Below are 56390 nucleotides of genomic sequence, written 5' to 3' on the forward strand. Positions count from 1 at the left end.
TTTTTTTACGATCCAGACTCGGATCCTTAATCTCCACAAAAGCATTGCTACGAATTTCACGTAACCAGCTATCTAGCTCTGCATCAAATTGGCGTTCACCTAAAATTTGACGCGCCATACGTTCTTGATATTCACGCGTCATGTCTTGTTGGCGAGTATCCGTCACTTGAAGAATGTGCCAACCAAATTGTGTTTGGAATGGGGCGCTGGTTTGACCTACAGGCGTGCTTTTCATCTGTTTTTCAAACTCAGGAACCATAACACCCGGGCTAACCCAGCCCAAGCTACCGCCATCGCGAGCAGAACCTGGATCATTGGAGAAAGTTGCAGCCAGTACTGCAAAATCTTCACCCGCTTTTAAGCGATTATAAATGCTGTCAATTTGCTGTTTTGCATTTTCAGGACTCACCACTTCAGAAGGTTGAATCAAGATATGGCGTGTTTTATATTGAGAAACAATGGCTTTTTGCTCTGCACCTTTACGATCTAATAATTTTAAAACATGTATTCCATCTTGTGCAGGAATGAGGTCGGTTGTTTGTCCTGCCTGTAGAGGGCTTACACGTGCTGCAAGTTCGCCTGGAAGGTCAGACAGATTACGAAAGCCTGTATCTGCACTTTCTACTTTTACGCCATTGGCAGTGAATTTTTTATCAATTGCACTAATATCATTACTGTCTTTTAGTACAGCCTTTACTTGTTCTGCAACTTTTTCAATATTTTTATCACCCGAAATACGAACATGCAGGACATGAACTTGCTGGCCTAATGCTGCTTGACCTTGGGGAGTTTTTAAAAAATTTTCCACATCTTGGTCACTAATTTTAATGCGTGACATCACCACTTGTTGACGTAGACGATTGATGGCTAAATCTTCTGCAATACGGTTACGCAACGATTCATACGTTCCAGGCGCAATCCCATCCAGTTTTTGCTGAAACGCTTCTAGGCTTTTGCTGCCAGACTGCGCAGCAACTTTAAGCACAGCTTCATTAAGCTCTTTTTCATTGGGTTTAATGTTATAGCGTTTGACTTGCTCAAGCTGTGCTTGGCGAATAATCAGCTGGTCAAGTGCTTGTTGTTGCAAATATTGCGCTGGGGGAATCGGTTTTTTTTGAGCTTCGAGTTGATGTTTTATTTCTGCAATACTTTGATCTAAATCACTTTTTAAAATGACACTGTTGTCAACCAAAGCAACCACTTCGTCTGTTGGTTGTGCGAATGTAGCCATTGATGAAGAAAGGGCTAAAGCAAGAGCTGTCGCTTTAAAAAAATGTTTTAACTGTATTGTCTTCATTAACGTTCTGTCCAAGATTGATTAATTTTATTAAAACCTAGAATACGATTTTCTAGTAATGATGAAAGCTTTTTGTTGAAACCGCCTAAACCTTTCAGGCTGACTTCAGCCATAATGGCGCGTTTTGCATTTACGCCTTCCGCATTTACATCGTCTAGGTCATTATAATAAGAGCGTCCATACACCGAAATGCCCCAGCAACAAGCTTCATAATTTACACCCAATAGATATTCACGCGCGACGTTGTTGTCTATGTCGTATTGAGCATGTCCCATAATGCGCCAGTTGTTAGATACGGGCTGAATGAAGGATGCAACGACTTGGTCATATTGCTTTTGTCTGTTTGGAATATCTTTGCGATAGAAGTAACCTACATTATATAGATTACCTTGATCACCGGTGTAATAGAGCTGCAAGTCACGTTGAGCATTGTCGCCATTCGACATCCATGCCGAGTTTGCACCAATAGTGAAATTTTGTGACAGTTGACTAGATACGCTTAAAACAGGACCGGTACGACGTTCAGTATCAAACTGATCAGATTCATTATCTAGTTTTACACGACGATCTTCGAAGTAAAAGCTTTGTCCAACACTGGTTTTTAAACGTTCCAGACCAATTTCATCAAATAAGCTATAACTTAGACCTAAAGATAAGAAATTGTTGTCTTCTAAACGGTCATGACCATAAAAGCGACGTGGGCTGAACAATTGATCATAGTTAATAGACGCGGTCGCCGAGTCGAAGTTTGGATGGCCATCCTGGTTTTTATACGGTGCATAGGCATAAAATGCACGTGGAGTGATGGTTTGTAGGTATTTACCTTCTTTTTCAAGGGTCAGGCCGGTATCTAAAGTGAATTGCGGTACAGTTACCGATTGATTTTCATTAGAAGAATTCAGGTCTTGATTAGCATTAATGGTGTCTTGGTCGTAGAAAGTGTTGATGTTACGAATCGACACTTCTGGAATGACAAATGACCACGGATTACGGTAGTTGTAACGAACAGCAAAGTCATTGTAAATACGCGTACCGCTTGGCTCAAATGAACCCGTATTTGTTGAATCTGCAATACTGATGTCTTTTTTAAAGTAGGCAGTATCGTTATTGAATTCGTATTGTAAACCCAGTGGGTTACCCGTCTTATAATTTAACAGGAATTGTGGTAAACGGGCATAAGGGCGGTCTTCATCAGATACCGTCTTATCCAGAGTCTGGAAGTCTTCAACTTTTAACTGGGCTTTTAAACCGGGAATGCCATTTTTATAGTTAACTTCCCAAGCGCGACGCAAGTTTAAGTCGGTCTTCGAGTTGGGATTGTTATTTAAATCGGCAAAATAATCTTTATCTGAGGCATAGTTATAATCTAGGTTGGTAGAAAATTGATCATTGATTTGCCAGTTATGTAATAGATGTAAGTCTTTACGGTCTTGGCCCTCATATTTGTCATCCGAAGCTAAATAACCACCCCAAATCATACCTGCGCCGAAATTTTCTGTTAAATAACGGAATTCGCCTTCAAGCATTCCTCCGCGATCAGCAATATATCGCGGAGTAACCGTGGCGTCGTAATTCGGTGCCAGATTTAAATAAACTGGAACAGCAAGTTCTATACCACCATCATTGGTAAAGCCGAAACTTGGTGTCAAAATACCGGTAGTGCGGCGGTCATCAATCGGGAAGTTAAAGTAAGGAACCGCTAAAACTGGAACATCTTTAACATATAGCTTGGTGCCGCGAGTTTCGCCGCGCCCTGTTTCCTGATTTAAAGTGATTTTATTGGCTTGGATTTTCCAGGTTGGCGTTTCATCCGGCGGGCAGGTGCTGTAAGTTGCATTGTTCATTACCACAACATTTTCAGAAGTACGGGCAATTTTTTCTGCATGCCCATGTGCATGCTGTTCTTCTGAAATATAGAAACTGTTGTTTAAATCACCTTGCTGGGTTTTTAAGTTGTAATTGATTTGATCACTTTGTGCGAGTAATCCGGCTTGCGCCATTTGCACACGACCTTCTGCATTGGCAAAAGTTTGGGTTTTATCGATGGTGATTTTGTCGGCACGAATTTGACGGCCTTGTTGATCAATCAGTACGTTGCCTTGAAGAACAGAGTCACCATTAGGATCGTAATGACCATAATCGGCAGTGACCACTGAGGTAGCTTCTGAAGCATCAACAGCTTTGGTTTCTGGACTAATCGGGGTAATCCAGGCACCTTGACAATAGGCGGAACTTAAATATTGTCCTTTACGTTGTTGTGCTTCAGGCGATGATTTATCAACGTAATATTGTTCAAAAAATTGTTGTCCAGGATAAGCTTCCTGAATGCTGTCCTTCATTTTTTGGTTGTCGACAGTCGAAGCTGGAAGTGTGGACTCAGCATAGCTTGAAATCGAGCTGCCACATAAAAGGGTCAAGATAGCAGTCGCTAAAGGATTAAATTTGAACTGATGCTTCATTTGTATCATTAACCAAGTATGCTTAATCGCAATTAATTATTCTCGCATCATAGAGAAAAAGTTGATAAGTGGCTACACTTAGTACTTTAAAAACTCAGCCTGTTTTAGAATTTATCGCAAATGAAAACACAACGTGAACAAATCATACATACATGGATTAAATCTGTACTTGATTCAGATCAATTTGAAATTAATTTTTTGCCAGGCGATGCAAGCTTCCGTCGTTATGCACGAATCAAGCTGAATAATAAAACATTTATGCTCATGGATGCACCACCAGAAAAAGAAGATTGTGTGCCTTTTGTGACGATTGACCAGTTTTTCGATACACATGGTGTTCGAGTACCCCATATCGTTGCTCAAGATTTGCAGCAAGGCTTTTTGTTGCTGGAAGATTTTGGTGATGTTTTGCTCTCAACTTTGCTTAACGATGACACTGTTGATGGCTATTATGCGCAAAGTTTTAAGCAGTTAATTGAATTGCAGGCAATTGATGGTACACAAAACTTTCCGGCTTATTCCTATGAAAAACTCATTTCTGAAATGGAGTTACTCACTGATTGGATGCTGCCGTCATTACAGATTCAACCCACTCAAGATGAACAAGCCTTAATTAAACGTACCTTTGCGATTTTGGCCAACGCAGCACTGGCGCAACCACAAGTGATTGTACATCGCGATTTTCATAGTCGTAATTTGATGAAAATTGAAGGTGAGACAGATCTCGGGGTGATTGATTTCCAGGATGCCGTGATTGGTGCAGATACTTATGACCTGATTTCAATCACGCGTGATGCTTATGTGCAGTGGAATGCAGAACGTGTTTATGAATGGTTTAAAGTCTTCTATGACTTGTTGCCTGAAGCGGCAAAACAAGATCGCGATTTTGAACAGTTTAAACGCGATGCGGATTTTATGGCTATTCAGCGTCATATTAAAATTTTGGGTATCTTTGTGCGTTTATTTGAACGTGATGGAAAAACAGGTTACTTGAAAGATTTGCCACGTGTGATGTGGTATTTACTTGAAGAAAGTAAAGATTATGCAGAGCTGCAACCCTTTATGCAGTTTGTCCAAGCGAAAGTGATGCCGAAATTTGAAGCCAAATATGGCACATACGAGGTTGCTGCATAATGAAAGCGATGATTCTTGCGGCGGGAATGGGGAACCGTATGCGTCCACTGACGCTACATAAGCCAAAGCCTTTGCTTGAAGTGGGTGGCAAGCCACTTATTGTTTGGCATATTGAAAAATTACAACAAATCGGTGTGACTGAAATTGTCATCAATACCGCGTGGTTGGGTGAGAAACTGGCTACAGCTTTAGGTGATGGTTCAGAGTTTGGCGTTAATATTCTGTGGTCGCATGAAGGCGAAGGCTTGGAAACAGCTGGCGGTATTATCAATGCCTTGGCGTTGTTGGGCACAGAGCCGTTTATTTTGGTCAATGGCGATGTCTGGACCACCATGGATTTTAGATCTTTATTAAATGTGCAGCTTGCAGAAGATTTAGCACATCTGGTATTTGTAACCAATCCAGAACAGCATCCGAATGGCGATTTTACCTTGTCGAATGGTCGCGCCTATACCTTTGAACAAGAACAACCGGGTGAATCGCTTACTTATAGTGGTGTAGCGGTGATTCATCCTAAAATGTTTGATGGTCTGGAAGGCGGTAAACGCCCGTTGGCACCCTTGCTGAAACAAGGCATGCTGGAACAGAAAATATCTGCTTCGAAGATGCATGCTGTTTGGGTAGATGTTGGCACTCCGGAACGATTAAATGTACTGGATCAACAAATTAAGCAAGGCTTGTACGCTTAAGTGCGTATTCACTAAGCACTCGCTACTGTGACTTCATGTATAAATCGGTATACTTCACCTAACTTTTTCGAGACGTTAATTGTATATGCATACGTTTTTTCAAGAACTCAAGCAGGGTAGTCAGGCTTTGGGTTTAGAGCTCAGCGATGAGGCTTTAAATTTATTACTCAAATACCAAGATGCTTTGGTATTGTGGAACAAAGCATATAATTTGACTGCAATTCGCGATCCAAAGGAAATGCTGGTTAAACATTTGCTGGATAGCTTAAGTATTTTAAAAGATTTGCCGCAAGGATGTCTGCTGGATATTGGTACGGGTGGCGGTATGCCGGGCATGATCATTGCATTATGTCAGCCAGAACGTGAATGTGTTTTGCTGGATTCGAACGGCAAAAAAATTCGTTTCTTGAAGCAATTTATTGCGGATTTAAAACTAAAAAATGTGATTGCAGTACAAACGCGTGTCGAAAATGAAGACAGTATCCATAATTTGGGGCAATTCGATGTCATTACCAGTCGTGCCTTTGCATCATTAACCGACTTTGTTGCTGCATCGAAACCTTATATGCATGAAAACAGTATTATTGCGTCAATGAAAGGCTTAATTCCTGAAGAAGAAGTAGCCGCCATTAAGCAAGAATTTAGCTGTGACATCATTGCGTTAAAGGTTCCGCGATTAGATGAACAGCGTCATCTGCTTTTGTTAAAACGTATTTAATTATTTTCGAAGGATTGGGGTTACCATGGCACAAATTATTGCGATTGCGAACCAAAAAGGTGGTGTAGGCAAAACCACAACCGCAGTAAATTTGGCAGCATCGTTAGCTGTGTTAAAGAAGCGCGTTTTACTTGTGGATATGGATTCGCAGGGGAATGCCACGATGGGGTCTGGTATCCAAAAAAATGATCTTTTGTATTCGGTCACTGATGTTTTATTGGGTGAAGTTCCCATTGAAACAGCAATTAGCAAAGCGGAAGTCGGTTATAAAGTTTTAGGGGCTAACCGTGATTTGGCGGGGGTAGAGCTTGCGATTGCCGAACAGGACGGACGCGAGTTCATTCTGCGTGAAGCATTAAAAGAAATTGAAGATTCTTTTGATTATATTATTGTGGACTGTGCACCAAGTTTAAGCTTGATTACGGTCAATGCCTTGGCAGCTGTTGATAGTGTGCTTATTCCAATGCAATGTGAATATTATGCACTTGAAGGTTTGGCGGATTTAACTCAAACCATTGACCGTATTCAACAGGCACTCAATCCGGATTTGCAGATAGTAGGTGTCTTGCGCACTATGTACGATGCACGGAATGCATTGACACGTGATGTTTCGGAAGAACTTGAACAATACTTTGGCAAGAAGCTGTATGACACTGTAATTCCGCGTAATGTGCGCCTGGCTGAAGCGCCTGCACATGGTTTGCCGATTATCTATTTTGAGAAAAATTCAAAAGGTGCAGTTGCTTACTTAAATTTAGCGGCTGAAGTGTTAAAGAAAAGTAAAGTAAAAAAAGGAATTAAAGCATGACCATAAAAAAACGCGGGTTAGCTAAAGGTCGTGGTTTGGATGCCTTGCTTGGTTCAATCCAAAAAGAAAAATTACAAATGGAAGCTCAAGGTTTAGATCATGGGCAGTTAAAACAGATTGATGTTCACTTACTTAAACGTGGTGAATATCAACCGCGTCGTTTTATTCATGAACCTGATCTTCAAGAGCTCGCGGCTTCTATTGAAAAACATGGCGTGATGCAGCCCATCGTCATTCGTCCAATCGATGATGAAAAATTTCCCTATGAAATTATTGCCGGTGAACGTCGTTGGCGTGCTGCACAACTCGCGGGCTTAACTGAAATCCCAGCGATTGTGCGTGATTTGACTGATCAGGTTGCGATTGCCTTAGCTTTAATTGAAAACATTCAGCGTCAAGATTTGAATCCAATTGATCAAGCGATGGCATTACAGCGTTTTCATGAAGAATTTGGTTTAAGTCACCAGGAAATTGCGGATACCGTCGGCAAAGCACGTACCACTGTAAGTAATTTATTGCGTCTTTTGACTTTGGCTGATTCAGTCAAGGACTTTATGCAGCAAGGTCTGCTTGATATGGGGCATGCCCGGGCCATCTTAACATTAAAAGCCAAAGATCAGCTTAAAGTTGCAGAACATGTGATTGAAAAGAGTTTATCGGTACGTCAAACCGAGCAACTGGTGCGCGATTTAAACACGCCTAAACAAGAAAAAGCCAAAGTGGATGTTGCACCAGATATCCAGCAGTTGACGCAGCGTTTAGCCGAACGTTTTAGTGCAGATGTAAAAATTGATCATAATAAGCAAGGTAAAGGAAAACTTGTCATTCAATATCATTCACTGGATGAGTTGGATGGTATTTTGAATATTTGTTTCGCAGAATAATTTTTTGTTGTTTTTATTGGGGAAGAACAGATGTGGGAATTAGTCAAAGCAGGTGGGTGGCTGATGCTTCCCCTTGTTTTATGTTCGATTTTTACAGTAGCAATAACCATTGAGCGCTTTATTCGATTAAAAAAATCAATGATTTTGCCTAAAGCATTGTTAATAAATCAAACTCAAAACGCCGATGTTGTCATGCAACAGTTGCAACAAGATAAAGCATTGCAAAGTAGTACCTTGGGGCGCATCTTTGCTGCAGGTTACCAAAGTAAAAGTAAAAATGAGCAGTATGCCCGCGCACAAATGGAAACCACTGCTTCTCAAGAGATTGGCTATTTAGAAAAAAATATTAATTTCTTGGGTACCTTAAGTGCGGTAGCGCCACTTTTGGGTTTATTGGGTACAGTTCTGGGTATTATTGAATCATTTTTGGTGATTGATTTAGGCACCAATAGCAATCCAACATTGATGATTCCGGGGATCTCAAAAGCGTTGATTACGACTGCAGCGGGTATGTTTATTGCTATTCCTGCATTGTTTGCCTATCGTTATTTTCAGCGTTTGGTGCAAGAGTATGTTGCTGAACTTGAACAACAATCGACCTTATTCCATGCAGCACTTTTCTATCAAAATTCTATAGATGAAGAACACGATATTAGAAAAGCAGGTTAGGGCGGAAAATGAAATTCAAACGCACACAAGTTGAAGATATTCATATTAATTTGACACCCATGATTGATTGCTTGTTGTTTATCCTGGTTTTCTTATTGTTATCCACCACATTTAACCAGTTTAGTCGTATGAATTTAACCTTGCCTGACGCGCAAGGTGTTCCGCCTAAACAATATGATCATAAAATTGAAGTGGTTGTTGATGCTTCAGGGCATTATTCAATTAACGGACAATCGCTTGCAAGTAAAGAAGTTGTGGATTTAAATACTGCAATTAAACAGATTTCTAATGATCGTCGTGATTTAATGTTTGTGATTGCCGCGGATGCCAAATCTACTCATCAGGATGTTATTCGGGTGATGGATGTTGCAGGTCAACTGGGTTTTGTTAATATCAATATTAGTACTAAAGTTCCGTCTAGAGGTTATTAGTGAAGCAAGATTTTAAAGTCTATCTACGTCTTTTGGGCTATTTGAAGCCTTTTTGGGGTGTGGCGATATTGGTTTTTATCGGTTTTGCAATTAGTGCTGCCACAGAAGTATCTATTGCAAAATTGTTAGAAAAAATCATTACCGCAATCCAGCATAGAGACCAAGGCTTTACTTCTATATTTCCCTTCTTGGTGATTCTACTGATGTTTTTCCGTGGGGTGGGTTCCTTTATCGGGGGCTATTTCACGGCAGTGATCTCTCGGAATCTCGTCTTTAATATTCGTCAGGAAGTTTTTGCTAAATTACTTAAACTTCCGTCTCAATATTATTTGGATAATACCAGTGGTCATATTACCGCTAAAATTATGTACAATGTGGAGCAGTTAACCGCTGCTTCATCAGAATCCCTCAAAATCATTGTACAACAAGGTTTAATTACCCTTGGATTGCTCGGCTACTTGTTATATAGCAATTGGCGACTTACCCTGATTATTCTGATTTTTGCTCCGCTGATGGGTTTTCTGGTTCGTCAAGCATCGAAGCGTATGCGTAAATTATCTTTACAAGTTCAAGACACCATGGGAGATGTTAACCATGTGGTGCAAGAAACGGTAAATGGCAATTTAGTGGTCAAGGGTTTTGGTGGGCAAGAGTATGAGCAAACCCGTTTTAAGGATCACTCGCTTAAAAATTTAAAACGTGGTTTGAAAATGGTGGTGGTGCAGCAGCTCAATAGCCCGGTTGTACAATTCATTATGTCGATTGCAATGGGTATCATTATCTGGATTGCGTTACGACCAGAAATTTTACGTGATACCAGTGCCGGTGAGTTTGTCGCTTATATCACAGCCGCGGGTATGTTAAGCAAGCCAATCAAAGCCTTAACCGATGTGAATGAAAAATTACAACGCGGTATGGCGGCAGCACATTCAGTTTTTGAATTGCTCGATTTACCTGAAGAGCAAAATACAGGAACTTTAACTCCGGTACTTAAAGGTAATATTCAATTCCAAAATGTGAATTTAATTTATTCCGATGGTCATCAAGCCATTCATGATTTTAACTTGAATGTTAAGGCCGGTGAAACCGTTGCACTGGTTGGGCGTTCAGGCGCAGGCAAAACATCTTTAGTGAATCTGCTGGTGCGTTTTCAGGAAGCGAGTTCAGGTCATATTTATTTGGATCAGCACTATATTCGAGATCTGGATATGAATACCTTGCGCACCCAGATTGCGATGGTGAATCAGCAAGTGGTGTTATTCAATCGTACTGTTCGTGAAAATATTGCCTATGGACAACTTGAAGGTGCTCCAGAAGAAGATATTATTGCAGCCGCTAAAGCAGCGTATGCGCATGACTTTATTATGGCTTTACCGCAAGGTTACGATACGCCATTAGGTGCGCAGGGGTTGAACTTGTCAGGTGGGCAACGTCAGCGTATTGCCATCGCGCGAGCAATTTTGAAAAATGCGCCGATTCTGATTCTGGATGAGGCGACCAGTGCACTCGATAACGAATCGGAATATTATATTCAGCGTGCATTTGATACTGCCATGCAGGATCGCACTACTATTGTGATTGCGCATCGTTTATCCACCATTGAAAATGCAGATCGTATTGTGGTGATGGATAAGGGTAGAATTATCGAACAAGGTACGCATGTAGAATTGATCGCCAAGCATGGTGCATATTACCAATTGCATCAGCGTAATTTCGAGGAAAATTGATTTATGTCAATTGCACAATTTATTCAGGATGCTTGGAACAAACAAGCCAAGTGGTTAATTGTGCTTCGACCTTTGACATGGATTTATCGGGGTGGTTTTTTATTAAATAAAAAGCTTTACCAAATGGGTATTAAATCAAGCTATCAAGCACCCGTCCCGGTGATGGTGATTGGTAATATTACCGTTGGTGGCAGTGGAAAAACGCCACTCTTGATCCAACTGGTGAATTATCTACACAGTCAAAATGTACGGGTGGGCGTGATTAGCCGTGGTTATGGTGGGAAAGGCCCTTTTCCAGCCTATGTCGATTTGGAATCTGTGCCGGAAATTGTCGGTGATGAACCCTGTTTGATTCTTCAGTCCACTGGGGTTCCCATGGTGGTGGGTTCAAATCGACAGCACAGTATTGAGTGTTTATTATCCAAACACGATCTAGATTTAATTATTAGTGATGATGGTTTGCAGCATTGGGCTTTAGCGCGTCAGATTGAGTGGATTGTACTGGATCGGAATCGTGGCTTGGGTAATCAGAAGTTATTGCCTGAAGGATATTTACGAGAGCCGCCAAGCCGTTTAAACACAGGCACAGTCATTGAGCATGCCGCAGAACCGGTATCTGCTTTAAATATGCATTTAGAAGTGGCTACCCCGTATTTGCTCAATGCGGTAGAAGAAAAACCATTCAATCCAGCTGATAATTTTTATGCAGTTGTGGGGATTGGTTTTCCGCAGCGCTTTTATCAAACTTTAGATTCTATGGGGATTCATCAATTTCAATGTCATGAATTTCCCGATCATTACGATTATGAAATCACCGATCTGCAATTTGAAGATGGAAATCCAATTATCACCACCGAAAAAGATGCAGTGAAACTTTTGCCATTATTAAAGCAAAATCCAGATTTCAAACGGGAAATTTGGGTGGTTCCGGTTGAGGCTGTACTTTCACCAGCCTGTTATGAAGTTTTACATCAGCAATTGCAGCAATTCGGTATTCAAATTTCTTAAGGTTCATCGTTTATGAAACATATTGTTATCCCCGCACGTTTTGCAAGTTCACGTTTACCTGGCAAGCCATTATTGGAAATTCATGGTCGTGCCATGATTTTACGGGTGGTTGATCAGGCGAAAAAAGTTGCGGGTTTTGATGATTTATGTGTTGCAACCGATGATGAGCGTATTGCTGAAGTTTGCCGTACAGAAGGTGTGGATGTTGTCATCACGAGTGCAGAGCATCCATCAGGAACGGATCGTTTAAGCGAAGTTGCCCGGATTAAAGGTTGGGCAAGTGAAGATATTATTGTCAATGTACAAGGCGATGAACCTTTGCTTCCTGCTCAATTGGTACAACAGGTTGCACAATTATTGGAGTCACAACCTGAATCTTCAATGTCGACCTTGTGTGAGCCGATTCACAGTCTGGAAGAATTCCAACGCGACAGCATTGTGAAAGTGGTGATGTCCAAATACAACCAGGCTTTGTATTTTAGCCGTGCGACTATTCCTTATGATCGTGATGGTGCGAAACAAGAAGTACAAAAATTACATTCGCAGGCTTACCGTCACTTGGGTTTATATGCCTATCGTGTGAATCTACTGCAAGAATATGTGTCTTGGGATATGGGTGTGCTGGAACAACTGGAAAGCTTGGAACAATTACGTGTACTTGAAAATGGACATCGTATTGCGATTGCTGTTGCCGAAGCCAACTTGCCACCAGGCGTTGATACCCAAGCAGATTTGGATCGTCTCAATGAAATGGATGTTTCCTGCTTTGAGTAAAATTTGGGATAAGGTTGGGCTTTAATTCAATGCAAAATGATGTGGTCGCACACGTTTATCCATGGCAACAAACCGTTTGGGATACGCTAACAGGGCGTTTCCCCAAACTTGGGCATGGCCTGCTTTTTTATGGCAAAAAAGGCTGTGGCAAAGAAGCTTTTGCGCAATATTTTTTGGCTTGGGTCTTATGTGCCAATCGTCATGCCAATAATGCCCCTTGTGGGGAATGTGGCAGTTGTTTGTGGTTGAAATCGGATACTCATCCGAACTATGTACATATCAGCACAGATGAAGAAAATAAAAAACAAAACGCTAAAATTAAAATCGAAAAAATTCGTGATTTATTGCCCTTTGTGCAACAAACGGTAGATGGTTGGCGGGTGATTGTGATTGAACCGGCAGAAGCGTTAAATATTGCTTCTGCAAATGCATTACTCAAAACACTCGAAGAACCCGGTGATCGTGTTGTCATTATTTTATTGGCTGACCATTATTTAAAACTTCCTGCGACGATTCGCAGTCGTTTGCAACATTTTGCTTTGGATCGGGTATCTGAAGCTCAAGCAGGTGAGTATTTATCTCAACATTTACCTGATTTAGATCAAACACAAAAACAATTGTTGTTGAATTTGTCCAATCAAATGCCCTTGCAAGCCATGCAATTGGCACAAGCTGAGTGGCTAAATAAGCGACAAGAATTTTTAGGAGATTGGCTGAAATTAGTCACTCAAAAAAATATGCCGATGGCAATTGCGACCAAGTGGAACAAAGTCTTAAGTTTTAGTGACTTTTCGCACATGTTTGAATACTTGTTGTCCGATTTAATTTGTGTCAAGCTCAATCAGCAAGTTAAAAATCCAGATTTGGATTTAAGTGAATTATCAGAGCAATATTCATTGGAATTTTTATTTACGATTTATTCCGACTTGCAACAATCTAAACAGTTTATCGAGCAGAATGTACAAAGCAATTTGGTGCTTGATCAATTGTGTATAAAACTTATGAACATTTGAATATTTAAAAGGGGAAGATGATGCAACCACGTATGGGCGGTATTATTCAGGCGAATATCCCGGATAAAGACACTTTGTATGCCAGCTACATGCCTTATGTTGTCGGTGGTGGATTATTTGTTCCGACCAAGCAGCCGGTAAAAATCGGTGAAGAGGTCTTTGTACTGGCCACTTTGCCTGATCAATCACAAAAAATTCCTTTGACCGGTAAAGTGATCTGGATTTCTCAAAAACAAAATGGCATCAAATTACAAGGCTTTGGTATGCAGTTGACGGGGGAAAAAGGCGTTTATTACAAATCAGAAGCTGAAAAGTTGCTTGTAGGTATTAAGTCTGAGGGTCGAACTAGTTACACTATGTAGCTGTTTAACCGATTTAGGATCTTACCGTGTTTGTAGATACTCACTGCCATTTAACCTTGCTGGATTTAACGCCTTATGATGGCAATTTTGATTTAGCATTAGCACAGGCGCGTGAAGCGGGTGTATCCAAATTCATGAGTATCTCGGTTGATCTGGATGACCATATTGAGCTGGCTAAAATTGCAGCACGTCATGCGGATGTTGGATACAGTGTTGGGGTTCATCCCTGTGAAGATCCTGTGACCATGGCGCGCGCAACCACGGATTATTTAATTGAACTGGCTCAGCCTGAACAAGTTTGGGCGATTGGTGAAACAGGCTTGGATTATTTTCATAGCACTGATTTCATTACTGAACAAAAACAATGTTTTGCCCGTCATATTCATGCCTCTCAGGCAGTGAAAAAACCGGTCGTGGTGCATACCCGTTCAGCCAAGCATGATACGGTAGATATCATTTGTGCTGAAAAGTCGACCCATGGCATTCTGCACTGTTTTACCGAAGACTGGGAAACCGCCAAGGCAGTGCTGGATTGTGGTTATTACGTGTCATTTTCCGGAATTGTGTCTTTTAAAAATGCGCAAGACTTGCGTGATGTGGCGAAGCAGGTTCCACTTGATCGCCTACTGATTGAGACGGATAGTCCTTACTTGGCACCGATGCCTTATAGAGGAAAGTCTAATGAACCAAAATATGTTCCTTATGTAGCCAAAGCCTTAAGTGATGTATATGATAAGTCCGTTGAGGAAATTGCTTTTATTACTACGCAAAACTTTGAAAACCTCCTCAATTTAAAGTAAATAATTCGAATTGATACAAGCGCATAAGAGAGTTACAGGGTGAAGATGGATCGTCAGGCTCAGTTTCGAGCAAGAGAAGCGTTAATTTTTCAGGTTGCAGAGCAACTGTTATTAGAAAATGGCGAATCAGGAATGACGCTTGATGCGTTGGCCGCAGAACTCGATCTAGCGAAAGGGACTCTATATAAACATTTCCAAAGTAAAGATGAACTCTACATGCTTCTCATTATCCGTAATGAGAAGATGTTGCTGGAGATGATTAAGGATGCAGAGAAAGCATTTCCAGAACATTTGGCTTTCTTTATGTTGCATCATTTACATCATCCGGAGCGTACCGTGCTGTTTCATCAAATTGAAGAACGTCTTTCAACCACGGGTGTAGGCATTCATCATCTGTTTAGTGAGTTATATCAGGTGAGAAAGCAGCGCTTACGGATTATTTTTCGTATGACTGAAAGCTATTTAGAAAGCATTCAAAGTAGCATGTCGGTACGGGATTATTTGGCTTCAATTTGGGCGCTAACTCACGGCGCAGCAGCAATCCTGAATTCCAGTTTCTATCAGCGTTATTTAGGTTCACGCGATACATTGCGTGTGGCTTATATTGACCAAGCCCTGGCGATGCCGAAACAAACCCGTTCTACGGAACAATTTGCCTAAAGGAATGCCATGAAGCACACAGGATCATCATCAATTTGCGGTTTTACCTTAATAGAGTTGATGGTGGTGATTGTGATTATGGCGATCATGGCTTCTTTAATTTTAACCAATATCAATGGTGTTGATCAGCGTAAAGCCATGCAGGCACGTGAAGTGTTTATTATGGATTTACGCAGGATGAATCGTGAAGCCAATGATCAGGCACGCATTTTTGCCCTTGATGTTCAAACTGCCACAGATGTATCGCCATTTCGTTATGGTGTTGTTGAATATTTGGTTCCATCTCTTCAAGCTACACAAAATTTAGTACTTAATCAAAATAAAAAATGGCAAGACTATTCAGAATTTGAAAAGCGCACTTTACCCGAGCATGTTTCCTTCAATGTGCAATCACTCGATTATGCATATGAAAATGCCAATAATGATGATTTACTGAGTGTAAATGCACCGAAATTACTGTGGCTAGGCAATGGTGAAGCGAAACCTGTACGGATTCAATTTTATTTCGAGCAACGTCCGATTGGTGAGGAAATCGAGATTGATCATTTAGGTAAAATCAATGAAAGCTAAGTACTCCAGGCATAGCGCTTCGTCTTGCACAGCGGTGAAACAGCGTTTCATGCATCGCTGCTCCTCAAGCACAGCTTTCGGACTTTCTTGCGAGGTAATACCTCTCAGGTCGAGTATTACTCGACTTAATCTTGTGCACTCCGAACATAGTTCGTCATCTTGCGCTCGGACGAAACGTTATTTCGTTTATCCTCGCTCAGGTTTTACCCTATTAGAAGTGATGGTTGCTTTAGCAATTTTCGCCACCGCTGCAATCGCTTTCACTAAAGTGGCGATGCAATATACCCAAGCCACTTCTAATGCTATTTTACGCACCAAAGCACAATTCGTGGCTTTAAACGAAGTTGCGGTGATGGAAATTAACCAAGAGTGGTTACAAGGAACACAGTCAAAGCAGATTAGCCAGCAAGGTGAAACGTGGCAAATTGATAAATCTGCACAATCGACGATTAGTCCGAATGTACAACGTATTGAAGTGCAGGTGAGTTTGTTCAATGCTGAATCAGGTAAGGTTGAGTCGGGCATTACGAATTTGGTTTTCTTTAACTATAAGGCCAAAGTTTGATGCAAATGAAAAATAAACAAAATCAAACTCGACATTCACAGCATCGCTCAGGATTTACCTTAGTTGAATTGTTAGTGGCGATTGCTATATTTGCGGTACTTTCGACATTGGGCTGGAAAGTTTTTGATTATCTGATTAAGGTCAAAGAGCGTAATACTGAACATGAAGTGAATTTGGGACAATTACAAGAAGCCTATCAACAAATTTTGCGTGATACCGTTCAGGCTGTGCCACTCAATGCCAATATGAATAACGATATTCAGCCTGCTTTGGTTCTGCAAAACGGCCGCTTTAATTTTAGTAAAACTGGCGTGACTGATCCTTTGCAGCAGGGTATTTCCCCGGATGAGCGTGTTGAATATCAATATCGTGCAGATGAAAAGAAACTCTATCGTTTGAAATATCGTAATTTAAACAGCAGCGGACGCGATCAACCTGAATCCAGTGTGTTATTAAATAATGTCGATCAGTTTGAAATTGTGGTGCTGAATCCGAATGAGTCAACCTCATGGCCAGATGGGCAAGTAGATTTAAATGACGCCACGCAAAAACAAATTTTGCCCAAAGGAATTAAAATTAAATTAACCGTGAAAGATGTTGCTTATGAATGGATTTTTAGTCTATTAAACACGGACTACTTAAAACAGCAGAGTAATAATCAAAATAACAATTCAAATAATCTACCATAACCAAGTCTAAAGAGATTGAGCATGAAACAGCAGCAGGGTATTGCCTTAATTACGATCTTGGTGATGGTCGCATTAGCAACAATTCTTGCTGCGACGATTGCTAAACGTCAGGCCAATACTGCTGAGAACACCGCATATTTAATGCGTCAAAATCAATCGTTATTGTATGCCAAAAGTGCAGAAGCTTTTTTCTCAGAGCTTTTGGTGGATGATGCTGAAAATGCAGGTGATATCGATCATCTGCAAGAAAATTGGGCGAAACCGATGCCGGCTTTTCCGGTAGAAGATGGCTTTGTATCGGGAACCTTGCAGGATGAATCCGGTAAATTTAATTTAAATAGTTTAGTTAATAATGACGGCACGCCGAATCCTCAAGCAAAAGTCTGGTTTGAAAAACTTTTAGTACGTGTTGGTTTGCCTGAAAAGTTGAGCGAAGCGGTGATTGATTGGCAAGATGCTGATGATGAAACCATTGGTGCGATGGGAGCAGAGGCTAGCTACTATAAAGGCTTGCCACAAGGTTATTTAGCGCCAAACAGTAAATTTCATAGCGTTGAAGAACTAAAATTGGTACGTGGCTTTGAAGGTCAAAAATATCTGCAAATTGCAGATTATGTCATTGCCGCGCCTACATCAGACAGTAAAGTCAATGTCAATACAGCGCCAGCGATGCTGCTTGCAAGCCTTGATCCTCAGCTGGATCTCAATGCAGTTCAACAAGTGTTGCAGCAACGTCAGGCAAAGTTAGAGCATTTTTCCAATATCAATGATCTTTGGGCTATTGAGCCTTTTATTCAAGTCAAGACGGATGTCCGTAATGAAGTGAATGATTTGCTCGGTGTGCAATCCAGTTATTTCAAAGCCAGGATTGAAGTGTTGTTAAGTGAGCGTAAACGTCAGTTTAGTAGTGATTTGGTGCGTAAAGATAATATGGTGTATGTGGCATATCGCAGTATGGCACCATTTTAATCATATAAACCAACAAGCTGAAATATATCAATCTGATAATCTTGTTTGACTCGCATATGTTTTACCAATTGCCTTGAACAGTAAAATTAATGCCCAGACTTTCACTTTTGCTTTATAATCAGATTCAATTCACATATTTTTGATTGCATCACGGCACATGTTAATTCGTAAGTTATTTAAGTTTGAAAATGCTCATATTGTGCGGAATTGCACATCGGATCGCTGTAAGCGTTCGATTCATGGCCATAGTTATAAAGTTGAATTATTGCTTAAAGCTTCGAAGCTAGATCATGGTCAAATGGTGTATGACTTCGGATTGCTGAAGGGCGTAATTAAGGATATTTTTGACAGTTTTGATCATGCCATTTGTTTTTGGCAGCATGATGATGCTGAATATATTGAAGCCTGCAAAAAATTTAGTGCACGTTGGGTGTCTTTACCCGTTTCTCCTTCAGCAGAACAATTTTCACGTATTTTCTTTTACTTAGCACAACAAGTACTTGCCTCAACCGAAACCCAAAATGGGGAAGGTGATGTAGAGGTTTACTCGGTGATTGTGCATGAAACAGATACCGGTTATGCACAAAGCTTTATCGAAGATATCGAAAATGAGCAAATGGGTGTACTGAGTCTTGAACAAATTGTGTTCTCTGAACAAGTGCAAGCCGAATGGACTGACCCCGCAATGTATGAAAAATTACAACAAGGAATTAAATTCCAAAACCCGAGTGTTGATCTACAGGTACATATCTAAAGATCATCCAATCACGTGGTAGGTTTTCAAAAAGGATTAGGAAGCAGTTATGTCTTTAACGGAACAACAGCAAGCTCAACTAGATAAAATTCAGTTAGATGCGAGTTGGAAAGGTGTTTTGAGCGATTTTTTGCTCAGCCCAAGAATGGATGACTTAAGGCAGTTTCTGATTGCTGAAAAACAAGCAGATAAAGTGATCTATCCTCCAAGTTCACTGATTTTTAATGCGTTAAATAAAACCCCATTAAACCAGGTGAAAGTCGTTATTTTGGGGCAAGATCCTTATCATGGCCCTAACCAAGCACATGGATTAAGTTTTTCTGTGCAAAAGGGACTTGCATTACCGCCATCTTTACGTAATATCTTCCATGAGTTGAATGCCGATCTGGGTATTCCTATTCCGAAACACGGTGATTTAACCCGTTGGGCTGAACAAGGTGTGTTATTGCTGAATGCAGTTTTAACTGTTGAAGCAGGTCAGCCCACTTCGCATCAAAAACAGGGTTGGGAAGATTTTACCGATCATATTATTGATGTGTTAAATGAGCAGTGTGAGCATATTGTTTTTATCCTCTGGGGCGCCTATGCGCAACGTAAAGGTCAACGGATTGATCCGAATAAACACCTGATTTTAAAAGCTGCACATCCTTCGCCATTGGCAGCAAACCGTGGTGGTTTTTTTGGCTGTAAAGTATTTTCAAAAGCAAATAATTATCTGAAACAAAATGGCATTGAGCCGATAAATTGGCAGCTGGACGCATGACACAATCTCCTGAATTAAAAAATTATCATCCCGATCTTATTGTAGAGGAAGCAAAAAACGGCTGGCGCATTGTTCGCCTGAACCGTCCGAAATCTCTACATGCTCTGGATGAATCTATCGTTACCGCACTTTTAGAAGTGTTCCAAGATTTTCAGCATGATGATGCTGTTAAAGCCATTTGGTTAGATTCAACTACACCAAAAGCATTCTGTGCCGGTGGTGATGTTCGTAAACTTCGTCAATTGGTTATTAATAATGAAGTAGAAACTGCAAATAAATTCTTTGAACAAGAATATGCTTTAGATTTACTGTTGCATAATTATGCTAAGCCTGTGCTGATTTGGGGTGAAGGTTATGTAATGGGTGGTGGTCTGGGACTATTCATGGCTGCACCATTCCGTTTAGTTACGCCTTATTCACGTTTGGCGATGCCTGAAATTAATATCGGTTTATATCCGGACGTTGGCGCGACCCGTTTCTTGGCTGATCGCGGTGCTATAGGCTTATTTACGGGCTTAACCGGTTCGATCATGACTGCAGCCGGTGCCTATGGTATTGGCTGGGCAACGCATATTTGTGATGCGCAGCGTGATAATGTGCTGGAAAAAGTCATCAATATTGATTGGGGGCATTATCCAGCCGGTGATTTTCGTGCCATTGATGACACCCTAAATGGCATGCATCGTCCAGTGGGTCCAGGACCGCTACAAAACTCGTTAGATGTAATTCACAGTGTTTGCCGTGGTGTGAACTTTGAGCATGACTATGAATCGATTATTGGTTTAACTGATGCGCGTAGTGATTGGTTACGTCAGGCGAGTGAAAACTTGCAAAAAGGTTCCCCGACAACCGCTGCTTTAACCTGGTTATTGTGGCAATGGGGTAAGCAGATACATTCCTGGAATGAGATTTTTGAACTGGAAATTCAAATTTCAGACTGGAAAATCCGCCATCATGACTTTGTTGAAGGTGTGCGAGCGCGTCTGGTCGACAAAGACCTCTGTCCAGAGTGGAAAAAGGGGGTAGATATGAGCTTAAAAGGGATTCTCTCTGAAAATCCTCCAGTCACCACCATTGAAAGCTGGAATAATCTGTTGAAACACTATGGTGTGATCGGTTAAGAATGACTGATGCAACACAATTGACAGATGAATACTGGATGCAGTTTGCTTATGAGCAAGCTGCCATTGCAGCATCGAAACAGGAAATTCCTGTCGGTGCGATTATTGTCAGTCAAAATCAAATTATTGGCGCAGGGTATAATGCGCCAATTTCTTTGAATGATCCGACTGCGCATGCAGAAGTCCAAGCACTGCGTCAAGCCTGTGCAAATCTTAATAATTACCGACTTCCGGAAGATTCAGTTCTTTATGTGACTTTAGAGCCTTGCACCATGTGTGTCGGGGCTTTGATTCATGCACGTGTATCCAAAGTGGTGTTTGGTGCAACCGAGCCCAAAGCAGGTTCCTTGATCAGCGCGAGAAAGTTATTTGAAACAGGGTATTATAATCATCAGTTTGATATTGAGGCTGGATGTTTGAATGAACAATGTTCCAAACAACTCAGTGATTTTTTTAAGATGCGTCGTGAGCAAAAACGACTGCAGAGATTACAAGAAAAATCCTTAAATGATCAGAATCATAATTCAAACCATGTAAAATAGAATGACAATAAGTATTGTCAATTAAAATTTAGGATAAACCATGCATTCCATTCAGGTAAAAAAAGAATTTAACGCACCCCTCGAGCAGGTTTTTGATTTGTTATCAAAACACTCAACTTATAATGTTGCCTTCGCACCGATTCAGGTAGAACGAATTAAAGACTCTGCAGATCCTGAACGTCCAGATGGGGTGGGGTCAGTGCGTCGTATGGGGTTTGGTCCAGTCAAACCGCTGCAAGAACAAATTACCTTGCTAGAACCTAATGAGCGTATCGAATATCAAATTATTAAAAATCCTTTGGTGAAACATCATTTAGGGATTATTGAGTTTGAGAAAAAAGATGCTGACAAAACTTTAGTGACCTACACTATTGAATTACAGGCGCGAGCACCTTTTGTAAGTAAATTAATCCTTGCACAGCTTAAATCTGCGATTAAACTAGGTTTTTCAAAATTAACTAAAACTGTATAGCGTAAAGTGGAAAATTAATGACAGTTCAAATTATCACTATCGATGGTCCAAGTGGTTCTGGAAAAGGTACACTTGCGGCTAAACTGGCAGCACACTATCAATTTCATTTACTGGATTCTGGTGCTTTATATCGCTTGCTGGGGCTGTCATTACATCAACAAGACTTGCTGGATTGCCTGGATTCAGAACTTGATCAGTGCATTAAAATTGCAACAAATTTAGACATAAAATTTGTTACAACTGAAGCCGGAACGCAGGTTCAACTCGACGGTGAAGATGTGACTCAAACCATTCGTACTGAACGTGTGGGTGAGTTTGCTTCAAAAGTTGCTGCAATTCCTGAGCTTAGAGCCGCACTATTAGAGCGTCAACGTACTTTTGCGCAAGAACCGGGTTTGGTTGCAGATGGTCGTGATATGGCCACTTCTATTTTTCCTCAGGCTCAAGCCAAGATTTACCTGACTGCTTCGGCTGAATCCCGAGCGGCGCGACGTGTAAAGCAGTTGCAGGGTATGGGGCTAGATGTTAAAATAAACGACATTTTAGCTAATATACAAGCTCGAGACAAACGAGACATGGAGCGCACAGTCGCTCCACTCAAGCCGGCAGCAGATGCATATATCATTGATAGTTCAGAATTGGGTATCGATGAAGTATTCCAGTTGATGACCAACTTTGTCGAAAAGCAATTAGCCAATTAACGAATTTTCAGCCAAAGCATAGCTAGATCAGTTTATTACGGACTATGTGGAAGCTTTATTAAACCGGCCTTGTCTGATCCAAGACCGCTGAACTTTATCAGGTATATCATGACCGAATCTTTTGCAGCCCTCTTTGAAGAAAGCGAATTAAACCTCAACGTTGAAAAGGGTGCTGTCATCCAAGGCGTTGTCGTAAGCATCGACTCTGACTGGGTAACAGTTGACACTGGCCTTAAATCAGAAGGTATTGTTGACCGCGCTGAATTCTTAAACGACCAACGTGAACTTGAAGTTCAAGTTGGTGATACTGTTGATGTTGTTGTTGAAGCTCTTGACAACGGTATGGGTCAAACAGTTCTTTCACGCGAAAAAGCAAAACGCGCTGAAACTTGGACTAAACTTGAAAAAATCTTTGAAGACGGCGAAATCGTTACTGGTGTTATCTCTGGTAAGGTTAAAGGCGGTTTCACTGTTGACATCGGTCCAGTTCGTGCGTTCCTTCCAGGTTCTTTAGTTGATACTCGTCCTATTCGTGATACTACTCACTTAGAAGGCAAAGAGTTAGAATTTAAAGTAATCAAACTTGACGCTAAACGTAACAACGTTGTTGTTTCACGTCGTGCTGTTATGGAAGCTGAATCTTCAGCTGACCGTGAAGCTCTTCTTGCTCAGCTTGAAGAAGGTCAAACAGTTACAGGTACAATCAAGAACCTTACTGATTACGGCGCATTCGTTGACCTTGGCGGTATCGATGGTCTTCTTCACATCACTGACATGGCTTGGAAACGCATCAAGCACCCTTCAGAAGTTGTTGAAGTTGGTCAAGAAGTTACTGTTAAAGTACTTAAATTTGACCGTGAACGTAACCGCGTATCTTTAGGCCTTAAACAATTAGGCGAAGATCCATGGTTAGCGATCATGAACCGTTACCCTAAAGGTTCAATCGTTAAAGCGCGCGTAACTAACCTAACTGATTACGGTTGTTTCGCTGAAATTGCTGAAGGCGTTGAAGGTTTAGTACACGTTTCAGAAATGGATCACACGAACAAAAACATCCACCCATCTAAAGTTGTTCAGATTGGTGACGAAGTTGATGTTATGGTTCTTGAAGTTGATGAAGAACGTCGTCGTATTTCTCTTGGTATCAAACAAACTCGTGCTAACCCATGGGAAGAGTTTGCTAAAGACCACGACAAAGGCGAAAAAGTTTCTGGTACGATCAAATCTATCACTGACTTCGGTATCTTCATCGGTTTACCAGGTGGTATCGACGGTCTAGTTCACTTGTCTGATATTTCTTGGAACGAACAAGGCGAAGAAGCTATCCGTCGTTACAAGAAAGGTGACACTGTTGAAGCAGTTATCCTGTCTGTAGATGCTGAAGGCAACCGTATCAGCCTTGGTATCAAACAAATGAACAACGATCCGTTCAATGATTTCTTGGCGACTAACGAACGCGGTGCTTTGGTTAAAGGTACTGTGACTGCTGTTGATGCTAAAGGCGCAACTATTAAGTTAGCTGACGAAGTTGAAGCGTCTCTTAAAGCTTCTGAAATCAACCGCGATCGCGTTGAAGATGCAACTAAGTTCCTTGAAGTTGGTCAAGAAGTTGAAGCTAAAATCATCAACGTAGACCGCAAATCACGCTCTATCAACTTGTCTATCAAAGCGAAAGACGAAGCTGAAGAGAAAGAAGCCGTTGCTAACTTGAAAACAGCAACAACTACTTCAGAAAATGGTCCTAAGACTATTGGTGATTTGATCAAAGCTCAAATGGGCAACTAAGTAGGCGTTAAAATGTATTGTTAATGTAAATTAACTAATACTTTTTACACAAATACTGTAAACGGTAGCGTAGTATTAACTTATTGCGCTACCGTTTTGTATTTAAACACGTTATTATCGGATCATCTACAAAGTAGCTTGATAATTAAAGAGGTCGCAGATGACTACGGAAGCACTTAATAAGTCTGACTTAATAGAGCGAATTTCCCTTAAAAATCCACACTTAGCAGAGCCTTTAGTCGAAGAAGCTGTTAAAATTATGATTGATCAAATGATAGCCGCTTTATCATCGGATAATCGTATTGAAATTCGTGGTTTTGGCAGTTTTGCTTTGCATCACCGTGATCCACGTGTGGGGCGTAATCCTAAAACAGGAAAGTCTGTTGAAGTGGCTGCAAAAGCAGTTCCACACTTTAAACCTGGTAAGGCATTACGTGATGCAGTAAACGAATCTGCACAGTAATAAAGAATTCCAAAAGGGGTATTTATGCGTTACGTACTGGTCGCTTTGCTCATTGTCCTGTTTGGCTATTCATTGGCTTTAGTTTTACAAAATGGTACTGAGTTAAGCGTAGATCTGCTATTTACTCAAGTTCCTGCTATGCGTTTAGGCTTATTGTTGTTGCTCACTTTAGCTTTGGGTGTGGTATTGGGTTTATTGCTAGGTGTGCAAATTTTCCGAGTATTTCAAAATAATTGGGAAATTAAACGACTGCGTAAAGATATTGAATATCTCCGGAAAGAGCAAATTCAAACTGCCCAATTGGCTGCTGCTGAAGCTGCAGCTCATACTAGGCATGAAAAAACTGTATTAGATATTACCAACGAAAATAAAAGCCCATTATAATGGGCTTTCTTTTTGTCTGACTGAAGGTAAATTCTCTTGAGTATCATTGTTGCACTGGATGCTAAAAGCCAATATGACGCGTTAACCATTGCAGAGCAATTAGATCCTGCATTATGTCGAGTAAAAGTTGGTAAAGAGTTATTTACCCATGAAGGTCCAAGTGTAGTTAGAGCATTACACGACAAAGGTTTTGAGGTTTTTTTGGATTTAAAATTCCATGATATTCCAAATACAACGGCTCAAGCAGTATGTGCGGCGGCTGATCTTGGTGTTTGGATGGTGAATGTACACGCATCAGGTGGCCGTAAGATGATGGAAACCTGTGTGGAGCGCTTAAAAGCGGGGAATTACAACACTCAACTGATTGCTGTGACTGTGTTGACTTCAATGGGTCGTGAGGACTTAAAAGATATCGGTTTAGATATTGAACCATTTGAACAAGTAAAACGCCTGGCTAAGCTTACTCAAGATAGTGGTCTGGACGGTGTGGTCTGTTCTGCTCAAGAAGCCAAAATGCTCCGTGAAACATTAGGTCAGGATTTTGCTTTAGTCACTCCTGGTATTCGCCCGGCGGGTTCTAATGCAGATGATCAAAAACGTATTGTGACACCAAAGCAAGCGATGCTTGATGGTTCAACACATTTGGTGATTGGTCGTCCGATTACTCAATCAGAAAACCCAAGTCAAACCTTGCGTGATATTTTAGCGACAATTTAATCTGAATTTGATGTATTTAAAAGCCGACATTAAGTCGGCTTTTTTGTTTTAATACTTTTAAATCAACCCTAGCCCTCCTTTGAAAAAGGAGGGGGGAGAATCCCTACATGAAAATGAAGAATCTAGTCAGATTATTTATAAAGCTGCCAATACACTCACTGCAATTGGTGCAAGTACAGAAAGAATAAATCCACTGACCATGGCATGCGGAATAAACGCATTGCCACAGGCTTGTTTAACCATAGGTAAGGTGACATCCATTGCGGTTGCTGCAGCAGATGAAATGGCTGAGCGTGGATAACGCCAACCAATGCTATACATTAAAAGAATCGCAATAATTTCCCTAAATAAATCATTCATCAGTGCAATGCTGCCAAGCTCGGCATTTTTTAGTTCAGTCACCACAATGCCTGTCATGGAATAAAAACCATAACCTTGCGACAGCATAATCAGGTCTTTTAAGCTAATATCTTTCACAATTGCTGTGGTAAAAAAGGCACCCGCTAATGAACCGACAATACAACCGATCGGTACCAGCATAATTTTCCAGTTCAGCCATGAGCGGTCGAGTGGGGAATAAGCTAAATCTAAACCAATCAAGAACATGAAGATGAGCAGTAGATTCCATGTGCTCACATGCAGGCTATAATCAAAATGATTAAACATTTCTGCGAGTCCATACCCTAATGCAAGTGCAATAAAAGCATAACTAATGTTAAGCAGTGATTTAACCAATAACTCTGCGGATACTTTACCTTGTGTGGGTTGGTAGCCAATACTTTTAAACAAGATATAGCAGCAGAGAAAAGCACCCAGTGATGTTGCAATCGAGAGTGTCAGTGCATTGGATAAAATTTGCAGCGGACTGTTTATGCTGTGCAGTGTTTGAGAAAATTCAATCGCGATGGCAATTAGCAGTATATAAGTAAAATAGGGTAAAATTTTAAAGGCTAAACTTTCTAACCAGCGAGGAAGTTTACGTGCAAGAATGAATCCAAGGAATAAACAGAGAAGAAGCTGGATGATCAACCAGAACGATTGCATACAAAAAGTCGGCAGGTGAAAAGACACTTGCTTATTATGACCATTAAATATTTAGGCTGCACGAATTCCAGATGTTTTATTTAGCAAACGGTAATCAGCGGTATTAGGTTTTTTGGTTTTTAACCCATATTTCCATGTGTAGGTAGGTCAAAGTGCAAAGTTTTTACTCATCTTGCTGATACCAGTTCACACATCCAGATTGCCAAACTGTTCCCTTAAAAAGGCTTTGAACCTCTGCATTGAATTGATCCTGGACTTGGTCTTTCACCACAATTGTATGGCCATAGGTGTGTTTAACCCGCTGAATCAGTTGTCAGATGTAATGGGTCTGTGACTCAATCATAAAGATAACCGAGTTGTGCGCCAAAACGGTATTGAGTCCTAATCATTGGAATAAATTTGGAAAATGTTGGGTACAAATTCCATAAAAACTTTCTGCACCATCATGCCAAGCCTCTCATAAATCAAGATCATTTCTCCGGTACATTTAAATGATACAAAAAAATTGATAGATTCGGCAATTTGCAAGAGTGAAATTTTATAGTAAAAAATGGTCATATTCTTTTAATTAGAAAATGCTATGAAACGATCAATTCTTGGCTTGATGTATTTAATTCAAGGCATGCGTAAAGCTGGGATTGCAGTTGATCAAAAACTTCAAAGTATTGGGCTGCGTGCTGAGGCATTGGATCCAAGTTCAACTATTCATCCCAGTCTGGAATGGGATATTTTAAAAGTTATTGGGCAAGATGTTTCGCCTGAAAAAGGATTATTTATTGGGCAACATTATGCGCTTGCTGGGTATGGCCCTTTACTCATGTTGTTGGTCAGCAGTGAAAATGTCCGTACAGCTTGGGAACAAGGCATCCAGTATCAGTCTTTAACTCATCTAACTGGGGCTTTAAGCCTGAAATATACCGAGCGCAAAGTTGCTTTATGCTACGAGCCACAAGATTTAAACAGTGATCTTGGGTTGTTGCGCGCTCAATGTGAAATTTCAGGAACCTATAAGTTTATTCAAGATATTTATAAAATGATGGGCTTGCGCATGCCTCAAATTCGGATTGAATTACCCTTTGCGCAACCAAAAAACCAAGAGTTTTTAATGACCTATCATGATTACTATGGTTCAGAGTTACAGTTTGGTTCAAAGTGTGCAGAATTTTGGTTTGATAATACAGTACTGAATGTTCAGATTCCTTCTGCAGATAAAATGAGTTTTAAGATCTATGAAAGTAAATGTATTGCTGAATTAGAACGCTTAAGGATAGATGAACAAGTGCCATCTTTGGTGCAACGTGTGCAAGATTATTTAGAGTTACAGCAAGGAGTAATGCCAACGATGGCAGAAACGGCACAAGCTCTGCAAATTCCAGAACGAACCTTGCGCCATCAATTGCAGCAACTCCAAAGCAGTTATAAACAAATACGTGAAAAACTGATTAAAGATAAAGCATTAAGGCTAATAGAATATAAAGAGTATTCTATTGAAATGATTGCAGAGTTACTGGGCTATTCAGAGCCGGCGGCTTTTAATCATGCCTTTAAACGATGGTTTGGATACAGTCCACGCCAGTACTTTAAATAGCCTAAGTTTTTTATTAATGCCAAAGTGTTATATGTATTCCATCCCCAACTTCGCTATAATTTCAATAGCCTAAAATAGTATTCAATGATATGTCAGACTTAAATTCTAAGCACAGCACAGCCTTTATTCCTTTGTCACCTGCAGAACGTTATGCGCAAGCGATCTCTTCTGGTCAGTTCATGCCGGATGATGCACAGGCGCAAGCTGTCCATGAATTGGATCGTGTTTGGCAAGAACTGCTGCAGCGTTTTAAGGCATCAAAAAAAGCCTTTCGTCGTTTCCGTCGTCAAACATCTCCTAAAGGCGTGTATATGTGGGGCGGTGTAGGGCGCGGAAAAACCTGGTTGATGGATCAATTTTTTGATTCGATTCCTTTTCGCCGCAAAATGCGCATGCATTTCCATCATTTTATGCAGCATGTACATCGTGAATTGAATAAATTATCGGGACAGCGTAATCCACTTGAGTTGGTTGCTGACCAAATTTATCAACAGGCGGTAGTCATTTGTTTTGATGAATTCTTTGTATCGAATGTTACAGATGCGATGATTTTAAGCGAACTGTTCCAAAAATTATTTGAACGTGGGATCACACTGGTTGCCACATCGAATATTGCCCCAGATGGTCTGTATAAACATGGCATTCACCGTGACCGTTTTATCCCAACGATTGAGATGGTGAAAAAGAACTGTGTTGTGCTTAATGTGGATGCAGGCGTGGATTATCGTCTGCGTGTGCTCAAACAAGCACAATTGTTTAAATCTCCACTGACTCATGATCATAGAAACTGGCTCGCACAGCGTTTTACTGCGTTGACCCAAACTCAAAAAATTTCCCAAGAGCCGATTATTATCAATAACCGTATTGTGGAAACAGTTGGGCATACTGAAGATGTTTTATGGTGTGAATTTTCGGATTTGTGCTTTAAGCCACGTAGTCCAGCAGATTTTATTGAGATCGCCAATATTTACAATACCGTGCTGGTGAGTAATGTTCCACATTTAACCGACTATTTGTCGGAAGGCGCACGTCGTTTTATTTATCTGGTCGATGAATTTTATGATCGTGGGGTAAAATTGTTGTTGACCTCTGAAGATTCAATTATTGATATCTATCAAGGTGAAAAACTAGCCTTTGAAATTGAACGCACGCGTTCACGTTTACTGGAAATGCAGTCCGATGAGTATCTGAATGCAGAGCATAAACAAATCCAGAAAACAGAATCCCAAGCGAATTAAAATCAAGCGCCAGAAATGGCGCTTTTTTTTTGCGAGAAAATGTGTATTTAGTCGACATTTAAGGCTGGTCATTGTTTAATCTTTGTTCTATAACTATACCAATGTCGGTTTTAAGTACCGTTTTAGCTATAAATCTGCACTTAAGTCTAATTTCGACATTTCAAAAACTTTATAAACTGTAAAAAGGTATTCAAGTTGATGATGACATCGCAGTTGTGAGTGGTATTTTATTTAATAATGTACATATTCATTTTATAAAAAATGATCACTATTTAGCATTGTGATAGTACTATTCAGCTAGATTTAAATCGGTATACTAGAATCTCTTGTTATAAAAAGTAGCAATATCAGGAAAGACAATGACTGCACGTATTCAAAAAGGCAAGTTAGCGATTGCTAAAGAACTTTACGATTTCATCGAAAATGAAGCATTACCAGGTTCTGGTTTAGACAGCGAAACATACTGGAAAAACTTCGAGCAAGTCGTTGTTGATCTTAGTCCTAAGAATAAGGCGCTTTTAGCTAAGCGTGATGATCTTCAGGCTAAAATTGATGAATGGCACCGCAACAACAAATTTGAATTAGAAGCTTACAAAGCTTTCCTTACAGAAATTGGCTACTTATTACCAGAAGTAGAAGATTTCAAAATCAGCACAGAAAATGTCGACGAAGAAATCGCACTTTTAGCTGGTCCACAACTTGTAGTACCTGTACGTAATGCACGTTATTGCTTGAACGCGGCAAATGCGCGTTGGGGTTCTTTATACGATGCACTTTACGGTTTCGACGTGATCCCTGAAGAAGGTGGCGCGGAAAAAGGTAAGGGCTATAACCCAGTCCGTGGCGAAAAAGTCATTGCATTCGCGAAAAATTTCTTAAATGAAACTTTCCCGTTGGTCAATGGTTCGCATGCAGATGCAACAAAATACACAGTAGAGCACAATGCACTGGTTGTGACTTTAAAAGATGGTTCTACCACCACTTTAGTGCATCAAGCACAATTCGTTGGTTATAACGGCGAAGCTGCTGCACCGACTGAAATCGTATTTAAAAATAATGGATTGCATGTAATTGTTGAAATTGATGCAAGCAGCACGATTGGTCAAACAGATGCAGCTGGTGTTAAAGATTTAGTACTTGAAGCTGCTGTAACCACCATTCAGGATTTAGAAGATTCGATTGCTGCAGTTGATGCAGAAGAAAAAGTAGAAGGCTACCGTAACTGGCTAGGCTTAATGCGCGGTACTTTGGAAGAATCAATCGAGAAAAATGGTAAAATTGTTACTCGTACATTGAACAAAGATCGCACACATAAAAACCTGATTGGTGGCGTGACATCTATTCACGGTCGTTCACTCATGTTACTTCGTAATGTTGGACACTTGATGACCAATCCAGCCATCCTTGTAGATGGTGCGGAAATTTATGAAGGCATCATGGATGCTTTGGTTACACCATTGTTGACTTTCGCAGACATCAAGGGTGAAAACGAAATCAAGAACTCGCGTAAAGGTTCTATGTATATCGTTAAACCAAAAATGCATGGCCCTGAAGAAGTTGCTTTTGCAGTTGAACTGTTTGAGCGTGCTGAACAAGCATTAGGTTTGCCGGCTAAAACGCTTAAAATCGGTATCATGGATGAAGAACGTCGTACATCTGTAAACTTGAAAAACTGTATCGCTCAAGCGAAAGATCGTACCATCTTTATTAACACGGGCTTCATGGATCGTACCGGTGATGAAATCCATACCTTCATGGAAGCTGGTCCTTTCGTTCGTAAAGGTGAGGTGAAATCTCAAATCTGGTTCCCGGCTTATGAGAACCGTAACGTGATGATCGGTCTTCAGGCTGGTTTACGTGGTAAGGCGCAAATTGGTAAAGGCATGTGGCCAAAACCAGATATGTTGCTCGACATGTACAAAACCAAAACTGAACATCCAGAAGCGGGTGCAAGCTGTGCATGGGTTCCTTCACCGACAGGTGCGGTCATCCACGCGATTCACTACCATCAAATTAATGTAGCAAACCGTCAGCAAGAATTGTTGGCTACTGAAGCATTATCACTTGATGATTTGTTGACTCCGCCATTGGCTAAAGACACCAACTGGTCTGAAGAAGAGAAAACCAAAGAACTTGAAAATAACTGTCAGGGTATCCTAGGTTATGTGGTTCGTTGGGTAGATTTGGGTGTAGGTTGTTCTAAAGTTCTTGATATCAACAACGTTGGTTTGATGGAAGACCGTGCAACTTTACGTATTTCTTCTCAACACGTTGCAAACTGGTTACGTCACGGTATCGTAACGCGTGAGCAAGTTGAAGAAGTGATGCAGCGTATGGCGAAAATTGTGGATGAGCAAAATGCTAACGATCCACTTTATACGCCAATGTCTACTGACTTTGAAAACAACATTGCTTTCCAGGCCGCTTCTGACTTGATCTTTAAAGGCGGTGAACAACCATCGGGTTATACAGAGCCTCTATTGCATGCAGCACGTTTGAAATTAAAAGGTTATACAGGTGATTAATCCTGTGAACTGAATAAAAAAGCCTCCTTGTGAGGCTTTTTTTGTATATGATCGGCACATAATAATGGAGTATAAATCATGTATTTTTGGCTTACCGATCAACTGGATGATTTAAAATAAAACAGCATCACCCAAGCCGATTTTAAAAATTATTATCTTGTCAGCGGTATTTTGATTTTATTGAGCTTTTTTGCTTTAAGTCAGACTGGTGTTGAGGAACTTAAAATCAGTTTGGCTGGATTTGTTATTAATTTAGGTTTATTGGTCAGTTGGATCAATGCTGATTTTAAAGCCAATGGCGGTGAATAAGGTCATGCATTCTTAAATCGCTTCATTGCACTGTATTTACCGATTACCATCAAAATTACTATTTTTGCCATTGTGGTAATGATCTGTTTTGAACTGATTTTTAACGTTTTTAAAGGTCAGTTTGATGAAGTTTAACTTGCGCATATCGATGCGATTAAAAGTGCTGTGGTGGACATAGCAACTTCATTTTTAATCTACTGGCGTATATATGTTGCCATCAAAAAAGTGAACAGCTGATTTTGATCAGCGAATCATAAAATCCCGCTTCGTGATATCGCTCCCAGTTCTTCTTCTTGATTACACTGGCTGATCAAGCTAATGCTGCATTTAGCGATAAGAAAAACTCTAGGTTAGACTGTTTTAATGGAGAATGGATTCTAGGAGTTTCGATTTACACATTGGCTGACGATTCCTAACGACCTAACACAGTCACATTAATACAGTTAAGGATATAATCGAATAAGTTTAATTTAATGCCTATACTATGTGTGCAAACTTCAAACCATTGACTCTCAAACAATTGCAGGATTTAAAGCTACAGGATATTCCTTTTGAGTATCCGGAAGAAGTCTATCCGGGTTATGACTTGCCTTTATTGTTTAAATCACAACAAGGTCTTGAGTGGCGTAAAGTGATGTTTGGTCTCGTGCCGAAATGGGCAGAAGATAAAACAATTGCATCTAAAACTTATAACGCCCGCAATGAGACCCTGATTCAGAAACCTACTTTTAATAATGCTGTGATGAAATATAAATTTGGTGTCATTCCAGTGGCTGAGTTCTATGAGTCCAAATATTTTGATCATAAGCCACAACGTTGGGGTGTGCGTCGGAAAGATGGTCAAGCTATTTTTATTGCAGCACTTTATGAAATCTGTAAGATCGGGGATGAAGTGGTTCGTTCAGCCACCATGATTACGATGGATGCAAGTCATCATCATTAATATAAGTAATTGTTTTTAAATTATAATTATTATTTTAACTGCTTTATTACTCACAATATTACTCACATTTAGTTTTATTGTGAAAAAAAGGCCGCTAAATGCGACCTGTTTTTAATGCTTGTTCATGCATCTAGTGAGCCAATATTATCACTATCTGGATTCACAATACACTCCAAAACATAGCTGTTCAGCCAATAGTTTTTTCGCCCATCCTTCATCGGTGATTTAATCCGACCATCATTAATTCGGGCATAAAGCTCCTTTTCTGAAATATTCATTCTCAAAGCAAACTCAGCAGTAGAGATGCGACGTTCAGTATTCGTTAAATCAATTGCAACTCCCATTAAGACACCTCCTTCAAGCTTTTCATAACCGAACCCGATAAAATCGATTTGTGATTAATTTCTAAAATCTCATCAAGACTTACAAAAAATGGAACACCATCAACCAGATCATTGCCAACAATTGTGTTTGGGCCATCAATACGTCGAACAATCCCGGTCACCACAATTACTTGACCTAAAAAGTTTTCAAATTGAGCCTTGATTGTGTCGCCAATTTTTACAACAGGTCTCTCAATCATGACTTAGCTCCCAAGCTAATTTCAAAAGGTAACTTCACATCAACACTTGCTTCCTCGTTACGCATCCAGTAATCCACAGCAATGTGATAAATAGCCGATACCTGTTCAGCAGTAAGCGTTTTGACTGTGCCGGTTTTACAGATCACGAAAGGAGCAAGCTCATCAGCAAAGTCTTTTGCGATTTCGAGTATTTCAGTCATTGGCTGGCTCCTGTTAACCCTTCAATTTTTTCAGCAAGCAGATTTGCATCAACAACCACGTAATCTTCACCGTCATTTTTTGCACTGAATGACCATGCAGCTACCCATGATTGCAGTTCATTACCAATAGTGATTACTTCCGGCACCGCTTGAGCTTTGGCTGCTTGCCATACATGCCACGCAACCTGCATGTCCCATGCCATATAGTCACCGTCGCTATTGATGCAAACTCGTTGATCCACGGTGTTTTTATAGCGATCCGCCATGTAAGCCTCAAACGCTTTTCTTTGAATATCCATCACGCCACCTTATTCACTAATATTGCCAAAATCCCAATCACCACCAAAAACCCTAATCCAAAAACAACTTCTTTCATTTGTTATTCCTCGAAAGGACCACGCCCAAAGAGTGTGGCCACATTGGATTTATTACCCGAAAAGTTCTGCTTCGCGTTTCTGTGCTGCCAGATCTAAACGCTGTCTGTCTTTATCAGATAGTTCTTCACACATTGGGTCTGAATATTCAGCGTTAATATCATCTTGATTTTTAGCAGCTGCAATACGTTTGATCGCTCCATCAATCCAAGGTTCTTCGACCACATCGGCAAACATGTCTTGCTGATCTTCTAAGAGCTTTTTACGTGCCGCATAATCCTGAAGGATTTCGCCCATGTCATCATTGGTTAGCTTTAATTTGTACTCACGAACCGTTTGTGCAATTTCTTTTAAAGCTTCAACGTTAGGGGCATTGGCAATCTGATTTTTTAATCCATCTTTGGCCATTTGGCTTTTGATTGGATCAGCAGCCGGAGACTCTTCTTTCTGAGCAACTAATTTTTCAGCTTCCTTTTGTAGTCTTTGCAATTCATTAACACTTAATTGTTCCGGTGCTGGATCTACTGGTGCGTTCTCTGCCGGTGCATATTTGTCATACATCTGCTGAACATTGACTGCTAGATATTTCTTATCGGCTTCTGATAAATCAAAACTAGACTCAATTTGAGATTCAATTGCCGCAACTTCACGTTCACTTTTTGCATTATTTAATGCTTTGGCAAACGACTTTTTAAGTTCTGCTGAGGTCGGCTTTTTCGCTTGAACTTCCTTCACTTCTTTTACTGGTGGGGCTTCCTCATGTTGAGGTTCAGGCTTTTTTGCAGAAGCTTCCGCAGCAGGTTGGAATTTTTTAACCTGGGCGCTGATCATTTTTAAAAGTTCTTCACGCTTAGCATCATCAGAAAGCATTAATACTTTGCTTTCCATCTCATCAAGTGCAGCAGGGGATTTCACACCAAGAATTTCACGTTTTAACTGGTTAGCATCAGCCTGTTCTAAAAGCGATTGATCCGGTGTAACGTCAATGATGCGGTCTTTTTCTTCTTCCACAGAGCGCAAGCCCATAAGCAATTCAGGTGCATAGACACGCCCAAAGAATGAAGCAGCACGATAGCGAAGCATTTGTTCTGGCATGGTTTTCCATTTGCTGCCATTTTTCATGTACCAGCCTTCTTTTACTGCCATCTCAACACTGATCTTTGAAGATTCAACAAGTGGAATGCCATACGCTTTACAGCATTTATAAACTCCACCATGTTCTTTTAATTCTTCCAAAGAGAAGTTTGGAATTTCGGTACCGCTTTCAATCGCCCAGGCAACACAAGTAGAGTTTTCGACTTTTAAAGTTTTAGCCACCACGTTTTTACGGCCATTACTCCAGGCAGTTTCTTGATACTCGACTTCAACTTCACCAAGGTTTTCAACTTCAAAACGCAATGATGAGAAGCGACCACAGCTATTAATAGAGGCCATGATGAACTGAGATGACCAAGATGGACGACCTTCAATCAAGTAAAGGTTTTGCATGATCATGAGCGGATCAGCACCCATACGGTTAGCCATGTTCAAGGCAACGATACAGTTTGATAATCCATTCGGGTTCGGCTCATCACGGAATTGCATATTGCCGTAGTTATCTTTGCCAACTTTCACTTTGGTGATAGCGCGGTACTGTTCTGGTACCAGGGTTGAATTAGACAACATGTTTGCAACACGTTGAGAAAATTCAAACGATTCAACATTTAAAAAACCAACAGAAGAAGCTTGTGGTGCAGCAGTGATTTGAGTTTGAGCGTTCATAATAAATATTCCTGAAATTTAATTAGTTGAAATCGTTTTCTAAAGCTTGTTTAGTCATGTATTGCGGAAGAAAAATGTCTTCTATTTCTTTTGAATAACCATGCCACTCGTCAAGGAGTAAGGATTCCGCAAGAGATTCTTTTGATTTCTTGTACCGAACATCACCGACACTTAAAAACAGGTCAGATGCTTTGTACTGCTTGACGTTGAACGGTGTATTTCGCTCAGCAACCAGAAAGATGAAAGGGGGCTTATCTTCTGTTTGGTAGTAAGCCTGGAATCCTTCACGGTACATTGACGCTGAAAGGTCATAAGCAAAATTTGCACAGGTCCGTGAAAATGCCATTGGGCGTGCATCATCAGTTGTTTTTAAGTCAATGATCAGACCGTTTGGAAATGCCTTACATGGGGCAATGTGCCAGTCAGGACGTACACGAAGATTCAAACCAAAAACAGGATCAGTAAAAAAGAAACTTGCTTCTGGCATGCCGTAGTTATCTTGCATAGCTTTATAGATGCTTAACGTACGTAGGTTTGTAGCCATACGATTTGCATTTGCTACGTCTTCTTCTGATACAAGCAACTTGCCTTCATTCGCTTGTTCCCATGCTGCAGCTTCTTCTTTACCTGCTTTAGTACGGCGGTCAAACTTAGGAGCAATCACAAATTCATTTTCGAATTGCTCAGGTTCAAGGAACATGGTGTGAACCAATGTGCCGAAGTTCATAGCAGTTGAAGCTTCTTTTTTAGCTTCCTTGGTAATGCTGTTTACATAGAAGTGAGCAGCAGAACGGTTCATGTCTTTTAACTGGCTTGAGCTAAATTCAGGGCAAGCGTGATATTCATCATTGCTCATTTTTTCAATGAGCGAAGCTGTTGGTAGTTCGACAAATGCATTCATATTTAGCCCCCAAATACGGCAGTTAAAAGCAGACTGATGAGCAACCAAGCGCAAATTGCGAAGACAACGAAAAGAGCGAAGTCTTTAGCATCAGCTTTAAATTGGGCAAGGCGAGAAACGCGCATTTCTGCTTCCGTTGGGTGCTGAAACAGCACAGGATTTGTGTGACTTTCGTTTTTTACGAAGTCTGGTGTTTGACTATGTGATGGGTATTGACTCATAATGACCTCGTTGTTTTGAAAAAGCCCTTTGATGTCGTAGTCAGGAGGGCTTTTTTGTTTTTACCAGTTGGTGATAACCGCAATTACTTCGCCACATTGCACAACTTTAAGCTCACCATCACAGACAATTAGACTTGTATGGTTTGTGCCAGTTGCTAGGGTTTTGAATTGAGTCATGGGTTATCTCGTATTTATTGGGTACGAGACTAATATCGCATTAACGATAGTTTTAAGTCAATAGCGATAGCGATAATATATCGCAAAAAAGATAATATTTATTTTGGGTATTAAAAAACCCGCATGAGCGGGCTAGAGAATATTTAGTATTTTAATAGGAAGTACACAACCTGCCTTTGTATCTGTAGTTTTTAACAACCCCATCCACCAACTTGAATTCAAGCTTACATGAAATGTCGAATGTATTATTTGTCGTAGTTGTCTGTATCTGATTACCAATTACATAAGATGAACTAGAGTTTGGTAACCTAACCGTATCATGTTGATTATATTCAACCACCTCAAAACTATCAGATTTATACTCTTTATCAGGGATACCCATATCATCAATTAGCTGTTCTTTGGTTAGCCCTTTTTTTGCCTCCATTCTTTTCTCAAACTTCCCGACGGTAGCGCAAGCCGATAATGCTATTACACCAGCTGTTAAAACGATTACTTTTATTAGCTTCATGATCCAAGCCCTATCCACTTAAAAAACCAATAAATCGGCCATATTTCAGCTAAGAAAAAATTAATTGGAATCATTATTATCCAATTCCACCAATTATAATTTGTATTAAAAAACATTAGATAGATTAATGTTGGAATGCTTCCTAACTGCCAAATCCAAAAAAATAACTTCCCTTTATCCATTACCAACTCTCCATTGACTGCCAAGACCAAGCCCAGCCAATAATTTCAAATTGCTGATCAATTATTTCTTGAGCCGTTAGTCTTTCTTCTGGAAATTCAGCTGCATTGTCAGAAACAATTCGTACACCGCCAAGAGGTAGGTTATACAGTCGCTTAAACTTAAAAAGCCCACCGTGACAAATAGCAAAAACCTTTCCATCCCTTACAGTTGTTCTTTCCAGATCAACGTAAACAGTGTCCTTGTCTTTAATGGTTGGTAGCATTGAATCACCACTTGCAGGAAACGCTACACAATATTGTTGATGAATGTGCCTATCTTTCAGAGAGTTGCTGTTTATAGTAAGTTCCTCATAATCCTCATCAAGAGCTTCACCAAAAGCGCCCGATCCACAAGAAATAGGAAGATTTGGATAGTACCTAATCTTCACTAAATTATTTATTTGATAAAGAATCTCATCATTGTTATTTACATGCTCGACTATTTGATCGATCGCGCCCTTAGATTCTTGTTTTCCAGTCAATAAATAGCTACTGGAAGTTCCTAATACTTGAGCAACTGCTTCCATATTTTTAGCTGATGTACTTTTCTTATCATTTTCTAAATCAGAAATAGTCGACTGTCCTACCTTGGCTCTTTTGGCTAATTCAGGCTGTGACATATTTAGAGATCTTCTCAATGTTCTGATTCGGTTTCCTACACTCATGGGTGATACTCCAAAGTTGATATCGCCATTGTGATACAAATTTATATCGCTATGGCGGTTGCTTAAATATCGCAATCAAGATAAATTATCCCGATAGCTATTACGGGAATTGAGAAATGACTGATTGGAGTCAGCTAATTAAAGACCTTCAAGACAAAAAGAAGGGAAATATGACCCAGCAACAGATTGCTGAAAGCGTTCCATGTTCACAGAACTATATAAGCGACCTAAAAACCGGGAAGAAAGGTAAGAGGCTTTCTTATGAAATCGCTGAAGGATTAAAGAAATTGCACAAAGAAAAGACTCATCCAAAAAGTGAAGGGGATGAATGATGTCTGAAAAATTACTCGAAAGTATTACTTTTAAATGTACAGATGGCGAAAAGACCAAAGCTATAGCTATTAGTAAGTCTAAAAAATTTAATTCTGTTTCTGAGTACATACGTGACCTTGTCATGCGAGATATCGCTGAAGTTGAAGCGTATTTAAATACTCTCATGCCGGTTATGGGTCTTACCAAAGAAACCGAAGATACATTTCACCTTGAACTGGCACCACGTCCGATCCGTGACGTAACTCCAAAATATTCAGGCGTAAAAAAAGTCCAACTGTGCGACCAGCTGGACTTTCTAGCCGTTCACTCCGAAAAGTAAACGAGGTATGGAACCGATGCCAAATTTAGCACAAAAAGCGGAGGCTTGGAAGATATGAGTACTGCACAAGTTATTCCATTTAAAAAGCCTTCGCAGCCTAAAGAACAAGGGGCTGGAAAAAACATGTATAGCGACAAGTTCGAGCAAGGCTATGTAATGTCTAGTCGTTTGTATCGAAAAGAAGTATGGCCTTTTATTAGTGATGCGGCACGTAATGTTTATGCGGAACTTGAAAGCCGTATCAATGGGCATTTAAAAGAAACTGATTATGTGAGCTATTCACAGTTACAGGGCTGTGATTTACCAGGTGCACGTCAACTAGGTCGTAAAACCGTATCTGCCGGATTAAAAGAACTTATTAAATACGGCATTATCAGCATTGTTGGCAGTGGTAAACAGGGGATGAAGTCTTATCGTCTGAATGAGGTTTCTATTAAAGACCAGTTCACTAAGGGAACTAGTTCCCTTAGTACACCAGTTCCACCAGTGAACCAAACTAGTTCCCTTAGTACACCAGTAACTAGTTCACTAGGGGAACACACAATAGATAGTTCTATAGATACTTTAGATAATAATGAAATAACACGTGAAAAATTTGAACCTCAAAATCGTTCGATGATGAGTTTCATTGAATACCATCCAAGAGATTTAAAATCTTATTCACTTAAAGAATTAACTCAAACCTATTCGGCTCAATCTGATTTTCAATCTCAGGCAAAAGTTAGCTTTCCTGATTTCACCGATGAACAAATTCTTTCTCAACTTAAAAAACTTGCACAGTGGTCATTGAGTGCAGAAACACGCTCACCTCAAAAATGGATGACGTGTTGGTTGAACTGGTTGAGTAACTTTCAAAATTCATCACAAACAAAACCTGCCAACAATAAACCACCAGCACCACAAAAACCTAAGCACCATCGTTACGGATCAGGTGCAGTTTCAGGGGATAATTCATGAGCAACATCCAATTATTTCAAGATGCGTTTGTAGTCAATTTTCCAGTAGAAATCGCAGACCAGGTACTTGCACGTATGCAAGCACTTTACGGTGAAGCATTCGATAAAAAATTCGGTGAAATTTCACCTTCAGAACTGCAATTCACCACTTGCACGGTTTTGAACAGCTTAAAACCTGAAGAACTACGCCGTGGCTTAGAGCGCATGAATTCTGAAAAATGGTGTCCTTCACTTCCTGAATTTCGTTCTTGGTGTGTACATGATGGTGACTGGTGGACTGCTGAACAAGCTTGGGCTAAAGCCTTAAATTTTGAAGCGGATAAGAATCAGAAAATCACAACACTGGCTAAACAGGCACTTGATGAAGTTCGTCACATCTTAAAAACCGAAGGGCAGAAAGCAGCTCACTTTGCATTTCGAGATATTTACCAAGACTACCTGCAGAAAGCCAAAAAATTAGGTCGTGTACAAGTGATGTGGATTCAACCTAAGGCATTGAATAAACCTGATGAGGATTTAAATCGCAAAGGCTCACCACTACCAGCCGATCTAGCAGCACAAGCCCAGTTGATCTACCGCCGTGCAGGTAAAGCATCATGAAATACCAATCAGTGAAATTAACGCCGTGTAAGTCTCATAACGACATTGAATCTCGATCTCAAACAGCTTTTGAAAAGCGCATGGATATGTTGGTCTTTGCAGCTCATGCAACACAGGAATTTACCGTTAAAGATATCCAGAACTGCGTTGTGGATTGCCAAATAATGACGATTCGTAGGTGTTTAAAGGATTTAATTTACTGCGGATATTTAATTAAAACATCGATTTACACATTCAAGGCTACAGAAAAAACAAAGCAATTATTCGGGGTGACAACAGCATGAAACCTGAAGGAGCAACACATATCGAATCAGACGGCACATTTTGGATGAACCAGAACGGCACCTGGTACCACTGGAACAAGCATTTTAAAAAATGGTGTGGCTATGCAGGGAATGCAAATCAAGCCTTTTTAAACAAACTAAGGACGGTAGCTTAAATATGAGAATGAGTGAGGATGAGCTGAGCAACCATTTAAAAAGACACCAGATGCGAAAAAATGAGGGGCAGGCGCAACTTAAAAAGAAAATTGAAGCAAAGGTACGTAAAGCAAACAAAACGCTAAATACGAGCAATGGTGAGGAAATACAAACTGGTGGAATTACACCTATTTTGGACTGTGAAATAGCGATAGTTCCACCTTCGGTAAACCATTACTGGGTAGCAGCAGGGAAGCGCAGATATTTGAGTGATCGGGCTATCGCTTTCCATGAAGTCATTAAAATTTTAGTACCGGCATTAGGCTCGACTTCACGTTTAAAACTAGATGTGACGTTTCATTTTCCTGACCGATTACGCAGAGACATAGACAACTATCTCAAAGCAACAATCGACAGTTTAGTGAAATGTGGATTCTGTGCCGATGATGAGCAATTTGACACGCTGATAGTGAATCGTGGCCATGTTGTAGATGGCGGTTTAATAAAAATTAAAGTTTATGAGTTGGGGTGATCTATGAACATGACGGTTGATTTATTAGCTTCTGCGGACTCTCCTCGCGCGCGCGCGCGTTTCATTAACCAGCGAACCAAGAAAAAGGTTAAAGAATTCATCGTAAAACGTCGTGGATACAAGCGTCCAGACTTCAACCGCATGATCTTAGATTTAGGCCGCTTAGGTTGGACACATGAAAAGATTGCAGACGTTCTACCGGTATCTGGTGCGTCTACAGTTTCGGAATGGTCCCGTGGTGGTATTCCAAATTACGACAACGGTGATGCATTCATTTTGCTTTGGCAGATTGAAGTTGGTTTGGATCGCTACCCACGTGAGGGTGAATGGGCAACGTACAAGTACAAGATAGGGCAATTAGACATGTTTGATGATTGGGATGAATTAGATGCTGTGATTGAGCAGCTGGATCAGGCCTTGAGCTTAGGCATTGAAGAATCACACAACAAACCCTAACACCTACCGACCAACACTAAAGCCTCAATCAAACCAATTGGGGCTTTTCTCATGGCACGTCAACCAAGAACACCAGGTGCAACAATAGAGGCACCAAAACCCGAAGTAGTTCAAACACCTGCACCAACACAAGATGATGCAACTTTAGATGCGATTCTTGGTGCGCCGGATGCTGAGTCAACTAGTGCACCTAGTGAACCAGTTCAGGAAGAACCAGCAACAAAAGAACAGCAAGACAAACAGGAATATGAAGAATTCCTTGAATGGCGTAACAACAAGGCAAGTGCCGCACCAGTAGCACCGCATGTACCTACATCTAGTGTAGTTAGTGAACCAGTTGCAAAGCGCACTCGTCAGGTTTGTGGCCCTCATGGTTGGACTACAGAGGAGTACTAAGTATGTGCGGAAAACCAAAAGTAGTTCAGCAAGATCCTGAAGGCGATGCTCAAAAAGCAGCTGAAAAGGCAACGGCTGAAGCAAACCTTAAAAAGTCTATGCGTCGTACTTCAACTTCAACAGGCAGTATGAGCGCACTAGGTGGTCAGATCGAAGGCGCTAAAACTAAAACAACACTAGGCGGTGGCTAATGGAAAAAGACGCTCGTAAGTTTTGTGCTCGTTTAAATCAGCTTAAATCTGCACGTGCTCAATTCGAAAGCCATTGGGCAGACTGCTACAAGTACGGTGCACCAGAGCGTCAGCAAAACTTTAGTTCTGGTTCGGGTACCAAGAATCAGCGCGAAACTGAACGTGCCGATTTATACGATTCAACAGCAGCTGATGCAGTTCAAGTTCTCGTTTCAATGATCATGAACGGCGTAACACCTGCCAATGCTATCTGGTTTAAAGCACAACCGGATGGTGTAGATGATCTTTCTGTATTAACCGATGGTGAGCGATGGCTTGAAGATGCTGCACAGTTCATGTGGCGCAATATCCATGCAGCAAACTTTGACAGTGAAAGCTTTGAAACTGTGACTGATATTGTTACTGCAGGTTGGGGGATTCTCTATACCGATATTGATCGTGAAGCAGGTGGTGGTTATGTATTTGAGTCTTGGCATATTGGGAACTGCTTTATCGGTTCAACACGTGCTGATGGTCGAATAGATACCATTTACCGTGAACATGAAATGACAGTTGAAACCATGATCAATACTTATGGTGAAAAGAACTGCCATCATAGTGTGCTTGAGAAAGCCAAGAACTCACCAGATGAAAAGATGAAGCTGCTACATGTGATTCAACCACGTAAGCAAGTGGGGTCAGGTCAGATCAACAAGGCTATGCCTTTTGCTTCATACCACGTCGATATCAATAACAATCACACCATGAAGGAATCCGGGTACCACGAATTTCCATGCTCGGTACCACGTTTAAGGCGTTTGCCGAATTCGGTCTATGGCAATGGTCAAATGACGATTGCATTACCTGATGCCAAGATGCTGAACAAGCTAATGATAAACACTGTATGTTCGTCAGATTTGGATCTTGGTGGTCTGTGGATCGCAGAAGATGACGGCGTACTCAATCCTCATACCGTTCGTATTGGTCCACGAAAAGTCATCATTGCCAATTCAATTGATTCAATGAAGCGTTTGGATACCGGCACGAACTTTCAAATTTCTGAATATCTGCTTACTACCGTACAAGGTGGTATTCGTCGCAAGTTAATGGCTGACCAGTTGCCAAATATTGGTACCACGCAAATGACAGCTACAGAGATTCACACACGTGTTGAATTGATCCGTCAAATGTTAGGACCTATGTATGGACGACTTCAAACCGAGTACCTGCAATCAATCCTAGATCGCTGTTTTGGTCTGGCTATTCGTTCTGGTGCTTTAGGTCCACCACCTGAGGAACTTTGGGGTAGCAATCTTTCATTCAAGTTTGTATCACCTATGGCACGTAGTCAGCGAATGGAAGAAGTGACAGCCACTGAACAGTACGTGATGAGTCTTTCTAACTTCGCACAAGTAGATCAAACCATTTTAGACAATGTTGATTTTGATGCTGTGGCGGTGTTTGTCGGTAATGGTCGTGGTGTTCCTCAAAACATTATGCGTACAGCAGATGAGGTTAAGGAACTGCGTGATATGCGTCAGAAGGCACAGGAAGCACAGGCACAGCAGCAACAGCAACAGCAAATGATGCAAATGGCAGGCGGTGCAGTAGCCAAAGGAATTGAGAAGCAAGTAGGAACGGAGGTGATGCAGTGATTTTAATTATCGCAGTACTGGCAATCCTTTTGCTGATTGCATGTGTTGGGCTGCATGTTCTCAATGAAGGAGTAAAAGAATCTCATGACGTTGCTGAGAATTACCGCAGAGATTGGCTCAAAGGATTAGATAAATGCCGTGAACTTGAAGCTGAATTATCTGAACGTCCACTACCTGCGCAACCTGAAGAAGAACCAGAGCAAGGTAATTTCGTACGAACACGAACATTGAAGCGTGCAACGCCTGAAACCTATCGAAATGTATTTGATATGGATCTAAACGGTCAGCGTGTTCTTGAACACTTAACCATGGTCTTTTGCAAAGAAGCTTTTGTATCCAATGACAAGGGCGGTGAGCGTGAGACTTGCCACCGATTAGGACAGCAGAGCGTTATCAATTTTATCGTCAACAGTATTAATCAAGCGAATAACCCGAACTATAAGGAAGAAGTAAATGACTGATCCAGTTAATGAGCCAGTGGTGCCAGAAGTAGAGCCAACTCCAAGCGTATTAGGTGCACCGCCTGCGGGACCAAATCCAAATGATCCGCCTGCGGAACCAATCGAACCACCAGTAGTCACCGTTCCTGATTCTATCGATGGTTATGAAGTCAATGTTGAAGGTTTTAACTTTGATGAATTCAAGGCGATTCCTGAAAACCAAGAGTTCTTAGAGCGTGCACGTGAAGCAGGTCTGGACAGTAAGAGCTTAAATTTCTTGCTGGGTGAATATAGCCAGTTGATTCCTTCACTCATGGAAGGTAATGCAGCTTTAGACAATGAAGCGTGTGTATCTGCCATGAAAGAAACTTGGGGTACAGATACAGATACTAATTTCGGCTATGCACAAGCAGCTGCAAATAATGCTATTCAGAACGGCATTCTCACACCTGAAGAAGTGAACAGCCCTGAATTTGGTAACAATCCACTGGTATTGAAAATGGCAGCTTACTTTGGCCAGCAGCTTAATGAAGATACACCCCCTTCTAACACCCAACAAAGCGGTGGTGTAGATGTTCAATCATTGATGGAATCGGAAGCGTATTTAAACGATAAGCACCCAGATCACAAGTCTGTGTCCGCGCAAGTTGAACGCTACTACAGCAAGACTTACAAATAAGGGGATAGCCAATGGCTAACGAAAACAAAATCACGGCGGCATTTGTTCAGCAGTTTCATGACACATATGAAATTGCGTCAGCACAGAATGAATCGCGCTTGCTTAAAACTGTTGTAAATCGCGGAAAGATTACGGGTGAATCTTTTACGATTAATGACATGGGCCAAGTGGAAATGTCTGCGTCTGGTGCTCGTATGGGCAACACGACTTGGACAATTCCGGATGCAGGTGTGCGCTCAGTCTTGATGAATGACTTTGATCTATTCATTCCGATTGAACCGCGTGATGTTCCAAAGTTAAAAGCCAATCCACAAGATAAATACATGAAGCTTTTGCTGAGTGCGCGTGGTCGAAAAATTGACGACATTATTTATCAAGCGGCAGTTGGTTCTGTAAGCCGTAAAGTGGTTGATGATGCAGGTGCTACTTCTACTACTGCGGTTGCATTGCCAGCAGGTCAAATCATCTTGTCGGCATTCGGCACATTGAAGCAGCAGCTTGTAAAAGCTAAATCAATTTTCCGTAAAAACGAAAACGATGAGCATAACGGCGAGCAGCTTTACATTCTGTACAGCTCAACAATGCTTGAGAAAATCTTGGGCGATACTACGCTTACATCTGCCGACTTCATGGCTGGTAAAATGCTGCAAGAAGGTGGTGTTGGTGGCAAGTGGTTAGGCTTCAACTGGATTCCGTACGAAAAGCTAAACGATGGTGCTACAGCTGAAACAACTAAGCGTACCGTTGTTTACTGTGGATCTGCCGTACATTTTGGCGATGCAGATATTACAAGCTTCGATATCTCGACTCGTCCAGACAAAAAGAACATGAAACAGGTTGGTGGTGTTCATTCATTTGCAGCAGGTCGTGCGAATGAAACCAAAGTAGTCGCGATTGATTTTGTAGTCTAACAGTCAACCTTTGGCTTCACACCTCTGAGCAGGGTGTGAAGTCTTTTTTATAAGGAGCAGCCAAAATGATTCAATTCCTAATGTGTCTTTTTGGTTTTCATGGTGCGACTGAAGTTGAATACACGATTGATGATGAAGAAATCAAGGTGTGCCGTGATTGTCTAAAAGAGAAAGGAAAATAAGATGAGTAAAAAATTATTAGCACGTTCACTTGTTGTTTGGGTATCTGCAATAGCAATGACTCGCCAAGAATACAATGACTTTCGTGAATGGGGATTGCCTGAAAATGAAAATGGTGATGATGTTGGATTCTTAGTTGAAGATTCAGCAGGTCAAAAAAATACACCACAATATGATGGTTATGTGCAATGGCTACCCAAGGCTGAATTTGAACGTAAGTTTGCTATTGAAGATAATGAATCAGATACAGGGGAAGGAAAACCAGTAACAGAACAAGAACTTGCAGAAAAAGCAGCAGCACCGCGTGTGACTAAAAATCAGATCGATGCTCTTATGGATCGTGTGGTGGTGCACACAACAACTTGTATAACACCTATTCCGCATGTGCTGGCAATTGCCTGGCTTGATGATAAATTTTACTTAGGCACGGCAATTTCAAAATCGGTAAATCCTGAAAACTTTAATGAAGAAATTGGGATTCAATATTCCACAAAAGATGTTCTAGAAATCGCAGAAAATAAACTCTGGGAATTGGAAGGTTATCGCTTGTTCCACGGCTAACACCCAACAAACCAAACCCTCAAAGCCTTCAAGATCATTAAAACTTGAGGGCTTTTTCTATGACAACTACAAAAGTTTCAATCTGCAATGAAGCATTGAGCATGATCGGTGCCAAGACAATCCAATCCTTTGATGACAACACAGAAAATGCACGTCGTTGTGCAGCTGTCTATGATTCATCACGTCGGGCATTGCTTCGTATGCATCCTTGGTCATTTGCTAAAAAACGCGCACAACTTGCACCAGTGACCACTTACCCAGCGTTTGGTTATGGCTATGCTTTTCCATTACCTAAAGATTTCATCCGTGTGATTAGTGCAGGTGAATACAGCTATGAGTTTGAAGAGCGTCATATTCTTGCTGATACCAATTTAATTAACCTGGTGTATGTCTCAGACAATGACAACGAACAAACATGGGATTCATTATTTTCTGAATGCATGGCGCTGTATCTGGTACATAAACTGGCTAAGCCGATTACAGGCAGTCAAACCGAAGCGGATAGCGCATGGCAGAAATTACAGAACATGCTTAAACAAGCACGTGCGATCAATGGCCAAGAACGTCCAGCACAGGATTTTGCAGCAGATTATTACCCTTCATTGATGGGGGTGCGTTACTAATGAAACAGCACATCATGAAGAATAATTTCAGTGCTGGGGAATTGGCTCCAACACTGTATACGCGCACCGATATCCAACAGTACGGCAACGGTGCAAAGACGCTTAAAAATGTGATTCCACTGGTTGAGGGTGGAGTACGGAAAAGACCAGGTACTTTCTTTTTAAGTACTCAGGATAATGCGATCCGTCTAATCCCTTTCGTTGTAAACTCCAATAACTCGTACATGCTGATCTTAAAACCCCTTGCAATAGAGGTATTTGATCCACGTCAAAAAGTCATCGTTGCTACTATTGCCACGCCATACACGGCGGCACAAATACCCAATATTCAGTTTGTTCAATACCGATTTGAATTGTTCTTGACGCATAACGATGTACCAGTGCAGCGTCTGCGATGTGATTCAGATTTTACTAATTGGCAGGTAAATCAGTTTGTTTATACCCATGTACCAACAGACTCTGAAAACGCACGTTACCCATTCCGTAAAGGCAAGCCATCAGGAAAGGATTTGGGTGCATTTGTTTCATTCATTCTGAGTGACATTAGCGGGTGGGTGAATACACAGGCTTATTTGACTGGCGATGTCGTTAGCTATTTAGGTGCCTATTATCAAGCTACACGCGATAACAGTGAGAAGCAGCCGAATACAAGTACATCAGATTGGGTACTTACCACAGCTATAGCAGGTGCTACATTTACCGCAGCAGATATAGGTAATTATCTTGAAGTAAATGGGGGGATTATCAAGATCACCCAGTACATCAATGCAAACCAAGTCAACGGTGAAATCATTAAAAAGCTTGATGCTGATATTTTAGCAATTGAACGTGCATGGGGGATTCTTCCACCTGCTTTTAACTCCGAAAATGGCTATCCACGTTGCTGCACCTACTACAAACAACGCTTAGTGATTGCGAATACCAAAAAAGCACCGAATAAAATTTGGTTTAGTGCTGTCGGGGACAATGGTAATTTTCTTGAAACTTCAGAAGATGCAGATGCATTCAGTATTGTTTCGGCTTCTGGATTATCCAACAGTATTTTGTTCTTGGAAGCACAGCGCGGTGTTGTATGTCTCACTTCTGGTGGCGAGTACATGGTTGATTCTGATGGAGTGCTTTCACCGACAACCGTGAACATTAACGAACACAGTGCATATGGTGCTTATCCAATTACCCGACCTGAACGTGTGGGTAATGAATTGCTATTCGTACAACGTGGCGGTGAGCGTGTACGTGCTTTGACATACCGCTTTGAAGTAGATGGTTTGGTTTCGCCAGAGATTAGCTCTTTATCTTCGCACATTGGTGAAATACACCAAGGCATCAATGAAATTTCATATCAGCAAGAACCTGAAAATATTGTCTGGTGTGTATTGGGTGATGGCAAAGTTGCATCAATTACATTCAATCGAGATCAAGAAGTAATTGCATGGGCGCAGCATGACTTCGGTGGATCTGTGCTTAGTATTAGCTCTATGCCAACCCAACTAGGTGCAGACAGGGCATTCATGCTCATCAATCGTGGTGGCACTGTTTGCTTAGAAGAGTTGTCTTTTGATGCACTGGTTGATTCGCAAAGATCTGGAACGAGCGCACCAGGTTATTTAACCAATATTGTTGCTTATCAGCGTGAAGGTGATGCTGTTTATCAAGTTGGTGTAGGAACTGACGGTGCTAATTTTGGTCAGGCTATTGAATGCATTGTTGAGCTGTTCCCACCTGAACTAAGCCAAGCGCCAATGTCATCCATGATGCACAAGGCAAAAGTAGACCGCATAAGTTTCTTCTTTAATAAAACGATTGCACCAGAAATCAACGGCGAATTAATCGAATTATTCACATATGAAGACAATCTGCTGGGTCCTAAACCACCATACACCGGGTATCACTTAAATGAAGGTGGCTCATGGGAAGACTTACACAAAGTACCCTTAATCATTTCACACAACAAACCGCTACCGTTTCACTTGCAAGCTATAGCTATGCAAATGTCTATCAATGAGAAATAACCATGCGATTACGTGTAGCAACACTTCCCGATGTGCCTGCAATGGTCGCATTGGGTGGGGAATTTATTAAGGAAGCACCGAACTATAAAAATCGTCCTTATCTTGCTGAAAATGCAGCCAAGCATTTCATCAGTTTGATTAAGGGTGGTGGTGTGGTTCTTTTAGTTGAGCATGACAATCAAATTGCTGGTGGCTTTGTGGGCCGTATCGGTGGTGACTGGTTCAACAATACAAAAATTGCTTTTGATGATTGCTTATATGTAAAGCCTGAATTTAGAAAATCACGAGCAGCTTACATGCTGATTCAGGCGTTTATCCGTTGGGCACAACTCATGGGTGCAAGTCGCATCCAATGTGGCACCACAACCGGTGTTGAATCTGCTGCATGCATACGTTTGTACAAGCACTTTGGATTCACTGAATACGGCACAGTTTTGGATAAGGAGCTAAAAGCATGAGCGAAGTTATCACAGCAGACAACACAGACCTATTGGCCCATATCTTGGGTGATATTCAAAACAAGGCTTATATCGATGTAGTCCGTAATGTTCAGCAGCAAATTACTGACAATGCAGAATTGATCGATGTGCCAGTTGAACACCACTTTGCACCAGGTGTTTATATGCGTCAGATGAATGCAGCCGCAGGAACTCTAGTGGTGAGCAAAATGCACCGTACCGAGCATATGAATATCTTGCTCACTGGATCTTTAACCGTGGCAACTGAAAACGGCATTGAATTATTAAAAGCGCCAGTGGTTTTGAAGTCTATGCCGGGTACAAAACGCATTGGTTATTTTCATGAAGATAGCTCATGGATCACTGTGCATCCAACCGAAAGTACAGATTTAGAAATAATCGAACAGCAAGTAATTGTGCCTGATAATGAGATTGATCAATTCCTTGCGTCACTTCCGAACAAATGCAAGGGGATTGAATAATGTCTTGGATGGCAGTAGCAGCAGTCGCATCAGTAGCAAGTGTGGCTATTACAGGTTATTCAGCTTACAACTCTAATAAAGGCATGCAAGAACAAGCTGAAGCAGATGCAAAAGCAAGTTCGGCACGAGGTCGGCTTGAAGCTGAACGTATCCGCAAGGAAAAGGACAAGGCTCAATCAACCGCACGTGCAGCACTAGCGGGAAATGGGCTTGATGTGAATGAAGGCACAGCAATTGTCATTAATGATGAGATTGAACGTTCAGGTAACTATGATGCAAATATGGCTGAAATCACCGGTTATAACTCATCACAGCAATTAAAAGCTGCAGCTAGTCAATATGGTAGCAATGCCAATGCTGCTGCGGCTGCAGGTGTTGCAAATAGTATTTCGGCAGTGGGTAGTTACAAGGGTAAACAAGCCGAAACAGCACTTGCGGCAAAAGGAAATACTAGCAGTGGCACCTCGGGAGGTTGGAAGTAATGGCTAAAATTCCTATGGGTAATTTTGGTAATGCGATGCCGCAGGTTGATCGTATCCAAATGCCACAAAACCAAACTGGTCAAATGATTGCAGGTGCGTTGCAAAACGTATCGCAAGTTACTGGACAGTATGCACAGCAAAAAGATCAGCAACAACGTGAAGCGGAAGTTAGTGCAAAACGCTTGGAATTGTACAACAACCAAATTGCTGAGCAAGAAGCTAAGGTTAAGCTTGATGATGTGCTCACTACCGAAATGAGTGAACAGGTAACATTACTTAAAAATGATGTATCCAATGGCAAGACCAAAGCCCAAGATGCAAATGTGAATTTACAAAAGTGGTCGCAAGATCGTTATAAGCAGCTTGAAGCTGAAATGCCGGGTCATGCCCAAGTAAATTTGAAGCAGTATTGGGATTCAAATGTTACCAAGCAAGCGCCGGGATTTTTACCGCTACAACTTCGTGCTGATGTTCAAAAGGATGCAGTACTGGTAGAGCGTTATTCTGATATTGCTACACGTTATGATCGAAAGGAAGGTCGTGAATATCTTACAAGCAATCTTGCAAACTCATCTTTATCTGAAGCTGACAAACAGGAACGGCTTTATAAATATGAATCTACACGTGACGGAATGGATATTGACGACCGTATTACAGTCGCTGTATCGGGCAAGAACACCGCTGAACTACAGACGTTAATCACTGACTTGGACTCAGGCAAATACGGTTATATCGATGGACCGACTGCACAGCAAAAGAAAACACAGGCTTTGAGTCGCATTGAGGCTTTGAATACGCAAATCAAAGCAGAGGAAAATAAGCGAGAAAGTGAGGCGGGAAAATACCTGAATGATTTTAAATCTCAGGTTTTGACAGGTCGTGCTTTGGATGATGATTATCTGGCAAATGTAGGTACAGCAGTAAAAGGTACTGAGCATGAAGCTGAATATGAATTTTACAAACAACAGTCTGGGAACTTTCAAAGCTTCAGCCGTAAGTCTACCAGTGAACAATTGGCATTGATTAACGAACAAAAAGCCAAAATGAAGAACAGCAAAACCAATGATGCTGTGACTGAAGAAAAGGTTTTGGGTGTATATGAAAGTTTGTATAAAGAGAAATTAAGCGTACTTAAAGACAACCCCAATCAAGTTGTACGTGAAACAGGTCTAAAGGTTAATGAACTGAGTGCAGTTGAATTAAAAACCAATCCTTCTTCATGGGCGCAAAAAGCCATTGATAACGGCACAAGTCAGTTGGCGCTAAAAGACCCAAATATAAAACTTGCACCTATTTCAGCCGAGGATCTGCCCGAGGCTAAAAAGACTTTTGAAGCTATGGGTGTGAATGAAAAACTGAATTTCATTAGTGGCTTAGTTTCCAATGCTAAAAAGTACGGCACCAAAGGGCATGCAATTTGGGGGGCTACTCTAGGTCAGTTAGGTGGTGGTGATCAGTCATACATCATGGCAGGCATTGCGCGCATGAATAACTTTAAGTCTACTAAGGGTGAAGATGTAGCAACTGCAATTATTAGCGGTACTCAAGCACTTAAAAACAAGCAATTAATCATGCCAAAAGACGACTTGCTTAAACAGGAATTTAATAAGTATGTCGGCAGCACTGTAAGTGGCAATACCGCCAATATGACCTTTGCATCATTTAAATCACTATATGCTCACATAACTGAGCGTGATAACTATCAACACAAAGACAAAGATGATATCAGTAAGGATATTACCAACATTGCTTTAGGTTTAGCCACTGGTGGTGTGTATGACCAAGACGTGAAATATGGCAATCAAAAAAAATGGAAAGTGTCTAAGCCGTACGGCATGGAAGATAAGATATTCAGCAACCATTTAGAAAGCGGTTATGCAATCATTTCAAAGAATACAGGCATTCCAGTATCCGAGCTTGAAGGTCTTCGTTTGCGTCGCTCAGATAAGCGATCAGCAAAGGGTGAGATTCAATACGATTTGATCAATGAGCGCGGCAATCCATTGCAATCAGGTGGTAATTACTGGCGCATCAATATCATGGGAGCGACCAAGTAGTGAGTAACTGGCTATCCGAATATTCAGGTGAAGATCAGCGTCAGGTTGATGAAGTAAACACCAAGGGTCTTGCACATAAAGAAACTCAACAGAAAAAAGAGCCGGGCTTATTTGATGGTGCGGCTTCATCTATTCCACGTGGTGCCGGTGCAGGTTTTGCCAAAGCAGTTGATACGATTACCAAGCCGATTGATGCAGTTGTTGACCGTGTTTCTTATTCATTTCGTGACGTTCAAACGGATGAATTTATTGAACCTTATGCTGAGTACAAATCTAAACAAGACAAAGCACGTGATGATCTTGTTTTCGGAACAATCGAAAAACTGGAAGATAAAGAAAATACAGGTCTTGTCGGTAATATCGGTTTTGGGGTAGGTGACTTTGCCACACGAAATACAGTTGGTTTGATACTCGGCGGTGTACCTGGTGCTGTTTCCACTACAGGTTTATCTGAAACCAATTACAGCTATAAAGATTTAACACGCAAAGGTGTTGATTCTGAAACCGCTGGAAAGGTGGCTATTGTTGATGGTGTGGTGGCGGGGGCATCCGCTGCATTACCTATGTCATATGGTTTTAAAGGTACAGGCGGCATAGCTAAAGATGCGGCTTTATCCATTGGCGGTGCAACCGCATTGTCTACTGGTGGTCAGGTTGTAAGTGGTGAGATTCTTAAAGCAGGGGATTACGACAAGCAAGCCAAAAAATATGAAGTCACAGGGGAGAGTGTAGCCACTGAGCTTGCACTAAACGGCTTATTGTTTGGTGCGGGTCGTTATGCTCAAAACCGTCTGAATGCTGATGTTGATGCAGAATTAAAAGATTTAAGTGCTGATGATATAGAAGCTAAAAATACCAAAGTTCAATCTGCTTTGGTGGTCAATGAAATGCAGCTTGAAGATGCAGCCGCACCAGTTAAGCCAAGCAACCCAATCCAACATAACAACCATCTTAAAAATCTGAATGCAGCGACTGAAAACTTAAAAGCAGGCCATCCGGTTAATGTGGTCCATGAAGTTAAGGGTGAAGAAAAACAAAAGCCTATCAATTATGATTCGATGGCTTTACCAAACAATGCAAAAACAATTGCGCGTAAAGCACAGCAAGAGGGTGTAGATCCATCGGTAGCTTTAACCATTTCCCATCTTGAAACAGGTGGTTCATTCAGCCATACAGCCAAAAATAAAAAATCTACCGCACACGGTTTATTTCAGATCATTGGCCCAACATGGAAGCAGCAAGGCGGTGGTGATCGAAACAATGTTGATGAGCAAATCAAGCAAGGTTTGAAACACATTAAGAATGCCAATGCATCGATGCGTAAAAGTCTTGGGCGTGAACCAGTTGCACATGAACAATATTTAGGTCATTTACTTGGACCAGGTGGAGCAGCTGCAGTATTAAAAGCAGATCCAAATGCAAGTCTGATTGATATCGTCCGTAAATACGATTCAAAGAATGCCGATGCCATTGTGAAAAATAACGGTATGTCTGGTCTCACTGTTGGTCAGGCTATTGGTAAATGGCAAACCAAGTGGAATCAATTAAGCACACGGTATGGCGGCAATGGAACAAGTACTGCTTTTGGGATGGACGGCTCAAGCTATGACATGGCCTATGAAGTTAAATCACTGAACGAGCTTATAGCTTCAAATGATGCAGCTTATGGAGTTAATCCCAATTACCCATCTGAACTACAGCCACGTGATCGGACGCGTGAAGCATCACGTCAGCAGATTGAGAACATGGCTAATGATTTACGTCCTGAATTATTAGGTGAATCCTATAAGTTGTCTGATGGTGCGCCAATTATCGGCATGGATAATGTTGTTGAATCAGGCAATGGTCGAACACTAGCCATTGGTAAAGCCTATGAAAATGGTCGTGCTGAAGAATATCGTGCTTACATCGAACAATATGCAAATGAAAAGGGGTGGGACATATCAGGAATTGATAAGCCTGTCTTAGTGCGTACACGGCTTTCAGATACTGATCGTGTGCAATTCACCAAGTTAGCCAATGAGTCTGATGTGGCGCAATTCAGCGCATCTGAACGCGCAGCCAGTGACGTGAATCGTTTACCTGATGCTTCACTTCTTCAAATTAATAGCGACGGTACCATTAATTTAGATCAGTCCATGGACTATGTTCGCAACTTCATTGCATCGCTACCAAAAGCGGAACAGGGTAGCGTTATCACTGGTGATGGCCGTTTGTCTCAAGAAGGTAAACGTCGTATTGAATCGGCTATCACTCAGCATGCATACGGTGATTCTGGTCTTGTAACTAGACTAGCTGAAAACTTGGATGATGATAGTAAGACCGTTTTAAATGCTTTGCTTCGTGCAGCTCCGCAGCTTTCACAATTAGATGCATTGGTGAAACAGGGTGGTCGTCATCAAAACAGTATTGCGAAAGACTTGGCACAAGCAGCACAAAAGCTGAGTGATTTAAAAGCCAGTGGTATGCGTGTTGATGAT

66 protein-coding genes and 2 pseudogenes (1 of these 68 running past the window's edge) are annotated in these 56390 nt (G+C 41.0%); 55 read left to right on the forward strand and 13 right to left on the reverse strand.

Translation table 11 applies throughout. From position 1 onward, the window contains the following. Both HLH16_RS08395 and HLH16_RS08400 read right to left on the reverse strand, forming a co-directional pair. On the reverse strand, positions 1 to 1297 hold a 1297-nt coding region (locus HLH16_RS08395), incomplete at its 3' end, for a peptidylprolyl isomerase (RefSeq protein WP_171528975.1). Continuing rightward, positions 1297 to 3756 (reverse strand): LPS-assembly protein LptD, encoded by a 2460-nt coding sequence (locus HLH16_RS08400; protein ID WP_171528976.1) that lies wholly within the window; start codon positions 3754 to 3756, stop codon positions 1297 to 1299. The genes HLH16_RS08395 and HLH16_RS08400, both read right to left, overlap by 1 nt. A gap of 120 nt (positions 3757 to 3876) precedes the next feature. Between HLH16_RS08400 and HLH16_RS08405 the strand changes: the two genes are divergently transcribed. The 28 genes from HLH16_RS08405 (at position 3877) to pyrF (ending at position 25928) form a co-directional block, all read left to right on the forward strand. Further along, complete coding sequence (locus tag HLH16_RS08405) at positions 3877 to 4890, forward strand: aminoglycoside phosphotransferase family protein (RefSeq protein WP_171528977.1); 1014 nt, start codon at positions 3877 to 3879, stop codon at positions 4888 to 4890. Continuing rightward, on the forward strand, positions 4890 to 5579 hold the full coding sequence (gene murU / locus HLH16_RS08410) for an N-acetylmuramate alpha-1-phosphate uridylyltransferase MurU (RefSeq protein ID WP_171528978.1): 690 nt from the start codon (positions 4890 to 4892) through the stop codon (positions 5577 to 5579). Before HLH16_RS08405 ends, murU begins: the two co-directional genes overlap by 1 nt. Before the next feature lie 85 nt (positions 5580 to 5664). Then, positions 5665 to 6297: a 16S rRNA (guanine(527)-N(7))-methyltransferase RsmG gene (gene rsmG, locus HLH16_RS08415; protein WP_171528979.1), complete on the forward strand. Its 633-nt coding sequence runs from the start codon at positions 5665 to 5667 to the stop codon at positions 6295 to 6297. 25 nt (positions 6298 to 6322) lie between these two features. Next, positions 6323 to 7105 (forward strand): ParA family protein, encoded by a 783-nt coding sequence (locus tag HLH16_RS08420; RefSeq protein ID WP_131288044.1) that lies wholly within the window; start codon positions 6323 to 6325, stop codon positions 7103 to 7105. Beyond that, the gene (locus HLH16_RS08425) at positions 7102 to 7989 is read left to right on the forward strand and encodes a ParB/RepB/Spo0J family partition protein (RefSeq protein WP_171528980.1); all 888 of its coding nucleotides are present in this window, start codon (positions 7102 to 7104) and stop codon (positions 7987 to 7989) included. The genes HLH16_RS08420 and HLH16_RS08425 overlap by 4 nt, the downstream gene beginning before the upstream one ends. Positions 7990 to 8019: 30 nt before the next feature. Continuing rightward, on the forward strand, positions 8020 to 8658 hold the full coding sequence (locus HLH16_RS08430) for a MotA/TolQ/ExbB proton channel family protein (protein WP_171528981.1): 639 nt from the start codon (positions 8020 to 8022) through the stop codon (positions 8656 to 8658). A gap of 8 nt (positions 8659 to 8666) precedes the next feature. Beyond that, positions 8667 to 9089 carry an ExbD/TolR family protein gene (locus HLH16_RS08435; RefSeq protein WP_171528982.1) on the forward strand — a complete coding sequence of 141 codons (423 nt, stop codon included), beginning with the start codon at positions 8667 to 8669 and terminating at the stop codon, positions 9087 to 9089. Continuing rightward, a complete protein-coding gene (gene msbA, locus HLH16_RS08440) occupies positions 9089 to 10816 on the forward strand; it encodes a lipid A export permease/ATP-binding protein MsbA (protein ID WP_171528983.1) in 1728 nt (575 codons plus the stop codon). The genes HLH16_RS08435 and msbA overlap by 1 nt, the downstream gene beginning before the upstream one ends. A gap of 3 nt (positions 10817 to 10819) precedes the next feature. Further along, positions 10820 to 11824, forward strand: coding sequence for a tetraacyldisaccharide 4'-kinase (gene lpxK, locus HLH16_RS08445; protein WP_171528984.1), 1005 nt, complete (start codon positions 10820 to 10822; stop codon positions 11822 to 11824). Positions 11825 to 11836: 12 nt separating this feature from the next. Next, positions 11837 to 12598 carry a 3-deoxy-manno-octulosonate cytidylyltransferase gene (gene kdsB / locus HLH16_RS08450; RefSeq protein ID WP_171528985.1) on the forward strand — a complete coding sequence of 254 codons (762 nt, stop codon included), beginning with the start codon at positions 11837 to 11839 and terminating at the stop codon, positions 12596 to 12598. A gap of 29 nt (positions 12599 to 12627) precedes the next feature. Next, on the forward strand, positions 12628 to 13611 hold the full coding sequence (locus HLH16_RS08455; RefSeq protein WP_171528986.1) for a DNA polymerase III delta subunit-related protein: 984 nt from the start codon (positions 12628 to 12630) through the stop codon (positions 13609 to 13611). 20 nt (positions 13612 to 13631) lie between these two features. Next, positions 13632 to 13973, forward strand: a complete 342-nt coding sequence (locus tag HLH16_RS08460; protein ID WP_171529076.1) for a PilZ domain-containing protein — start codon at positions 13632 to 13634, stop codon at positions 13971 to 13973. 26 nt (positions 13974 to 13999) lie between these two features. Beyond that, positions 14000 to 14773 carry a TatD family hydrolase gene (locus HLH16_RS08465; RefSeq protein ID WP_171528987.1) on the forward strand — a complete coding sequence of 258 codons (774 nt, stop codon included), beginning with the start codon at positions 14000 to 14002 and terminating at the stop codon, positions 14771 to 14773. 45 nt (positions 14774 to 14818) lie between these two features. Then, positions 14819 to 15433, forward strand: coding sequence for a TetR/AcrR family transcriptional regulator (locus tag HLH16_RS08470; protein ID WP_086192787.1), 615 nt, complete (start codon positions 14819 to 14821; stop codon positions 15431 to 15433). Between the two features lie 9 nt (positions 15434 to 15442). Next, positions 15443 to 16003, forward strand: coding sequence for a prepilin-type N-terminal cleavage/methylation domain-containing protein (locus HLH16_RS08475; RefSeq protein WP_171528988.1), 561 nt, complete (start codon positions 15443 to 15445; stop codon positions 16001 to 16003). Positions 16004 to 16136: 133 nt separating this feature from the next. Further along, positions 16137 to 16568, forward strand: coding sequence for a type II secretion system minor pseudopilin GspI (gene gspI / locus HLH16_RS15750; protein ID WP_502707642.1), 432 nt, complete (start codon positions 16137 to 16139; stop codon positions 16566 to 16568). After that, positions 16568 to 17257, forward strand: a complete 690-nt coding sequence (gene gspJ / locus HLH16_RS08485; protein WP_171528990.1) for a type II secretion system minor pseudopilin GspJ — start codon at positions 16568 to 16570, stop codon at positions 17255 to 17257. The genes gspI and gspJ overlap by 1 nt, the downstream gene beginning before the upstream one ends. 21 nt (positions 17258 to 17278) lie before the next feature. Then, a complete protein-coding gene (gene gspK, locus HLH16_RS08490) occupies positions 17279 to 18226 on the forward strand; it encodes a type II secretion system minor pseudopilin GspK (protein ID WP_171528991.1) in 948 nt (315 codons plus the stop codon). A 157-nt stretch (positions 18227 to 18383) separates the two neighbouring features. Next, a complete protein-coding gene (locus HLH16_RS08495; RefSeq protein WP_171528992.1) occupies positions 18384 to 18980 on the forward strand; it encodes a 6-pyruvoyl trahydropterin synthase family protein in 597 nt (198 codons plus the stop codon). Positions 18981 to 19029: 49 nt separating this feature from the next. Continuing rightward, the gene (gene ung / locus HLH16_RS08500) at positions 19030 to 19743 is read left to right on the forward strand and encodes a uracil-DNA glycosylase (protein WP_131288001.1); all 714 of its coding nucleotides are present in this window, start codon (positions 19030 to 19032) and stop codon (positions 19741 to 19743) included. Beyond that, positions 19740 to 20864: an enoyl-CoA hydratase/isomerase family protein gene (locus HLH16_RS08505; RefSeq protein ID WP_171528993.1), complete on the forward strand. Its 1125-nt coding sequence runs from the start codon at positions 19740 to 19742 to the stop codon at positions 20862 to 20864. The genes ung and HLH16_RS08505 overlap by 4 nt, the downstream gene beginning before the upstream one ends. A gap of 2 nt (positions 20865 to 20866) precedes the next feature. Further along, positions 20867 to 21406, forward strand: a complete 540-nt coding sequence (tadA, locus tag HLH16_RS08510; protein WP_067726055.1) for a tRNA adenosine(34) deaminase TadA — start codon at positions 20867 to 20869, stop codon at positions 21404 to 21406. A gap of 40 nt (positions 21407 to 21446) precedes the next feature. Continuing rightward, positions 21447 to 21878: an SRPBCC family protein gene (locus HLH16_RS08515; protein ID WP_171528994.1), complete on the forward strand. Its 432-nt coding sequence runs from the start codon at positions 21447 to 21449 to the stop codon at positions 21876 to 21878. A gap of 17 nt (positions 21879 to 21895) precedes the next feature. After that, positions 21896 to 22579 (forward strand): (d)CMP kinase, encoded by a 684-nt coding sequence (cmk, locus tag HLH16_RS08520; RefSeq protein WP_171528995.1) that lies wholly within the window; start codon positions 21896 to 21898, stop codon positions 22577 to 22579. Positions 22580 to 22687: 108 nt separating this feature from the next. After that, positions 22688 to 24364, forward strand: a complete 1677-nt coding sequence (gene rpsA / locus HLH16_RS08525; RefSeq protein WP_131287985.1) for a 30S ribosomal protein S1 — start codon at positions 22688 to 22690, stop codon at positions 24362 to 24364. Positions 24365 to 24524: 160 nt separating this feature from the next. Continuing rightward, a complete protein-coding gene (locus HLH16_RS08530) occupies positions 24525 to 24827 on the forward strand; it encodes an integration host factor subunit beta (RefSeq protein WP_067726064.1) in 303 nt (100 codons plus the stop codon). Positions 24828 to 24851: 24 nt separating this feature from the next. Then, positions 24852 to 25211: a lipopolysaccharide assembly protein LapA domain-containing protein gene (locus tag HLH16_RS08535; protein ID WP_067726066.1), complete on the forward strand. Its 360-nt coding sequence runs from the start codon at positions 24852 to 24854 to the stop codon at positions 25209 to 25211. Between the two features lie 36 nt (positions 25212 to 25247). Next, positions 25248 to 25928 (forward strand): orotidine-5'-phosphate decarboxylase, encoded by a 681-nt coding sequence (pyrF, locus tag HLH16_RS08540; protein WP_171528996.1) that lies wholly within the window; start codon positions 25248 to 25250, stop codon positions 25926 to 25928. A gap of 135 nt (positions 25929 to 26063) precedes the next feature. On the opposite strand, the gene HLH16_RS08545 is transcribed toward pyrF, so the two are convergent. Together HLH16_RS08545 and HLH16_RS15755 are read right to left on the reverse strand one after the other, a co-directional pair. Next, complete coding sequence (locus HLH16_RS08545; protein ID WP_171529077.1) at positions 26064 to 26972, reverse strand: LysO family transporter; 909 nt, start codon at positions 26970 to 26972, stop codon at positions 26064 to 26066. Between the two features lie 51 nt (positions 26973 to 27023). Beyond that, a pseudogene (locus HLH16_RS15755) lies at positions 27024 to 27429 on the reverse strand (flavin-containing monooxygenase); the annotation flags it as partial. A gap of 123 nt (positions 27430 to 27552) precedes the next feature. On the opposite strand from HLH16_RS15755, the gene HLH16_RS08550 reads away from it, so the two are divergent. The 5 genes and pseudogenes from HLH16_RS08550 to HLH16_RS08570 form a co-directional block, all read left to right on the forward strand. Next, positions 27553 to 28560, forward strand: a complete 1008-nt coding sequence (locus HLH16_RS08550; protein ID WP_171528997.1) for an AraC family transcriptional regulator — start codon at positions 27553 to 27555, stop codon at positions 28558 to 28560. 89 nt (positions 28561 to 28649) lie between these two features. Then, on the forward strand, positions 28650 to 29798 hold the full coding sequence (gene zapE / locus HLH16_RS08555; protein ID WP_171528998.1) for a cell division protein ZapE: 1149 nt from the start codon (positions 28650 to 28652) through the stop codon (positions 29796 to 29798). 359 nt (positions 29799 to 30157) lie between these two features. Beyond that, positions 30158 to 32323, forward strand: a complete 2166-nt coding sequence (locus tag HLH16_RS08560) for a malate synthase G (RefSeq protein WP_171528999.1) — start codon at positions 30158 to 30160, stop codon at positions 32321 to 32323. 180 nt (positions 32324 to 32503) lie between these two features. Further along, positions 32504 to 32632 carry a hypothetical protein gene (locus tag HLH16_RS15860; protein ID WP_284729912.1) on the forward strand — a complete coding sequence of 43 codons (129 nt, stop codon included), beginning with the start codon at positions 32504 to 32506 and terminating at the stop codon, positions 32630 to 32632. 484 nt (positions 32633 to 33116) lie between these two features. Further along, positions 33117 to 33569 (forward strand): annotated as a pseudogene (locus HLH16_RS08570) (SOS response-associated peptidase family protein); the annotation flags it as partial. Between the two features lie 128 nt (positions 33570 to 33697). Here HLH16_RS08570 and HLH16_RS08575 read toward each other — a convergent pair. The 9 genes from HLH16_RS08575 to HLH16_RS08615 form a co-directional block, all read right to left on the reverse strand. Continuing rightward, a complete protein-coding gene (locus HLH16_RS08575; RefSeq protein WP_171529000.1) occupies positions 33698 to 33919 on the reverse strand; it encodes a hypothetical protein in 222 nt (73 codons plus the stop codon). Further along, entirely contained in the window at positions 33919 to 34158 is a 240-nt protein-coding gene (locus tag HLH16_RS08580; protein WP_171529001.1) for a hypothetical protein, read from the reverse strand. The genes HLH16_RS08575 and HLH16_RS08580 overlap by 1 nt, the downstream gene beginning before the upstream one ends. Then, positions 34155 to 34358: a hypothetical protein gene (locus tag HLH16_RS08585; RefSeq protein WP_171529002.1), complete on the reverse strand. Its 204-nt coding sequence runs from the start codon at positions 34356 to 34358 to the stop codon at positions 34155 to 34157. Before HLH16_RS08585 ends, HLH16_RS08580 begins: the two co-directional genes overlap by 4 nt. Continuing rightward, positions 34355 to 34657: a phiTE_015 family protein gene (locus HLH16_RS08590; protein ID WP_502707643.1), complete on the reverse strand. Its 303-nt coding sequence runs from the start codon at positions 34655 to 34657 to the stop codon at positions 34355 to 34357. The genes HLH16_RS08585 and HLH16_RS08590 overlap by 4 nt, the downstream gene beginning before the upstream one ends. Before the next feature lie 129 nt (positions 34658 to 34786). Beyond that, positions 34787 to 36493, reverse strand: a complete 1707-nt coding sequence (locus HLH16_RS08595; protein ID WP_171529004.1) for a hypothetical protein — start codon at positions 36491 to 36493, stop codon at positions 34787 to 34789. A gap of 22 nt (positions 36494 to 36515) precedes the next feature. Continuing rightward, a complete protein-coding gene (locus HLH16_RS08600) occupies positions 36516 to 37394 on the reverse strand; it encodes a PD-(D/E)XK nuclease-like domain-containing protein (RefSeq protein WP_171529005.1) in 879 nt (292 codons plus the stop codon). 2 nt (positions 37395 to 37396) lie between these two features. Further along, positions 37397 to 37615, reverse strand: coding sequence for a hypothetical protein (locus tag HLH16_RS08605; RefSeq protein WP_171528974.1), 219 nt, complete (start codon positions 37613 to 37615; stop codon positions 37397 to 37399). A 328-nt stretch (positions 37616 to 37943) separates the two neighbouring features. Further along, positions 37944 to 38303 carry a hypothetical protein gene (locus HLH16_RS08610; protein WP_171529006.1) on the reverse strand — a complete coding sequence of 120 codons (360 nt, stop codon included), beginning with the start codon at positions 38301 to 38303 and terminating at the stop codon, positions 37944 to 37946. A gap of 181 nt (positions 38304 to 38484) precedes the next feature. Continuing rightward, entirely contained in the window at positions 38485 to 39189 is a 705-nt protein-coding gene (locus HLH16_RS08615; protein WP_171529007.1) for an XRE family transcriptional regulator, read from the reverse strand. A gap of 116 nt (positions 39190 to 39305) precedes the next feature. Here HLH16_RS08615 and HLH16_RS08620 point away from each other — a divergent pair, with 116 nt between their 5' ends. The 22 genes from HLH16_RS08620 to HLH16_RS08725 all read left to right on the forward strand — a co-directional run. Continuing rightward, the gene (locus tag HLH16_RS08620) at positions 39306 to 39521 is read left to right on the forward strand and encodes an XRE family transcriptional regulator (RefSeq protein WP_171529008.1); all 216 of its coding nucleotides are present in this window, start codon (positions 39306 to 39308) and stop codon (positions 39519 to 39521) included. Beyond that, positions 39521 to 39841, forward strand: coding sequence for a hypothetical protein (locus tag HLH16_RS08625; protein WP_171529009.1), 321 nt, complete (start codon positions 39521 to 39523; stop codon positions 39839 to 39841). The genes HLH16_RS08620 and HLH16_RS08625 overlap by 1 nt, the downstream gene beginning before the upstream one ends. Before the next feature lie 54 nt (positions 39842 to 39895). Then, positions 39896 to 40798 carry a hypothetical protein gene (locus HLH16_RS08630; protein ID WP_171529010.1) on the forward strand — a complete coding sequence of 301 codons (903 nt, stop codon included), beginning with the start codon at positions 39896 to 39898 and terminating at the stop codon, positions 40796 to 40798. After that, entirely contained in the window at positions 40795 to 41397 is a 603-nt protein-coding gene (locus HLH16_RS08635; protein ID WP_171529011.1) for a restriction endonuclease, read from the forward strand. Before HLH16_RS08630 ends, HLH16_RS08635 begins: the two co-directional genes overlap by 4 nt. Then, a complete protein-coding gene (locus HLH16_RS08640; protein ID WP_250850257.1) occupies positions 41394 to 41681 on the forward strand; it encodes a hypothetical protein in 288 nt (95 codons plus the stop codon). The genes HLH16_RS08635 and HLH16_RS08640 overlap by 4 nt, the downstream gene beginning before the upstream one ends. Beyond that, entirely contained in the window at positions 41678 to 41836 is a 159-nt protein-coding gene (locus HLH16_RS08645; RefSeq protein ID WP_165493712.1) for a hypothetical protein, read from the forward strand. The genes HLH16_RS08640 and HLH16_RS08645 overlap by 4 nt, the downstream gene beginning before the upstream one ends. 2 nt (positions 41837 to 41838) lie before the next feature. Next, on the forward strand, positions 41839 to 42348 hold the full coding sequence (locus HLH16_RS08650; RefSeq protein ID WP_171529012.1) for a RusA family crossover junction endodeoxyribonuclease: 510 nt from the start codon (positions 41839 to 41841) through the stop codon (positions 42346 to 42348). Between the two features lie 3 nt (positions 42349 to 42351). Beyond that, entirely contained in the window at positions 42352 to 42804 is a 453-nt protein-coding gene (locus HLH16_RS08655; RefSeq protein WP_171529013.1) for a hypothetical protein, read from the forward strand. Between the two features lie 51 nt (positions 42805 to 42855). After that, entirely contained in the window at positions 42856 to 43200 is a 345-nt protein-coding gene (locus HLH16_RS08660; protein ID WP_171529014.1) for a hypothetical protein, read from the forward strand. 2 nt (positions 43201 to 43202) lie between these two features. After that, positions 43203 to 43391 carry a hypothetical protein gene (locus tag HLH16_RS08665; RefSeq protein ID WP_171529015.1) on the forward strand — a complete coding sequence of 63 codons (189 nt, stop codon included), beginning with the start codon at positions 43203 to 43205 and terminating at the stop codon, positions 43389 to 43391. Next, complete coding sequence (locus tag HLH16_RS08670) at positions 43391 to 45025, forward strand: portal protein (RefSeq protein WP_171529016.1); 1635 nt, start codon at positions 43391 to 43393, stop codon at positions 45023 to 45025. The genes HLH16_RS08665 and HLH16_RS08670 overlap by 1 nt, the downstream gene beginning before the upstream one ends. After that, a complete protein-coding gene (locus tag HLH16_RS08675; RefSeq protein WP_171529017.1) occupies positions 45022 to 45486 on the forward strand; it encodes a Bbp19 family protein in 465 nt (154 codons plus the stop codon). The genes HLH16_RS08670 and HLH16_RS08675 overlap by 4 nt, the downstream gene beginning before the upstream one ends. Further along, complete coding sequence (locus tag HLH16_RS08680) at positions 45479 to 46144, forward strand: hypothetical protein (protein ID WP_250850258.1); 666 nt, start codon at positions 45479 to 45481, stop codon at positions 46142 to 46144. Before HLH16_RS08675 ends, HLH16_RS08680 begins: the two co-directional genes overlap by 8 nt. An 11-nt stretch (positions 46145 to 46155) precedes the next feature. Next, a complete protein-coding gene (locus HLH16_RS08685; RefSeq protein WP_171529018.1) occupies positions 46156 to 47055 on the forward strand; it encodes a phage capsid protein in 900 nt (299 codons plus the stop codon). Between the two features lie 405 nt (positions 47056 to 47460). Next, positions 47461 to 47796 carry a Gp49 family protein gene (locus HLH16_RS15760; RefSeq protein WP_350643839.1) on the forward strand — a complete coding sequence of 112 codons (336 nt, stop codon included), beginning with the start codon at positions 47461 to 47463 and terminating at the stop codon, positions 47794 to 47796. Positions 47797 to 47855: 59 nt separating this feature from the next. Next, positions 47856 to 48419 carry a phage connector family protein gene (locus HLH16_RS08695; protein WP_171529019.1) on the forward strand — a complete coding sequence of 188 codons (564 nt, stop codon included), beginning with the start codon at positions 47856 to 47858 and terminating at the stop codon, positions 48417 to 48419. Continuing rightward, positions 48419 to 50431, forward strand: a complete 2013-nt coding sequence (locus HLH16_RS08700; RefSeq protein ID WP_171529020.1) for a phage tail protein — start codon at positions 48419 to 48421, stop codon at positions 50429 to 50431. Before HLH16_RS08695 ends, HLH16_RS08700 begins: the two co-directional genes overlap by 1 nt. A gap of 2 nt (positions 50432 to 50433) precedes the next feature. Continuing rightward, positions 50434 to 50889 carry a GNAT family N-acetyltransferase gene (locus HLH16_RS08705; protein ID WP_171529021.1) on the forward strand — a complete coding sequence of 152 codons (456 nt, stop codon included), beginning with the start codon at positions 50434 to 50436 and terminating at the stop codon, positions 50887 to 50889. After that, positions 50886 to 51371, forward strand: a complete 486-nt coding sequence (locus HLH16_RS08710; RefSeq protein ID WP_171529022.1) for a hypothetical protein — start codon at positions 50886 to 50888, stop codon at positions 51369 to 51371. Before HLH16_RS08705 ends, HLH16_RS08710 begins: the two co-directional genes overlap by 4 nt. Next, positions 51371 to 51853: a hypothetical protein gene (locus HLH16_RS08715; protein WP_171529023.1), complete on the forward strand. Its 483-nt coding sequence runs from the start codon at positions 51371 to 51373 to the stop codon at positions 51851 to 51853. Before HLH16_RS08710 ends, HLH16_RS08715 begins: the two co-directional genes overlap by 1 nt. Further along, positions 51853 to 53910, forward strand: coding sequence for a methyl-coenzyme M reductase (locus HLH16_RS08720; RefSeq protein WP_171529024.1), 2058 nt, complete (start codon positions 51853 to 51855; stop codon positions 53908 to 53910). The genes HLH16_RS08715 and HLH16_RS08720 overlap by 1 nt, the downstream gene beginning before the upstream one ends. Next, positions 53910 to 56390: the 5' portion of a lytic transglycosylase domain-containing protein gene (locus HLH16_RS08725; protein ID WP_171529025.1), read on the forward strand. 387 nt of this gene lie beyond the right edge of the window; only the first 2481 of its 2868 coding nucleotides appear in the window; it begins with the start codon at positions 53910 to 53912; its stop codon lies beyond the right edge, outside the window. Before HLH16_RS08720 ends, HLH16_RS08725 begins: the two co-directional genes overlap by 1 nt.

Origin of the sequence: Acinetobacter sp. ANC 5378 (assembly GCF_013004315.1) — a bacterium.
Lineage (GTDB): Bacteria > Pseudomonadota > Gammaproteobacteria > Pseudomonadales > Moraxellaceae > Acinetobacter.

What these genes read in the sequence shown, in the direction of transcription:
- HLH16_RS08400 (WP_171528976.1), bottom strand. Translation starts at nt 3,756, where the DNA reads ATGAAGCATCAGTTCAAATTTAATCCTTTAGCGACTGCTATCTTGACC.
- HLH16_RS08405 (WP_171528977.1), top strand. Translation starts at nt 3,877, where the DNA reads ATGAAAACACAACGTGAACAAATCATACATACATGGATTAAATCTGTA.
- murU (WP_171528978.1), top strand. Translation starts at nt 4,890, where the DNA reads ATGAAAGCGATGATTCTTGCGGCGGGAATGGGGAACCGTATGCGTCCA.
- rsmG (WP_171528979.1), top strand. Translation starts at nt 5,665, where the DNA reads ATGCATACGTTTTTTCAAGAACTCAAGCAGGGTAGTCAGGCTTTGGGT.
- HLH16_RS08420 (WP_131288044.1), top strand. Translation starts at nt 6,323, where the DNA reads ATGGCACAAATTATTGCGATTGCGAACCAAAAAGGTGGTGTAGGCAAA.
- HLH16_RS08425 (WP_171528980.1), top strand. Translation starts at nt 7,102, where the DNA reads ATGACCATAAAAAAACGCGGGTTAGCTAAAGGTCGTGGTTTGGATGCC.
- HLH16_RS08430 (WP_171528981.1), top strand. Translation starts at nt 8,020, where the DNA reads ATGTGGGAATTAGTCAAAGCAGGTGGGTGGCTGATGCTTCCCCTTGTT.
- HLH16_RS08435 (WP_171528982.1), top strand. Translation starts at nt 8,667, where the DNA reads ATGAAATTCAAACGCACACAAGTTGAAGATATTCATATTAATTTGACA.
- lpxK (WP_171528984.1), top strand. Translation starts at nt 10,820, where the DNA reads ATGTCAATTGCACAATTTATTCAGGATGCTTGGAACAAACAAGCCAAG.
- kdsB (WP_171528985.1), top strand. Translation starts at nt 11,837, where the DNA reads ATGAAACATATTGTTATCCCCGCACGTTTTGCAAGTTCACGTTTACCT.
- HLH16_RS08455 (WP_171528986.1), top strand. Translation starts at nt 12,628, where the DNA reads ATGCAAAATGATGTGGTCGCACACGTTTATCCATGGCAACAAACCGTT.
- HLH16_RS08460 (WP_171529076.1), top strand. Translation starts at nt 13,632, where the DNA reads ATGCAACCACGTATGGGCGGTATTATTCAGGCGAATATCCCGGATAAA.
- HLH16_RS08470 (WP_086192787.1), top strand. Translation starts at nt 14,819, where the DNA reads ATGGATCGTCAGGCTCAGTTTCGAGCAAGAGAAGCGTTAATTTTTCAG.
- HLH16_RS08475 (WP_171528988.1), top strand. Translation starts at nt 15,443, where the DNA reads ATGAAGCACACAGGATCATCATCAATTTGCGGTTTTACCTTAATAGAG.
- gspJ (WP_171528990.1), top strand. Translation starts at nt 16,568, where the DNA reads ATGCAAATGAAAAATAAACAAAATCAAACTCGACATTCACAGCATCGC.
- gspK (WP_171528991.1), top strand. Translation starts at nt 17,279, where the DNA reads ATGAAACAGCAGCAGGGTATTGCCTTAATTACGATCTTGGTGATGGTC.
- HLH16_RS08495 (WP_171528992.1), top strand. Translation starts at nt 18,384, where the DNA reads ATGTTAATTCGTAAGTTATTTAAGTTTGAAAATGCTCATATTGTGCGG.
- ung (WP_131288001.1), top strand. Translation starts at nt 19,030, where the DNA reads ATGTCTTTAACGGAACAACAGCAAGCTCAACTAGATAAAATTCAGTTA.
- HLH16_RS08505 (WP_171528993.1), top strand. Translation starts at nt 19,740, where the DNA reads ATGACACAATCTCCTGAATTAAAAAATTATCATCCCGATCTTATTGTA.
- tadA (WP_067726055.1), top strand. Translation starts at nt 20,867, where the DNA reads ATGACTGATGCAACACAATTGACAGATGAATACTGGATGCAGTTTGCT.
- HLH16_RS08515 (WP_171528994.1), top strand. Translation starts at nt 21,447, where the DNA reads ATGCATTCCATTCAGGTAAAAAAAGAATTTAACGCACCCCTCGAGCAG.
- cmk (WP_171528995.1), top strand. Translation starts at nt 21,896, where the DNA reads ATGACAGTTCAAATTATCACTATCGATGGTCCAAGTGGTTCTGGAAAA.
- rpsA (WP_131287985.1), top strand. Translation starts at nt 22,688, where the DNA reads ATGACCGAATCTTTTGCAGCCCTCTTTGAAGAAAGCGAATTAAACCTC.
- HLH16_RS08530 (WP_067726064.1), top strand. Translation starts at nt 24,525, where the DNA reads ATGACTACGGAAGCACTTAATAAGTCTGACTTAATAGAGCGAATTTCC.
- HLH16_RS08535 (WP_067726066.1), top strand. Translation starts at nt 24,852, where the DNA reads ATGCGTTACGTACTGGTCGCTTTGCTCATTGTCCTGTTTGGCTATTCA.
- HLH16_RS08545 (WP_171529077.1), bottom strand. Translation starts at nt 26,972, where the DNA reads ATGCAATCGTTCTGGTTGATCATCCAGCTTCTTCTCTGTTTATTCCTT.
- HLH16_RS08550 (WP_171528997.1), top strand. Translation starts at nt 27,553, where the DNA reads ATGAAACGATCAATTCTTGGCTTGATGTATTTAATTCAAGGCATGCGT.
- zapE (WP_171528998.1), top strand. Translation starts at nt 28,650, where the DNA reads ATGTCAGACTTAAATTCTAAGCACAGCACAGCCTTTATTCCTTTGTCA.
- HLH16_RS08560 (WP_171528999.1), top strand. Translation starts at nt 30,158, where the DNA reads ATGACTGCACGTATTCAAAAAGGCAAGTTAGCGATTGCTAAAGAACTT.
- HLH16_RS08575 (WP_171529000.1), bottom strand. Translation starts at nt 33,919, where the DNA reads ATGGGAGTTGCAATTGATTTAACGAATACTGAACGTCGCATCTCTACT.
- HLH16_RS08580 (WP_171529001.1), bottom strand. Translation starts at nt 34,158, where the DNA reads ATGATTGAGAGACCTGTTGTAAAAATTGGCGACACAATCAAGGCTCAA.
- HLH16_RS08585 (WP_171529002.1), bottom strand. Translation starts at nt 34,358, where the DNA reads ATGACTGAAATACTCGAAATCGCAAAAGACTTTGCTGATGAGCTTGCT.
- HLH16_RS08590 (WP_502707643.1), bottom strand. Translation starts at nt 34,657, where the DNA reads ATGGATATTCAAAGAAAAGCGTTTGAGGCTTACATGGCGGATCGCTAT.
- HLH16_RS08595 (WP_171529004.1), bottom strand. Translation starts at nt 36,493, where the DNA reads ATGAACGCTCAAACTCAAATCACTGCTGCACCACAAGCTTCTTCTGTT.
- HLH16_RS08600 (WP_171529005.1), bottom strand. Translation starts at nt 37,394, where the DNA reads ATGAATGCATTTGTCGAACTACCAACAGCTTCGCTCATTGAAAAAATG.
- HLH16_RS08605 (WP_171528974.1), bottom strand. Translation starts at nt 37,615, where the DNA reads ATGAGTCAATACCCATCACATAGTCAAACACCAGACTTCGTAAAAAAC.
- HLH16_RS08610 (WP_171529006.1), bottom strand. Translation starts at nt 38,303, where the DNA reads ATGAAGCTAATAAAAGTAATCGTTTTAACAGCTGGTGTAATAGCATTA.
- HLH16_RS08615 (WP_171529007.1), bottom strand. Translation starts at nt 39,189, where the DNA reads ATGAGTGTAGGAAACCGAATCAGAACATTGAGAAGATCTCTAAATATG.
- HLH16_RS08620 (WP_171529008.1), top strand. Translation starts at nt 39,306, where the DNA reads ATGACTGATTGGAGTCAGCTAATTAAAGACCTTCAAGACAAAAAGAAG.
- HLH16_RS08625 (WP_171529009.1), top strand. Translation starts at nt 39,521, where the DNA reads ATGTCTGAAAAATTACTCGAAAGTATTACTTTTAAATGTACAGATGGC.
- HLH16_RS08630 (WP_171529010.1), top strand. Translation starts at nt 39,896, where the DNA reads ATGAGTACTGCACAAGTTATTCCATTTAAAAAGCCTTCGCAGCCTAAA.
- HLH16_RS08635 (WP_171529011.1), top strand. Translation starts at nt 40,795, where the DNA reads ATGAGCAACATCCAATTATTTCAAGATGCGTTTGTAGTCAATTTTCCA.
- HLH16_RS08640 (WP_250850257.1), top strand. Translation starts at nt 41,394, where the DNA reads ATGAAATACCAATCAGTGAAATTAACGCCGTGTAAGTCTCATAACGAC.
- HLH16_RS08645 (WP_165493712.1), top strand. Translation starts at nt 41,678, where the DNA reads ATGAAACCTGAAGGAGCAACACATATCGAATCAGACGGCACATTTTGG.
- HLH16_RS08650 (WP_171529012.1), top strand. Translation starts at nt 41,839, where the DNA reads ATGAGAATGAGTGAGGATGAGCTGAGCAACCATTTAAAAAGACACCAG.
- HLH16_RS08655 (WP_171529013.1), top strand. Translation starts at nt 42,352, where the DNA reads ATGAACATGACGGTTGATTTATTAGCTTCTGCGGACTCTCCTCGCGCG.
- HLH16_RS08660 (WP_171529014.1), top strand. Translation starts at nt 42,856, where the DNA reads ATGGCACGTCAACCAAGAACACCAGGTGCAACAATAGAGGCACCAAAA.
- HLH16_RS08665 (WP_171529015.1), top strand. Translation starts at nt 43,203, where the DNA reads ATGTGCGGAAAACCAAAAGTAGTTCAGCAAGATCCTGAAGGCGATGCT.
- HLH16_RS08670 (WP_171529016.1), top strand. Translation starts at nt 43,391, where the DNA reads ATGGAAAAAGACGCTCGTAAGTTTTGTGCTCGTTTAAATCAGCTTAAA.
- HLH16_RS08680 (WP_250850258.1), top strand. Translation starts at nt 45,479, where the DNA reads ATGACTGATCCAGTTAATGAGCCAGTGGTGCCAGAAGTAGAGCCAACT.
- HLH16_RS08685 (WP_171529018.1), top strand. Translation starts at nt 46,156, where the DNA reads ATGGCTAACGAAAACAAAATCACGGCGGCATTTGTTCAGCAGTTTCAT.
- HLH16_RS08695 (WP_171529019.1), top strand. Translation starts at nt 47,856, where the DNA reads ATGACAACTACAAAAGTTTCAATCTGCAATGAAGCATTGAGCATGATC.
- HLH16_RS08700 (WP_171529020.1), top strand. Translation starts at nt 48,419, where the DNA reads ATGAAACAGCACATCATGAAGAATAATTTCAGTGCTGGGGAATTGGCT.
- HLH16_RS08705 (WP_171529021.1), top strand. Translation starts at nt 50,434, where the DNA reads ATGCGATTACGTGTAGCAACACTTCCCGATGTGCCTGCAATGGTCGCA.
- HLH16_RS08710 (WP_171529022.1), top strand. Translation starts at nt 50,886, where the DNA reads ATGAGCGAAGTTATCACAGCAGACAACACAGACCTATTGGCCCATATC.
- HLH16_RS08715 (WP_171529023.1), top strand. Translation starts at nt 51,371, where the DNA reads ATGTCTTGGATGGCAGTAGCAGCAGTCGCATCAGTAGCAAGTGTGGCT.
- HLH16_RS08720 (WP_171529024.1), top strand. Translation starts at nt 51,853, where the DNA reads ATGGCTAAAATTCCTATGGGTAATTTTGGTAATGCGATGCCGCAGGTT.